The organism is Streptomyces sp. ISL-10 (assembly GCF_018614575.1).
Classification (GTDB): domain Bacteria; phylum Actinomycetota; class Actinomycetes; order Streptomycetales; family Streptomycetaceae; genus Streptomyces.
The window spans coordinates 517995-574231 of sequence record NZ_JAGGOJ010000003.1 but is presented as its reverse complement, the minus strand read 5'-3'; the positions used below and the strand labels follow the sequence as shown (position 1 = coordinate 574231).

At 72.1% G+C, this 56237-nt stretch carries 53 protein-coding genes and 1 pseudogene (2 of these 54 cut by a window edge); 17 read left to right on the top strand and 37 right to left on the bottom strand.

Features of this window, described 5'->3' with window-relative positions; translation table 11 throughout:
• Both J7E88_RS03410 and J7E88_RS03405 read left to right on the top strand, forming a co-directional pair.
• Positions 1 to 94 carry the end of a LysR family transcriptional regulator gene (locus tag J7E88_RS03410; RefSeq protein WP_215177009.1) on the top strand. The gene continues 779 nt to the left of window position 1, outside the view, so the window shows 94 of its 873 coding nt (coding positions 780–873); its start codon lies beyond the left edge, outside the window; its stop codon occupies positions 92 to 94.
• Positions 95 to 535: 441 nt separating this feature from the next.
• Complete coding sequence (locus J7E88_RS03405) at positions 536 to 2335, top strand: long-chain fatty acid--CoA ligase (RefSeq protein WP_215177007.1); 1800 nt, start codon at positions 536 to 538, stop codon at positions 2333 to 2335.
• A gap of 13 nt (positions 2336 to 2348) precedes the next feature.
• Here J7E88_RS03405 and pqqE read toward each other — a convergent pair whose 3' ends face one another.
• From pqqE to pqqA, 5 genes are read right to left on the bottom strand one after another with little or no spacing between them, the layout of a single operon-like run.
• A complete protein-coding gene (pqqE, locus tag J7E88_RS03400) occupies positions 2349 to 3443 on the bottom strand; it encodes a pyrroloquinoline quinone biosynthesis protein PqqE (protein WP_215177005.1) in 1095 nt (364 codons plus the stop codon).
• The gene (gene pqqD, locus J7E88_RS03395; protein WP_215177003.1) at positions 3440 to 3730 is read right to left on the bottom strand and encodes a pyrroloquinoline quinone biosynthesis peptide chaperone PqqD; all 291 of its coding nucleotides are present in this window, start codon (positions 3728 to 3730) and stop codon (positions 3440 to 3442) included. The genes pqqE and pqqD overlap by 4 nt, the downstream gene beginning before the upstream one ends.
• Complete coding sequence (gene pqqC / locus J7E88_RS03390) at positions 3727 to 4428, bottom strand: pyrroloquinoline-quinone synthase PqqC (protein ID WP_215177001.1); 702 nt, start codon at positions 4426 to 4428, stop codon at positions 3727 to 3729. The genes pqqD and pqqC overlap by 4 nt, the downstream gene beginning before the upstream one ends.
• On the bottom strand, positions 4425 to 5321 hold the full coding sequence (gene pqqB / locus J7E88_RS03385) for a pyrroloquinoline quinone biosynthesis protein PqqB (RefSeq protein ID WP_215176998.1): 897 nt from the start codon (positions 5319 to 5321) through the stop codon (positions 4425 to 4427). Before pqqB ends, pqqC begins: the two co-directional genes overlap by 4 nt.
• 11 nt (positions 5322 to 5332) lie before the next feature.
• Positions 5333 to 5434, bottom strand: a complete 102-nt coding sequence (gene pqqA, locus J7E88_RS37285) for a pyrroloquinoline quinone precursor peptide PqqA (protein WP_374196223.1) — start codon at positions 5432 to 5434, stop codon at positions 5333 to 5335.
• A gap of 346 nt (positions 5435 to 5780) precedes the next feature.
• Between pqqA and J7E88_RS03375 the strand changes: the two genes are divergently transcribed.
• Complete coding sequence (locus J7E88_RS03375) at positions 5781 to 6614, top strand: aldo/keto reductase (RefSeq protein ID WP_308307254.1); 834 nt, start codon at positions 5781 to 5783, stop codon at positions 6612 to 6614.
• An 84-nt stretch (positions 6615 to 6698) separates the two neighbouring features.
• On the opposite strand, the gene J7E88_RS35490 is transcribed toward J7E88_RS03375, so the two are convergent.
• Positions 6699 to 7046: a hypothetical protein gene (locus J7E88_RS35490; RefSeq protein ID WP_251022022.1), complete on the bottom strand. Its 348-nt coding sequence runs from the start codon at positions 7044 to 7046 to the stop codon at positions 6699 to 6701.
• Positions 7047 to 7066: 20 nt separating this feature from the next.
• Positions 7067 to 7369, bottom strand: coding sequence for a 4a-hydroxytetrahydrobiopterin dehydratase (locus J7E88_RS03365; RefSeq protein ID WP_215176997.1), 303 nt, complete (start codon positions 7367 to 7369; stop codon positions 7067 to 7069).
• Between the two features lie 113 nt (positions 7370 to 7482).
• Here J7E88_RS03365 and J7E88_RS03360 point away from each other — a divergent pair, with 113 nt between their 5' ends.
• Positions 7483 to 7989, top strand: a complete 507-nt coding sequence (locus tag J7E88_RS03360) for an FBP domain-containing protein (RefSeq protein WP_215176996.1) — start codon at positions 7483 to 7485, stop codon at positions 7987 to 7989.
• An 18-nt stretch (positions 7990 to 8007) separates the two neighbouring features.
• Here the strand turns inward: J7E88_RS03360 and J7E88_RS03355 are convergent, their stop codons facing one another.
• Complete coding sequence (locus J7E88_RS03355) at positions 8008 to 9549, bottom strand: ATP-dependent DNA ligase (RefSeq protein ID WP_215176995.1); 1542 nt, start codon at positions 9547 to 9549, stop codon at positions 8008 to 8010.
• A gap of 759 nt (positions 9550 to 10308) precedes the next feature.
• Here J7E88_RS03355 and J7E88_RS03350 point away from each other — a divergent pair.
• The 3 genes from J7E88_RS03350 (at position 10309) to J7E88_RS03340 (ending at position 13094) form a co-directional block, all read left to right on the top strand.
• A complete protein-coding gene (locus J7E88_RS03350) occupies positions 10309 to 11367 on the top strand; it encodes a phosphatidylinositol-specific phospholipase C domain-containing protein (RefSeq protein WP_215176993.1) in 1059 nt (352 codons plus the stop codon).
• A 463-nt stretch (positions 11368 to 11830) separates the two neighbouring features.
• Positions 11831 to 12250: an SsgA family sporulation/cell division regulator gene (locus J7E88_RS03345; protein WP_215176991.1), complete on the top strand. Its 420-nt coding sequence runs from the start codon at positions 11831 to 11833 to the stop codon at positions 12248 to 12250.
• A gap of 34 nt (positions 12251 to 12284) precedes the next feature.
• On the top strand, positions 12285 to 13094 hold the full coding sequence (locus J7E88_RS03340; RefSeq protein WP_215176987.1) for a helix-turn-helix domain-containing protein: 810 nt from the start codon (positions 12285 to 12287) through the stop codon (positions 13092 to 13094).
• Here J7E88_RS03340 and J7E88_RS03335 read toward each other — a convergent pair.
• The 3 genes from J7E88_RS03335 to J7E88_RS03325 form a co-directional block, all read right to left on the bottom strand.
• Positions 13084 to 13503, bottom strand: coding sequence for a hypothetical protein (locus J7E88_RS03335; RefSeq protein WP_215176985.1), 420 nt, complete (start codon positions 13501 to 13503; stop codon positions 13084 to 13086). The genes J7E88_RS03340 and J7E88_RS03335 overlap by 11 nt on opposite strands.
• A 131-nt stretch (positions 13504 to 13634) precedes the next feature.
• Positions 13635 to 14681: a zinc-dependent alcohol dehydrogenase family protein gene (locus tag J7E88_RS03330; protein WP_215176982.1), complete on the bottom strand. Its 1047-nt coding sequence runs from the start codon at positions 14679 to 14681 to the stop codon at positions 13635 to 13637.
• Between the two features lie 166 nt (positions 14682 to 14847).
• Positions 14848 to 17010, bottom strand: coding sequence for an alkaline phosphatase family protein (locus tag J7E88_RS03325; RefSeq protein ID WP_215176979.1), 2163 nt, complete (start codon positions 17008 to 17010; stop codon positions 14848 to 14850).
• A gap of 597 nt (positions 17011 to 17607) precedes the next feature.
• Between J7E88_RS03325 and J7E88_RS03320 the strand changes: the two genes are divergently transcribed.
• On the top strand, positions 17608 to 18390 hold the full coding sequence (locus J7E88_RS03320) for an MBL fold metallo-hydrolase (protein ID WP_215176976.1): 783 nt from the start codon (positions 17608 to 17610) through the stop codon (positions 18388 to 18390).
• A 17-nt stretch (positions 18391 to 18407) separates the two neighbouring features.
• On the top strand, positions 18408 to 19046 hold the full coding sequence (locus J7E88_RS03315; RefSeq protein WP_215176974.1) for a DedA family protein: 639 nt from the start codon (positions 18408 to 18410) through the stop codon (positions 19044 to 19046).
• Positions 19047 to 19263: 217 nt separating this feature from the next.
• Here the strand turns inward: J7E88_RS03315 and J7E88_RS03310 are convergent, their stop codons facing one another.
• Together J7E88_RS03310 and J7E88_RS03305 are read right to left on the bottom strand one after the other, a co-directional pair.
• Positions 19264 to 20322 (bottom strand): MBL fold metallo-hydrolase, encoded by a 1059-nt coding sequence (locus J7E88_RS03310; RefSeq protein WP_215176972.1) that lies wholly within the window; start codon positions 20320 to 20322, stop codon positions 19264 to 19266.
• A gap of 21 nt (positions 20323 to 20343) precedes the next feature.
• The gene (locus tag J7E88_RS03305; protein WP_215176969.1) at positions 20344 to 21561 is read right to left on the bottom strand and encodes an aminotransferase class I/II-fold pyridoxal phosphate-dependent enzyme; all 1218 of its coding nucleotides are present in this window, start codon (positions 21559 to 21561) and stop codon (positions 20344 to 20346) included.
• A gap of 292 nt (positions 21562 to 21853) precedes the next feature.
• Here J7E88_RS03305 and J7E88_RS03300 point away from each other — a divergent pair, with 292 nt between their 5' ends.
• A complete protein-coding gene (locus J7E88_RS03300) occupies positions 21854 to 23377 on the top strand; it encodes a bifunctional phosphatase PAP2/diacylglycerol kinase family protein (RefSeq protein ID WP_251022021.1) in 1524 nt (507 codons plus the stop codon).
• Positions 23378 to 23510: 133 nt separating this feature from the next.
• On the opposite strand, the gene J7E88_RS03295 is transcribed toward J7E88_RS03300, so the two are convergent.
• Positions 23511 to 23954, bottom strand: coding sequence for a protein phosphatase (locus J7E88_RS03295; RefSeq protein WP_215176966.1), 444 nt, complete (start codon positions 23952 to 23954; stop codon positions 23511 to 23513).
• A 255-nt stretch (positions 23955 to 24209) separates the two neighbouring features.
• Here J7E88_RS03295 and J7E88_RS03290 point away from each other — a divergent pair, with 255 nt between their 5' ends.
• From J7E88_RS03290 to J7E88_RS03280, 3 genes are all read left to right on the top strand, one after another.
• Positions 24210 to 25019 carry a methyltransferase domain-containing protein gene (locus tag J7E88_RS03290; protein ID WP_215176965.1) on the top strand — a complete coding sequence of 270 codons (810 nt, stop codon included), beginning with the start codon at positions 24210 to 24212 and terminating at the stop codon, positions 25017 to 25019.
• 58 nt (positions 25020 to 25077) lie between these two features.
• Positions 25078 to 25428, top strand: coding sequence for a VOC family protein (locus J7E88_RS03285; RefSeq protein ID WP_215176964.1), 351 nt, complete (start codon positions 25078 to 25080; stop codon positions 25426 to 25428).
• 191 nt (positions 25429 to 25619) lie between these two features.
• Positions 25620 to 26189 carry a DinB family protein gene (locus J7E88_RS03280; RefSeq protein ID WP_215176962.1) on the top strand — a complete coding sequence of 190 codons (570 nt, stop codon included), beginning with the start codon at positions 25620 to 25622 and terminating at the stop codon, positions 26187 to 26189.
• Positions 26190 to 26476: 287 nt separating this feature from the next.
• On the opposite strand, the gene J7E88_RS03275 is transcribed toward J7E88_RS03280, so the two are convergent.
• Positions 26477 to 27934: an MFS transporter gene (locus tag J7E88_RS03275; RefSeq protein WP_215176960.1), complete on the bottom strand. Its 1458-nt coding sequence runs from the start codon at positions 27932 to 27934 to the stop codon at positions 26477 to 26479.
• Between the two features lie 224 nt (positions 27935 to 28158).
• On the opposite strand from J7E88_RS03275, the gene J7E88_RS03270 reads away from it, so the two are divergent.
• Together J7E88_RS03270 and J7E88_RS03265 are read left to right on the top strand one after the other, a co-directional pair.
• Positions 28159 to 28902: a GntR family transcriptional regulator gene (locus J7E88_RS03270; protein WP_215176958.1), complete on the top strand. Its 744-nt coding sequence runs from the start codon at positions 28159 to 28161 to the stop codon at positions 28900 to 28902.
• 44 nt (positions 28903 to 28946) lie between these two features.
• Entirely contained in the window at positions 28947 to 30014 is a 1068-nt protein-coding gene (locus tag J7E88_RS03265) for an adenosine deaminase (protein ID WP_215176956.1), read from the top strand.
• On the opposite strand, the gene J7E88_RS03260 is transcribed toward J7E88_RS03265, so the two are convergent.
• From J7E88_RS03260 to J7E88_RS03160, 21 genes and pseudogenes are all read right to left on the bottom strand, one after another.
• Entirely contained in the window at positions 30004 to 30207 is a 204-nt protein-coding gene (locus tag J7E88_RS03260) for a DUF397 domain-containing protein (RefSeq protein ID WP_215176954.1), read from the bottom strand. The two genes, J7E88_RS03265 and J7E88_RS03260, sit on opposite strands and share 11 nt — an antisense overlap.
• Positions 30204 to 31040 (bottom strand): helix-turn-helix transcriptional regulator, encoded by an 837-nt coding sequence (locus J7E88_RS03255; RefSeq protein WP_215176952.1) that lies wholly within the window; start codon positions 31038 to 31040, stop codon positions 30204 to 30206. Before J7E88_RS03255 ends, J7E88_RS03260 begins: the two co-directional genes overlap by 4 nt.
• 175 nt (positions 31041 to 31215) lie before the next feature.
• The gene (locus tag J7E88_RS03250; protein ID WP_215176951.1) at positions 31216 to 31635 is read right to left on the bottom strand and encodes a hypothetical protein; all 420 of its coding nucleotides are present in this window, start codon (positions 31633 to 31635) and stop codon (positions 31216 to 31218) included.
• A 123-nt stretch (positions 31636 to 31758) separates the two neighbouring features.
• Positions 31759 to 32707 (bottom strand): annotated as a pseudogene (locus J7E88_RS03245) (CocE/NonD family hydrolase C-terminal non-catalytic domain-containing protein); the annotation flags it as partial.
• 81 nt (positions 32708 to 32788) lie between these two features.
• A complete protein-coding gene (locus J7E88_RS03240; RefSeq protein ID WP_215176950.1) occupies positions 32789 to 33724 on the bottom strand; it encodes an LD-carboxypeptidase in 936 nt (311 codons plus the stop codon).
• Positions 33721 to 35718, bottom strand: a complete 1998-nt coding sequence (locus J7E88_RS03235) for a prolyl oligopeptidase family serine peptidase (RefSeq protein WP_215176949.1) — start codon at positions 35716 to 35718, stop codon at positions 33721 to 33723. Before J7E88_RS03235 ends, J7E88_RS03240 begins: the two co-directional genes overlap by 4 nt.
• 10 nt (positions 35719 to 35728) lie before the next feature.
• Positions 35729 to 37066: a M20/M25/M40 family metallo-hydrolase gene (locus J7E88_RS03230; RefSeq protein WP_215176948.1), complete on the bottom strand. Its 1338-nt coding sequence runs from the start codon at positions 37064 to 37066 to the stop codon at positions 35729 to 35731.
• Positions 37059 to 37895, bottom strand: a complete 837-nt coding sequence (locus J7E88_RS03225; protein ID WP_215177449.1) for a M55 family metallopeptidase — start codon at positions 37893 to 37895, stop codon at positions 37059 to 37061. The genes J7E88_RS03230 and J7E88_RS03225 overlap by 8 nt, the downstream gene beginning before the upstream one ends.
• An 82-nt stretch (positions 37896 to 37977) precedes the next feature.
• Positions 37978 to 39204, bottom strand: a complete 1227-nt coding sequence (rocD, locus tag J7E88_RS03220) for an ornithine--oxo-acid transaminase (protein ID WP_215176947.1) — start codon at positions 39202 to 39204, stop codon at positions 37978 to 37980.
• Positions 39201 to 40031, bottom strand: a complete 831-nt coding sequence (gene ddaH, locus J7E88_RS03215) for a dimethylargininase (protein WP_215176946.1) — start codon at positions 40029 to 40031, stop codon at positions 39201 to 39203. Before ddaH ends, rocD begins: the two co-directional genes overlap by 4 nt.
• 138 nt (positions 40032 to 40169) lie before the next feature.
• The gene (locus J7E88_RS03210) at positions 40170 to 40679 is read right to left on the bottom strand and encodes an Lrp/AsnC family transcriptional regulator (protein WP_215176945.1); all 510 of its coding nucleotides are present in this window, start codon (positions 40677 to 40679) and stop codon (positions 40170 to 40172) included.
• A 39-nt stretch (positions 40680 to 40718) separates the two neighbouring features.
• Positions 40719 to 41492: a hypothetical protein gene (locus J7E88_RS03205; RefSeq protein WP_308307252.1), complete on the bottom strand. Its 774-nt coding sequence runs from the start codon at positions 41490 to 41492 to the stop codon at positions 40719 to 40721.
• A complete protein-coding gene (locus J7E88_RS03200; protein WP_215176943.1) occupies positions 41476 to 43071 on the bottom strand; it encodes a VWA domain-containing protein in 1596 nt (531 codons plus the stop codon). The genes J7E88_RS03205 and J7E88_RS03200 overlap by 17 nt, the downstream gene beginning before the upstream one ends.
• Positions 43071 to 44315 carry a hypothetical protein gene (locus tag J7E88_RS03195; RefSeq protein ID WP_308307251.1) on the bottom strand — a complete coding sequence of 415 codons (1245 nt, stop codon included), beginning with the start codon at positions 44313 to 44315 and terminating at the stop codon, positions 43071 to 43073. Before J7E88_RS03195 ends, J7E88_RS03200 begins: the two co-directional genes overlap by 1 nt.
• Before the next feature lie 488 nt (positions 44316 to 44803).
• Entirely contained in the window at positions 44804 to 45025 is a 222-nt protein-coding gene (locus J7E88_RS03190) for a hypothetical protein (RefSeq protein WP_215176942.1), read from the bottom strand.
• Positions 45026 to 45179: 154 nt separating this feature from the next.
• Positions 45180 to 46154, bottom strand: coding sequence for a GNAT family N-acetyltransferase (locus J7E88_RS03185; protein WP_215176941.1), 975 nt, complete (start codon positions 46152 to 46154; stop codon positions 45180 to 45182).
• 303 nt (positions 46155 to 46457) lie between these two features.
• A complete protein-coding gene (locus J7E88_RS03180; protein WP_374196215.1) occupies positions 46458 to 46775 on the bottom strand; it encodes a hypothetical protein in 318 nt (105 codons plus the stop codon).
• Entirely contained in the window at positions 46721 to 47197 is a 477-nt protein-coding gene (locus J7E88_RS03175; protein WP_215176940.1) for a winged helix-turn-helix domain-containing protein, read from the bottom strand. Before J7E88_RS03175 ends, J7E88_RS03180 begins: the two co-directional genes overlap by 55 nt.
• A 157-nt stretch (positions 47198 to 47354) precedes the next feature.
• Positions 47355 to 49745 (bottom strand): SpoIIE family protein phosphatase, encoded by a 2391-nt coding sequence (locus tag J7E88_RS03170; RefSeq protein WP_215176939.1) that lies wholly within the window; start codon positions 49743 to 49745, stop codon positions 47355 to 47357.
• A gap of 167 nt (positions 49746 to 49912) precedes the next feature.
• Positions 49913 to 52309, bottom strand: coding sequence for an MFS transporter (locus tag J7E88_RS03165; protein ID WP_215176938.1), 2397 nt, complete (start codon positions 52307 to 52309; stop codon positions 49913 to 49915).
• A gap of 213 nt (positions 52310 to 52522) precedes the next feature.
• A complete protein-coding gene (locus J7E88_RS03160; protein ID WP_215176937.1) occupies positions 52523 to 52966 on the bottom strand; it encodes an SRPBCC family protein in 444 nt (147 codons plus the stop codon).
• A 136-nt stretch (positions 52967 to 53102) separates the two neighbouring features.
• On the opposite strand from J7E88_RS03160, the gene J7E88_RS03155 reads away from it, so the two are divergent.
• Entirely contained in the window at positions 53103 to 54146 is a 1044-nt protein-coding gene (locus J7E88_RS03155; RefSeq protein WP_215176935.1) for an Rv2578c family radical SAM protein, read from the top strand.
• A gap of 115 nt (positions 54147 to 54261) precedes the next feature.
• Complete coding sequence (locus J7E88_RS03150; RefSeq protein WP_251022019.1) at positions 54262 to 54789, top strand: GNAT family N-acetyltransferase; 528 nt, start codon at positions 54262 to 54264, stop codon at positions 54787 to 54789.
• A 27-nt stretch (positions 54790 to 54816) separates the two neighbouring features.
• On the opposite strand, the gene J7E88_RS03145 is transcribed toward J7E88_RS03150, so the two are convergent.
• Positions 54817 to 56237: the 3' portion of a SulP family inorganic anion transporter gene (locus J7E88_RS03145; RefSeq protein ID WP_215176933.1), read on the bottom strand. 595 nt of this gene lie beyond the right edge of the window; only the last 1421 of its 2016 coding nucleotides appear in the window; its start codon lies beyond the right edge, outside the window — the gene reads right to left on this strand; the stop codon is at positions 54817 to 54819.

Genomic DNA, 56237 nt, shown 5'->3' with positions numbered 1-56237 from the left:
CCGCCGGCGGCCCGCGGCGCAGGAGGCGGCGTCGGCACTCGGCGACGCGCTGCTGGCGGCGGGCGACCGGCTGCACGGCCCGGCACCGAGGTGAGCCGGCGGGCACGGCCGGGCCGCGCGCCGGATCCCCAGGCGGGCACGGCCGGGCCGCGCACGGCCCTGTCGGCGGGCACGGCGGGGCACAAGGCCGGGCCGCGCACGGCCCTGTCGGCGGGCGCGGTCGGGGCCCACGCGCCGGGCCCGGCGTTCCCGAGACGTGCAGGCGCAGGTACGGACAAACGTCTCCGCCCGGTAGAGCGCCGGTGATCGCCACGTACAGATTCGGTGGAGATTCCGGCGGCTGTACTTACTCCGAGGTCAGAATTCACCTCGATCCACCGTTCCCCCCACTCGGCTGCCACCGCTGACCTGTGCCGTTGACCGCTCTGATCCGTTCGCGCGGCCCCTCCCGCCCGGCGTAACGGTGGGGTACGGTCACGGCGCTGTGCGGAGCGCCACAAGGAGCAGGCCATTGCGCGAGTTCACTGTCCCACCCATGGCCGCGGCGCCTCAGGTCGGCGGACTGGCGGACGCGGTCTTCGACCACGCCATCGACGATCCGGGCCGTGTCGCGCTCGCCCGCAAGGACGGACAGGACGACTGGCAGAACGTCACGTCGGCGCAGTTCCGCGACGAGGTGCTGGCGCTGGCCAAGGGACTGCTCGCGCACGGCGTCCGCTTCGGCGACCGGGTCGCGATCATGTGCCGCACCCGCTACGAGTGGACCCTGTTCGACTTCGCGCTGTGGACGGTCGGCGTGCAGTCCGTGCCCGTGTATCCCACGTCCTCCGCCGAGCAGGTCTACTGGATGCTGCACGACGCCGGGGTCTCGGCCTGCATGGTGGAGCACGGGGACCACGCGATGACCGTCGGCTCGGTCGTCGACCGGCTGCCGCAGTTGAAGCGGCTCTGGCAGCTGGACGCCGGCGCCGTGTCCGAGCTGTTCGAGGCGGGGGCCCACATCGACGACGAGGTGGTGCACCGCCACCGGCGGGCCGTCACCCCCGACTCGATCGCGACGATCATCTACACCTCGGGCACGACCGGCCGCCCCAAGGGCTGTGTGATCACACACTCCAATTTCATGTTCGAGGCCGACACCATGATCGGCCGCTGGGAGCCGGTGTTCCACTCCCGGCCGGGCGATGAGCCGGCGACGCTGCTGTTCCTGCCGCTGTCCCACGTCTTCGGCCGCATGGTCGAAGTCGCCGCGATTCGCGGCCGCGTCAAACTCGGTCATCAGCCGGTGCTCCAGGCGAGCGCCCTGCTGCCCGATCTGGCCACACTCCGGCCGACGTTCATCCTCGCCGTCCCCTACATCTTCGAGAAGGTCTTCAACGCGGCCCGCCGCAAGGCCGAGGGCGAGGGCCGCGCGGGGGCGTTCGACAAGGCCGTCGAGGTGGCCGTGAGGTACGCGGAGGCCCTGGAGCACCGGGCATTCGGTCTGGGGCCGGGGCCCTCGGCCGGCCTGCGCGTCCAGCACCAGCTGTTCGAGAAGCTGGTATACGCCAAGGTGCGCGGCGCGATGGGCGGCCGGGTGCGCCATGCCATGTCCGGCGGCTCGGGCATGGACCGCCGTCTCGGGCTGTTCTTCGCCGGTGCGGGCGTCACGATCTACGAGGGATACGGGCTGACCGAGTCGACGGCCGCGGCCACCGCCAACCCTCCCGAGCGCACCCGTTACGGCACGGTCGGCCAGCCGGTCCCCGGCACCTCCGTGCACATCGCGGAGGACGGCGAGGTCTGGCTGCACGGCGGTCACATCTTCTCCGGTTACCTGAACGACCCCGAGGCCACCGACGCCGTGCTCCAGGACGGGTGGCTGGCGACGGGAGATCTCGGCGCGCTCGACGAGGACGGCTATCTGACGATCACCGGGCGCAAGAAGGAGATCCTGGTGACGTCGAACGGCAAGAGCGTCTCGCCCGCCGCCCTGGAGGAACGGGTGCGCGCCCATCCGCTGGTGGCCCAGTGCATCGTCGTCGGAAACGACCGCCCGTACATCGCCGCCCTCGTCACCGTCGACCCGGAAGCCGTCGACCACTGGCTGACGATCCAGGGCAGGGCACCGCTGGCGCCGGCGGAACTGGTGCGCGACCCCGATCTGGAGATGGAGATCCGGCGCGCGGTCGTGGCCGCCAACACCCTGGTGTCGAAGGCGGAGTCGATCCGCACGTTCCGGATACTCGCCCATCCCTTCAGCGAGGAACACGGTCTGCTGACCCCGTCGCTGAAACTGAAGCGGAAGGCGATCGAGAAGGCGTACGCGGTCGAGGTCGACGCCCTGTACCGGTGACGTCCGCTCCTGGTCAGTGTCGGGCGCGGGCGCGGTGGACGTACGAGGCCCGGACCGGCTCGCGCGGGCGGTCGACCAGGTCGCGGACGAGCGCGTGGTCCGGGGAGCGGGAGCACACCGGGTCCGTACGGGTGGCGTCCCCGGTGAGGGCGTACGCCTGGCAGCGGCAGCCGCCGAAGTCCCGGGTGCGCAGCTCGCAGCTGCGGCACGGCTCCCGCATCCAGGCGTGGCCGCGGTAGCGCCCGAACGCCGGCGACTCGTACCAGATCCACTCCAGGGAGTGCTCCCGCACGGAGGGCGGGTCGAGACCGGGCAGGGTGGCCGCGGCCGGGCACGGCAGGACCGTGCCGTCGGGAGCGACGGTGAGGGAGACGGCACCCCAACCGCCCATGCACGGCTTGGCGATCGAGTCGACATGGTCGGGTACGACCCAGACGAGCTCCATACGGCCGGCCAGGCGCTCGCGCCACCGCTCCACCCGCACGCGGGCGTCGGCGATCTGCTCCCGGCCCGGGAGGAGGGCCTCCCGGTTGCGCAACGCCCAGCCGTAGAACTGGGTGTTGGCGAGTTCGATGCGCTCGGCACCCCAGGCGAGGGCGAGTTCGACGAGATCGTCGAGGGCGTCCAGATTCGCCCGGTGCAGGACGACGTTGACGCCCAGCGGCAGCTCCGCCTCCCGTACGAGCCGGGCGGCGCGCTCCTTCGCGGTGAGCGCCCGGGCACCGGCGATGCGCGCGGCGGCGGCCGGATCCGTGTGCTGCACCGAGAGCTGGACGCTGCGCAGTCCGGCCCCGACCAGCGGGGCGAGCCGCTTGGCGTGCAGGCCGGAGCCGCTGGTGACGAGCTGGGTGTGGATGCCCGCGCCGTCCGCGGCGGCCACGATGACGTCCAGGTCGCGGCGCAACAGCGGCTCACCGCCTGACAGATGGGTCTGCACGACGCCGAGCCGGGCGGCCTGCCGGAAGACGCCGGCCCACTCGTCCGTTGTCAACTCGGCCGACCGGCGGACCAGCTCGACGGGGTTGGAGCAGTACACGCAGCGCAGCGGGCAGCCGTGCGTGAGTTCGGCGAGGAGCGCCCAGGGCGGCTCGCAGGACGGTCCGGTCATACGAGCCAGCCTTCCGCCCGGAGGCGTTCGAGAAAGGGGGGCACCTCTTCGGCGACGGGCGCGCCCGAGTGGCGGGCCGCGAGTTCGGCGACGACCGCGGCGACGTCGCGCGTGCCGTCGCAGAGACGCAGCGCCGGGCCGGCGGCGCCGTGCAGGACGACGACCCGTTCGGGGAGCACCAGCAGGTCGGTGTCGCGGACGGGGTCGTGGCGGAGCATCACCGACCGGGACAGCACCGGCCGCCAGGCGCGGTCGGGGTTCGTGCCCTCGGCGAGCGGGCCGTTCATGTCCGTGCTCCGGCGGTCTCGACGGCGTCGAGCAGGGACCAGAGCACATCGCACTTGAAGGTGAGCGCGGCGACCGCGCTGTCCTGCTCCTCGCGGGTGCGCGCCCAGGCCAGCACCAGGGCCAGGGCCTCTTCGCCGTCGCGGCTGCCCTGTCCGACGCGGCTGCGGAAGTAGGTCAGTCCTTCGGGTCCGATCCAGCCGTAGTGCCGTTCGAACGCCGCGATCCGGGTGCGCATGATGTCCGGTGCCGCGAGCTCGGTGAGGGAGGCGGCGACGGCTTCGAGCGGCGGGCGCAGACGGCAGAAGTTGACGTAGCCGTCGACCGCGAGCCGGACCCCGGGCAGGACGTCCGCGCCCGACAGCAGGTGTGCGCGCGGGATCCCGGCGGCCTCGCCGAGGCGCAGCCAGCGTTCGATGCCGCCTTCGCCGTCCTTCTCTCCGTCGTGGTCGCTGATCCTGCGGAGCCAGCTCCGCCGCAGTGCCGGATCGTCGAACTTGGCCAGGATCAGGGCGTCCTTGACGGGGATGTGACGCTGGTAGTGGAAGCGGTTGACGATCCAGCGGCGCAGCTCCTCCCGGCCGAGGCGACCTTCGTGCATCCGTACGTTGAACGGGTGCCGGTCGTGGTAGCGCTCGGCGGGCACGGCGCGCAGCCGCTGCGTGAACGCGGCGGGGCCCCATGGTGCGGTGCTGCTCACAGCTCGATCACCATCCCGTCGGCGGCAACCTCGAGGCCCGAACCGGCCAGCTGTGCGTGCTGTTGCGCGTCCGGGTCTGTGAGGGGGTTGGTGTTGTTGAGGTGGGTGTAGAGGCAGCGGGCGCGCAGTGCCGCCAGCCGGCGTGCGGTGCCGTTCGGTCCGTCGATCGGCAGATGGCCCATGGATCTGGCCGTCCGGGCCGAGACACCGGCCCGCGCCGGTTCGTCGTCGTCCCAGAACGTGCCATCGACGATGACGACGTCGGCGTCCTCGGCGGCCTGCTCGAAGTCCTCATTCCAGTGGGCCAGCGCGGGCGCGTACAGCAGGGTGCGCCCCGTGGCCCGCTCGTGCAGACGCAGGGCGACGGCCCAGGTGGGTGCGTCGGGCCCGGTCCCGGCCGCATACCGCGGGCGCTTGGCCGCGACGGGCACGGCCGACACGTCGACGGTGGCTCCGGCGGCGAGCGGGACGGCGTCGGTGCCGAGTTCGCGCCAGGTGACACGGGTGTAGGGAGCGAGGGTCTCGCCGATGCGCAGGCGGCCGAGGAGCGCGCCGCGGACGGGCTCGGTGGCGAGGATTTCGAACCGGTCGGCCTCGCGGAGCCGGGCGAGGCCGAGGGTGTGGTCGAGTTCGGCGTCGGTGAGGACGACGCCGGCGACGGGCGAGTCTCGCGGGCCCGGACCGGGGTGCAAGTGGGAGCATCGCTCGATCTGTTCGCCGATGTCGGGGGTGGCGCCCACGAGGTACCAGCGGCGCTCGTCGGCGCGCACGGCGAGCGAGGCGTGCAGCCGGCGGCGGCGCGGGTGTGCGCGGGCCCCGGCGCAGCCGGGACACGCGCAGTTCCACTGGGGCAGTCCGCCGCCGGCCGCGGTGCCGAGCACCTGCAGCAGCATGGCGGCGCCCGCTAGCGGTCGGCGAGGGCGTAGGCGGTGACCTCCAGCGCGGTCTCGACGACCGTGAAGTCCGGCGACTGCCAGACGGCCGGCGGCGGCGCGGTTTCGGGCATGGCCATGTCGTGGGCGGACGGCGGGAGATGTTCCCGGGACGTGTGGGGTGTGCGGGGCATGACCGGAGGAGGGGCATGACCGTACCTGCCTTCCTGAGATGGGGGGTCAGGAGTGCCGTGCGACGCGCACGGGCGTGGGCGGCCCGTAGCCGGACGCCGTTCATGTCGATGTCCGGCGTTCAGGCATCTGCCACAGGGTGCCGCCTTGACGAGCCGCGGTCAATGGCGCCGACCGACTGCGCCTACGGCCGCGGGCGGGCAAGCCGGGTGCCGTGACGGGAATGCGTCCGCGGATGTGATCGTTGACCATGGGAGTACCAACCGACGACGTAAGGATCGACCGCTCGTGAGCAAGGTCCCCTCCATCACGCTCAACAACGGTGTCGCCATGCCGCAGCTCGGCTTCGGTGTCTGGCAGGTGCCCGACGACGAGGCGGCGCGGGCCGTCACCACGGCCCTGGAGGCCGGCTACCGCAGCATCGACACCGCCGCGGCCTACGAGAACGAGGCGGGCACGGGCAGGGCCGTCACCTCCTCCGGGATCGCCCGCGAGGAGCTGTTCGTCACCACCAAGCTGTGGAACAGCCGGCAGGGATACGACACGACGCTGCGCGCGTTCGACGCGTCCCTGGACAGGCTCGGCCTCGACTACGTCGACCTGTACCTGATCCACTGGCCGCTGCCCGCGAAGGACGCCTACGTGGACACCTACCGTGCCTTCGAGAAGATCTACGAGGAGGGTCGTGCCAAGGCCATCGGCGTCTCCAACTTCCTTCCCGAGCACCTGGAGCGGCTGATCGGCGAGACCTCGGTCGTCCCGGCCGTCAACCAGATCGAACTGCACCCGCAGCTGCAGCAGTCGGCCGCCCGCGAGACGCACGCCCGGCACGGCATCGCGACCGAGGCCTGGTCCCCGCTCGGGCAGGGCAGGGGCCTTCTGGAGGTGCCGACCGTCGTCGCGATCGCCCGGAAGCACGGCCGCACCCCCGCCCAGGTCGTGCTGCGCTGGCACCTCCAGCTCGGCAACGTCGTGATCCCCAAGTCCGTGACGCCGTCCCGGATCCAGGAGAACATCGACGTGTTCGACTTCGAGCTGGACGCCGACGACCTGGCCGCCTTCGCCGCACTCGACGAGGGCAGGCGGCTCGGCCCGGACCCGGCAGAGTTCAACCTCGCCTGACGCACGGGCGACGAGCAGACAGGACGGCGCAGCCGCGCGGACGCGGCTGCGTCGTCGTCGTGCCGGCCGCGCGGGGGGACGCGGTCACGCCCCGGACGTGACAGCGCCGGTGCGGTGCTCCTGCGGACCGATGCCGCGTGCGCTCAGCGCGAACGACCCGCTGTAGCCCACCTTCCGGGCGATCGCCGCCATGGTCCCGCCGCCGTCATACAAGCCGCCGCCACGGTCGCCCCGCCGCCACACAGCGGATCCGCCACCAGGGTCGCCCCGCCGCCACACAGCGGATCCGCCACCAGGGCCGCGCCGCCCGCCGGCAGGGTGGCGGGCGGTCGGCTGGAGGAGACCGCGGACGGCGGCAGCGGCGGCCTCGGCGCGCGCCACACCGCCGCGTGTGGCGTCGTGGACCGCTGTTTCAGGGTCGTGGTCGAGCACGCCCCGAGCATGCCGGGGCTTCAGTTCGCGCCGTGCCCCGGGGCGATCTCCTCGACGCGCTCGGCGAGGGCGAAGTCCCGTTCGGTGAGGGCGTTGACGTCGTGGGAGTGCACGGTCAGCGCGAGGGTGTTGTAGCCGAGGGCGAGGACGGAGTGGTGGTTCAGCTCCTCCTGGATCTGCGCGATGTGCACGACCATGGCGGTCGCGGCGAAGTGCGAGGCGAGGCGGTAGGAGCGGGCGATGCGCCCGTCGTCGAGCGACCAGCCGGGAAGTTCCCGCAGGCGGTCCTCGATCTCCTTCTGCGACAGTGGCTCGGTGGGCATGACCGTGATCCTTCCGGGAGGGGACGCAGGCACCGTGGAGACGGGGACACCATAGATCCGATGCCCGATAAATCGGATGCCTGCACCGGGACGCGCTGTGTACGTTCCACCGAGTGGAACCTTTGACCGACAAACAGATCCGCGCCTCCTTCGTCAACTGCACGAAGGGCGAGGCGTCGCGTATGCGCCTGCCCGCGGACTTCCATGAACTTCCCTGGGACGACCTGGACTTCCTCGGCTGGGTCGACCCGGGCGCGCCGCTGAAGGCACACCTGGTGCTGCCGCGCGAGGACCGGCCGGTCGGCATCACGCTGCGGATCCCCGCCACCGGCCGGACGAGCGCGCTGAAGTCGAGCATGTGCCAGGCGTGTCTCACCGGGCACGCATCCTCGGGGGTGACCCTGTTCGCCGCGCCGCTGGCCGGTGCCGTGGGCCGCGAGGGCAACACCGTGGGCACGTATCTCTGCGCGGACCTCGCCTGTTCGCTGTACGTGCGCGGCAAGAAGCAGCCGAAGCTGCGGCACGGGCGGTATGAGGAAAGCCTCACGCTCGATGAGCGGATCGCGCGCACGACGGCGAATCTGTCGGCGTTCGCGGACAAGGTGCTGGGCCTGCGCTGACACCCCGCCGCGCCGCGGTCACGGCCTGGCGGTGGCGAGGACCTGTTCGATCGTGTCGGCCTGCTCCGAAGGCTTGTCGGGCCGGTGGCGCAGCACACGCGCGAACCGCAGCGCGACCCCGGCCGGGTAGCGGGGGGAGCGCTGCAGCCCGTCGTAGGCCACCTCGACGACGAGTTCGGGACGGACGCGGACGGTGAACCCGTCGTCGTCTACGGCGAGTTCGCGCAGTCGCGCGGTCTGCCAGCGGAGCATCTCGTCAGTGAGGCCCTTGAAGGTCTTGCCGAGCATGACGAGGCCGCCGTCCGCGGCGCGGGCACCGAGGTGGAGATTGGACAGCAGCCCGGTGCGCCGCCCGTGTCCCCATTCGGCCGCCAGAACGACGAGGTCGAGCGTGTGCACCGGCTTGACCTTCAGCCAGGAGCGGCCGCGGCGACCCGCGACGTACGGCGCATCGAGTGCCTTGACGAGGACGCCCTCGTGGCCGATGCGCAGCGTCTCGGCGAAGAACGCCTCCGCTGCCGCGATCTGCTCCTCGGAGGCGGGGTCGTGGACGACATGGCGGCGGACCCGCATCGGCCCGGGCACGAGCCTGGACAGGTGTTCGTGGCGCTCGTGGCCGGGCAGGTCGAGGACGGGTTCGCCGTCGGCGGCGAGCACGTCGAAGTAGACGGGCGACAGCGGCAGGGCCGCGCGTGCCGCTTCGACGTCGAGGCGGGAGCCGACCCGCGAGGCAACGTCCTGGAACGGCAGGGGGCGGCCGTCCCGGCCGAGGGCGATGACCTCGCCGTCGAGGATGAACCGGTCCCCGGCCATCTCCCGGGCACTGTGCACCACTTCGGGCAGCCGGGCGGTGATGTCGTCGAGGGAGCGGGTGTAGACCCGGACGTCGTCCCCCGTGCGGTGCACCTGGACCCGGATGCCGTCGAGTTTCTCCTCGACGGCGCATCCGGTGCCGAGCGCCGCGACGGCCTCGGTCACGGACTTCGCGGTGTGGGCGAGCATCGGCTGCACCGGGCTGCCCACGCTCAGCCGGAAACGGGCGAGGGCCTCCGGGCCGTCGGCGAGCAGCGCGCGGGCGACCCGTGGCAGTGAGCCGTCGAGCATCACGGCCCGGCGCACGTCGGCGGCGGGGGCTCCGGCGGCCTTGGCGACCGCCTCAAGCGCCACGGCGTCGAGCGCTCCCTGTCGTACCTCTCCGGTGAGCAGCCGGATCAGGAAGTGCTGCTCCTCGGCGGTGGCGGCGGCCATGAGGGTGCGCACCCGTTCGCGACGCCCGGCCTGGGCGCCGGGCCCCGAGACCTCGGCGAGTCCGGTGAGGGCGGCGTCCGTCTCGGTGACGGTCAGACCGGGCTCGGCGGCCGGCGGTACGGGTTCCTTGAGCACGCTCCAGCCGATGCCGATGCGGCCCTGGGGAACGCGTCCGGCGAGGTACGAGATGACGAGCGCGACGTCCTCCGGGCGTGCCTCGGTGAAGAGCTCCCCGAGCGCGGCGATCTTCCGGGAGCGGGCGGACGTGGCGGCGACCTCTCGGGACACCTCGGCGAGTCGGGCGAGAAGCATGCGGCCATGGTGCCTCGCGGCCCGGCCCCCCGCACCCGTTCGCGCGTCCCAGGGCCCGGGGCCAGCCTGCCGGGTCCCGGGGTCCGCCTCCCGGGGCCGGGGCCAGCCTCCCGGGGCCCGGGGCGCCGGCACGCGCCGCACCCGTGGCCGCCCCTGGACCCGGTGCCTCGGCGGCGACGAGGCCGGAGCCCACGCCCCCCGTCGGGGCTCCACCCCGAACGCCGGGCCGCGAACCCCACGCCACGAACTCCCGCTACGGCCGGCGGACGTGGGTGGCGCCCCCAGCGGAGCTGAGGTTGGTCCGGGAGCCGGAGCCCCTCGTCGGGGCTCGGCCCCAAGCCCCGCGCCTCGAACTCCCCCTACGGCGGGCGGACGTGGGTGGAGGTCCCCAGCGGAGCTGAGGTTGGTCCGGGAGCCGGAGTCGCCCGTCGGGGCTCGGCCCCAAGCCCCGCGCCTCGAACTCCCCCTACGGCCGGCGGACGTGGGTGGAGGTCCTCCTTGAAGCCACGGGGCGCCCCCCCCAGCGGGGCTGAGGGTGCCCGGCGGGGCCGGATCATGCCGCACCTGGAGCGCCCGTCAGGTCGACTCGGCCGGAGGCGCTCGCAGCCCACGCGCCCGCCACGGCGAACGGGCCGGGGAACCCGGTGGGACACGTCCTCGCGGCGTGCCCCGCAACGGCCGGGTAGCGTCTCCCCACCGTTCGTCCAACTCCCCTAGTGTTCCGTCGACTTGACCACTCGACACAAGGACAGGGGCCCCATGGGGACGTTCCTGCGCACGGTCGCGACGACGTTCGTCGCGGCCGGCCTGCTCGCCGCCGCACTCGCTCCGGCCGAGGCGGCCGCACCGGTCGCGGACCCGGGGCAGCTGCCCTACTCCGCGACGACCTGGGTCGGCGTGCACAATGCCTACGAGCAGGCGAAGTACCCGTACTTCGCCGACGCGCTCGACTCCGGCGCCGGAATGCTGGAGATCGACGTCTGGACCAACGCCTTCGGCAGGTCCTGGCGGGTCTCGCACAGCAATCCGCTGGGGAACAACAACAACTGCGTGGGCGCCGCTAACGCCGGTGAGCTGCGCTCGAAGCCCAGGAACCGGGACCTCGGCGGCTGCCTGGCCGACATGCGGGCCTGGCACGACGCCCACCCCGGGCACCGTCCGGTGCTCGTGAAGATCGAGCTCAAGGACGGCTTCCGGAATATCAGTGGCCGTGGCCCCGACGAGCTGGACGCGCTGCTGACCGCGAAGCTCGGCGATGCGCTGTTCCGTCCGGCGGACCTGGCCGGCGGACAGCAGGACCTCGACGCGGCCGTGCGGGCGAACGGCTGGCCGGCCCGTTCGGAGATGGCCGGCCGGTTCGTCGTCGAGCTCATCCCGGGCACGGTCGAGGTGGGCAATCCCGCCGACACGCTCCTGACCGACCGCGAGTACGCCCAGCACCTGCGCGATCTGAAGGCCGCGGGGCGTCTCGGCGAGGCCGGTGCGTTCCCGGCGGTGCACAAGGCGGCCGCCGGCGACCCGCGCGGCCGGTACGCGGATGCCTCGATCCGGCCGTGGTTCGTCGTGTTCGACGGTGACGCGAGCGCGTACGCCGGTGGATCGATCGACACCTCCTGGTACGACCGCAACCGCTACCTCGTCGTCATGACCGCCGCGCACCAGGTCGCGCCCGCGATCGACGGCACGAACCCGACCGAGGCGCAGGCTCGGGACCGCATCGCCCTGCTGGCGGGGCGGCACGCGAGCGTGGTGTCCGCCGACTGGTATCCGCTGCCGTCGGTGCTGGCGACGGTGACACCCCGGGGAGCCGCCCAGTAGGGAAGAGCCTTACGGCGAGTAACAGGCATCACAGAAGATCGCTGCCGACGGCAGGAACACCGAACGGTGGTTTATCGTTCATCTATGCGCGGGGCGGGCGCGACAGCGCCCCGAAGCCCGCCCTCCTGACCGCCTCGGCCGGAAACCCCCGTCCGGCCGGGGCTCCCCTTCCTCTCCGCCCCGGGCCCTTTCGTGGCTCGGGGCGCTTTTTCGGCCACCGGGTCGCCGCCCGAAAGGCGGACGAACGGACCCGAAGCGCGGAATTCGCGGACCCCACCGGGCAGGCGTCCCTTTTATGCCGAAATGCAATGCCGCAAAGGTCTGGCCATCCGGCCTCCGGAGTTCGAAGGTGGGTGATGCAGGTCACACGCGCCACTGGTGTAGCTCGCGTACGGGCGAGCCCTGCCGTGACGCCGTCCCATGCAGAAGGAGCAGAACCGCGCAGCAGCAAGAGGAGCGAGCGATGTCACCCTCCATCGAGCAATCCGTCGTGGCCCGTCTCATCAGCGACGCGCCCCACTCCCTGGCCGTGCCGGTGATTCTGCGGTACCGCGACACCGACCCGCTCGCCGTCCGTCTGGTCTTCCCCCCGGAGGCCTGCCTCAACGACACGGGTGTCACCTGGACCTTCGCCCGCAGCCTGCTCGATGCCGGGCTGCGCGCCCCATCCGGTGACGGCGACGTCCACATCTGGCCCTGCGGACGCGTCCAGACCATGGTCGAGCTGCGCTCGCCGGAGGGCGTGGCGCTGCTCCAGTTCGACACCGCGACACTGCGCCGCTTCCTCGTCCACGCGTACGCGGCCGTACCCGCCGCCGCCGAGAGCGCCGCCATGGACATCGAGCGGGCGCTCGCCGCGCTGCTCGGGGAGGCGAGGGGCTGAAACGACCGCCGGGACACCGTAATACGGTCGGGGTATGACAACTGTCGTCCCCGGTACGGGTGCAGGGCCGCTGCTGCGGGGCTGGCGCGAGCAGCGCCGGATCAGCCAGCTGGAACTGGCCCTGCGTGCGGGGTCCTCGGCCCGCCACATCAGCTTCGTCGAGACGGGACGCGCGCGGCCCAGCGAGGAGATGATCCTCAGGCTCGCCGACCATCTCGACGTCCCCGTGCGTGAGCGCAACGCGCTGCTGCTCGCAGCCGGTTACGCCCCGCGGTACACGGAGACACCCGTCGACGACCCCTCCATGGGCGCGCTCCGCGAGGGCATCGAACGGCTGCTGCGGGGGTACGAGCCGTATCCGGCGCTCGTCGTCGACGGCTCGTACACCGTCGTGGCGGCGAACCGCGGCATCGCGATGCTGCTCGACGGCCTGCCGGAGCACCTGCTCTCGCCCCCGCTGAACAGCATGCGGATCACGCTGCACCCCGAAGGGCTCGCCCCGCGCATCCGCAATCTGCGCCGGTGGCGCGGTCATCTGCTGGCGCAGATGGAGCGCGACATGGCGCTCGCCCGCCGGCAGGCGGTGCGCGATCTGTACGACGAGGTCGCCGCCTACCCCCTGCCGGAGGCGGACGACGGCCCGGACGACCGGGAGGATCCGGAGCCCTGTCCGTATGTCGCGCTCCCGCTGCGGATCGAACACGAGGGGCGGGTGCTGTCGTTCATCTCCTCCATCTCGACGTTCAACACCCCGATGGACGTGACCGTCGCGGAGCTGGCCATCGAGACGTTCCTCCCGGCCGACCCGGCGACGGCCACGTACCTGCGGTCGCTCACGCCCTAGCCGTCGCCTTCAGCGCCGACCACTGCAGGGCGGCGAAGCCCGCCACGGTAACGGCCTGCAGGACGGTCCACACCGCGCCGGCCGGTGTGGGTTCCAGCCAGAGCGCGAGTGCAGCGAGGCTGAGCGGGGGCCAGACGATGTTGGCGGCGATGACGGCCTTGACCAGCGGCACGGGCGGGTGGGGCCGGGCGGCGAGCACACCGATGGCTCCGCCCAGCACGGCGAGGAAGACCCCCACGCCGAGCAGGAGCACGTCGTCGACCCCGAGGAAGCGGCCGGTCGGCCCGGACGCGGCGGCGTACGCGAGCCCGTTGGCCCCGGTGACGGCGGCGTCCAGGGCGAGGAAGCGGCGCAACATCGTCCGGGGCTCGGTGGTACGGGAGATGCCGGCGAGCAGGGCCTGGGACATGAGGGATCAGCCTCCATCGGGGTCGTACGGACGGGGCCCGGGGTCCGGACGGAGTGCGCCGCCCGGGCTCCGGTGGCCCCAGACTGCCGTGCGGTCCTGCGGGCGGTCGATTACCTCGCAGGTCATGCGCGTCAGGCCCCGGCGTGCGGGGTGATCACCGTGACGCCCGTGCCGGGCGCGGTGTCCAGTGCCATGAGCGCGTCGGGCACGGCGTCGAGGGTGATCTCCGCCGTCACGAGCAGTTCCGGGCGCAACGCACCGGAGGCGACCATCGCCATCATCGCCGGGTAGTCGTGGGCAGCCATGCCGTGGCTGCCGAGGATCTCCAGCTCCAGGGCGACAACGCGGTCCATGGGGACATGCGCTCCCGAGGGAAGCAGGCCGACCTGGACGTGGCGGCCCTGGCTGCGCAGGCTGCGGACGGAGTTCTCGCAGGTGACGGACGCGCCGAGTGCGTCGATCGAGAGATGGGCGCCGCCGCCCGTGGCCGCCTGGACGGCCACGGGGACGCCGCCGGCGGGCAGCGCGGAGGCGTCCATGCCCGCCTCGGCCCCGAGCCTGCGGGCCATCTCCAGCGCGCCCGGCGGCACATCGACGGCAAGGACGCGGGCCCCGCACGCGGCGGCGATCATCACCGCGGAGAGGCCGACGCCACCACAGCCGTGCACGGCCACCCACTCCCCCGGCCGCACCCGGCCCTGGCCGACGACCGCCCGGAACGCGGTCGCGAACCGGCAGCCGAGACTCGCGGCCGTGGCGTACGGCATGCCGTCGGGCAGAGCCACCAGGTTGGCGTCGGCGTGGTGCACGGGGACGTACTCGGCGAAGGAGCCCCAGTGGGTGAAGCCGGGCTGTTCCTGGTGTTCGCAGACCTGTTGGGCGCCCCGGGCGCAGGCGGCGCAGCGGCCGCACGCGCAGATGAACGGGACGGTGACCCGGTCGCCGGGCGACCAGCCCATTACATCGGGGCCTACGGCGGCGATCACTCCGGACAGTTCGTGGCCGGGGACGTGCGGCAGGGCGATGCCGGCGTCGTGGCCCATCCAGCCGTGCCAGTCGCTGCGGCACAGTCCGGTCGCCTCGACCCTGACGACGACGCCGTCACGCGCCGGGACGGGGTCGGGCACCTCCCGTATCCCGGGCCGCTTGCCGAACTCGTCGAACACCACCGCACGCATGTGTCACCGCTCTCCTCGACAGGCCACGCTGATCTTCCGGGCCGACGTCCAGGCGTACACCAGCACGCCCGCGAAGAGGAAGAGCACTCCCTGGTGGACGGCCGCGCAACCCGAACCCGCGGCGAGGCCGATGGCGCCGTACCGGGCGACGGAGGCCGGGAGCAGGTCACATGGTGTCGTCCGGCAGGGAACCCTCATCAACTGGAATCTCTTCTTCCGCTTGACGGTCCCGCCGGGAGAACTCCCGCACGTTCTCCCGCCGGGCGAAGGAGCTCGGCCCGATCGGGACCTGCGGCCCCTCGCACTCCCGCAGCCAGCGCCTGAGCACCCGGTGCACCTGCTCCGCCCCCACCAGTTCGCCCCCGGGCGGCACCGGCGGCGACAGCTCCAGCGGCGACAGCAGGAACGCCTCCGACTGCTCCCCGCCGAGCCCGCCGTGCGAACCGATCTGCTCCTCGAAGGCGTGCACCACGCCGGTCCTCGGGTCGTACATCGAGTTCACCATGATGTCCGCGACATGCGGAAACGCGTCGGTGCGCCGCACGGCGTCCACCGCGCCGGGGCCGAACGCGGCGAGCGGCCCGCCGTCGCCGTCCTTCAGATCGGCGAGCGGCACGGCGACGCCGCCCCGCGTGAGCACCACCGACCCCTGCTCCTCGCTGTGCACCAGCAGGAACCCGATGCCCGGATGGTTCGCGAGGGTCGACAGCAGCGCGGGATGGCGGCGTTCGATCTCCTCCCGGCCCACCCGGTGGGGCACGTCGGGGAACGAGATCAGGGCCAGATTGCCCGACGCCAGCACGATCGGGTCGGAGCCCGTCGCGGGCTGCTCCAGCTCTCCGTCCTCCTCGACGTCCCGGTGCAGTGCGGTGCGCAGCGCGTCACGGGCCGCGTCGCGGGCCTCCGCCCCGCTCTTGGAACGCTCGGCACGGCGCGGCACCGGCAGCCCGCAGCCGGCGCGCACCAGATCGCGCAGGGTCAGCCCGTACGCGTCCTCGAAGGTGCTCCCCGGACTCTGGCCGTGGTCGGACAGGAGCACGATCCGGTAGTCGCGGGGCGCGTGCTCGGCGACCTTGGCGATCAGCGCGAGCGAGCGGTCCAGCCGCTCCAGCACCGCCTGGGCGTCCATGCTGTGCGGTCCGGAGTGGTGGGCGACCTCGTCGTAGGCGACCAGATCGGCGTAGACGGCGGTCCGGCCGGCGAGCAGGTCCCCCATCACCGCGGCGACCACCACATCACGTTCGACGACGGTGGCGAACGCGCGGATGAACGGGTAGAGGCCGCCGCGGCCGACCCTCGGCTCGTCGCCTCGCAGGCGTGCACGCGTCGACTGGCCGATCTCGCGGGCGACCTCGGCGACGAACGACACGGCGGTGCGGACGGCGTTCGCCGGATCGGAGAAGTACGCGAAGTAGCCGGCCCGCGAGCGGTTGGCGCGCGCCCGGCGGGCCGCGACGGACAGGACCAGGGCGACCTGGTCGGCGCCCCCGGTGAACAGATTGCCGCGGCTCGCCCCGTCCACGGTCAGCAGCCCGCCGTCGGCCGTCCGCTCGACGGCGCGGCGCTGGAGCTCGGCCGCGCTCGCCGGGCGGTTGCTCACCACGATCCGGCGCCGGTCCTTCTCGTACCAACGGAAGGCGGGCACGTCGTGGTTGGAGCCGTGCAGGATGCCGAGCTGGCTGGCGCCGGTCTGGCTCGACCAGTCGGTCCGCCAGGGGGTGATCCGGTGCGTGTCGCCGAGCCAGCTGGCGACGGTGGGCATCACCCCGCTGTCGGCCGCCCGCCGCAGCACGTCGTGGCCGACACCGTCGAGCTGTACGAACACCGTGCCCGGTGAACCGGACCGCCCCGGGTCCTCGCCGCGGCGGCGGCTGCGGCGGTGGGCCAGGCGGGAGAGCCTGCGCCGGTAGGCGTCGTCGTCGCGGACGGCGAGCGCGGTGGACGTCGCGGACGCGACGGCGGACATCACGGCGGCCACCACGACGGCGGTCTCCGGTTTCGCGGTGCCGCGGCCGTCCGGGATCAGCCACAGGGCGATGAGCAGCAGCGAGCCGTTGAGGAAGAAGACGAGCAGGCCGAGCACGAGCGCGGGAACGAGCAGCAGGGCCCGTACGATCACGGGCCACACGAGCGCCCCGAGCAGACCGAAGGCGCCCGCGCCCCAGCCGGCGGTGATCGCCGTCCGGGTCACGCTGTCGCCGTCGGCGGACTGGAGCCGGAAGTCGGGCAGCAGCCCGGCGAGCGCCAGCATGGTCACGGCCGACACGCCCCAGACCACGACGACCCGGAAGACGGCCCTTCCGGCAGTGCGCCACCGCCCTTCGACCACGCGTGTCACCTCACCCCTCGAGCAGGCCTCCAGCGTGGCACAGCGCGGCGCCCCTGAGCGGGGGACGGCCGGAACCCGGCTGGCCTTGGGGCACGGCGCACGCGGTGTCGGGGGTCGCCGCGGATCACCACGACGGCTCACTCGGTGCCGAGGCCGCGACGGTCAACGGCCGGGCCAGGCCCGGTACCTGGGCCGCGGGGATCGCCCAGAGGGCCAACGGCCCCGACCAGACCGGCACCCGCATGGATGCGCACGGCTCGCGGCGGGACCCGGCTGATCGTCTGCCCCTGCGGCACAGCGCTCGCGGGGCCCCGGGCCATGGCGGATCGCCGCGAAGGTGCACTCGGTGCAGGGATCCGCCAGGGCCAGCGGCCTGGGCCGGCCCCTGCTTGGGGCACGCACGGCTCACGGCCGGGCCCGGCTGATCGTCTGCCCCTGCGGCACAGCGCACTCGGTACTGGCGCTGCTCCCCACGGACCACAAAGGCGCACTCGGTGCCAGGGGCCGCTGCGGCCAACGGCCCGGACCAAGGCCCGGTCCCGGCCGGGGACAACTACCCTCGTACGGTACGGGGGACCTGCTACGAGGAGGCGTCGCGTGCCGGTGGAGATCACCTGGTGGGGTCATGCCACCTGCACGATCGAGGACTCCGGGGTCCGGGTGCTGACCGACCCCCTACTCGTACGGCGGCTTGCCCATCTCCGCAGGCGCCGCGGCGCCCTGCCGCCGGTCGAGGCCACCGTCGCCGATGCCGTGCTCGTCTCCCACCTGCACTCCGACCACCTCCATCTGCCCTCGCTCGCACGGCTCGCGCCCGGCACCCTGCTGGTCGTGCCCTCCGGCGCGGCACGTTCGGTGCCGGGGCTGCGGCGGGTCGCCGCGGCGGCCGACCTGCGCGTCACCGAGGTCGCCCCGGGCGACGAGGTGCGCGTCGACGACCTTCGCGTACGGGCGGTCCCCGCGCGGCACGACGGGCGCAGGCTGCCCTGGGGGCCGCACCGCTCCCCCGCGCTCGGCTATGTCGTCAGCGGCGAGGCCGACACGTACTTCGCAGGCGACACCGGTCTGTTCGACTCCATGGCCGACGAGGTCGGTCCGGTCGATGTGGCGCTGCTTCCCGTCGGCGGCTGGGGCCCGTACCTGGGGCAGGGCCACCTTGACGCCGGTCGGGCGGCGGAGGCGCTCGCCTCCCTCTCGCCCCGCGCGGCCGTGCCCGTGCACTACGGCACGTACTGGCCGATCGGGATGGACGGCGTCCGGCCGCACGAGTTCTACGCACCGGGCGACGAGTTCGCCCGCAAGGCCGCACGGCTCGCGCCGAAGGTGAGCGTGCACCGGCTGGGTCACGGCGAGCGGATCAGGCCGGAGGCCGGGCGGTGACCCCGGACGTTCCGGCGATGGTGGCACAACTCACCGAGATGGCAAGGGGGTTGCCGCCGGAGTCGACACAGCAGGCGGTCGGCTATCCCTCTCTGTTCCTGCTGGTGGCACTCGGGGCGCTGGTGCCGGTGGTGCCGACCGGCGCGGTGGTCAGCTCCGCGGCGGTGGTGGCGGTCCATCAGACGGCTCCGTTCGCCCTGCTGTTCGTCTTCCTGATCGCGTCGCTGGCCGCGTTCGTCGGGGACGTGACCCTGTACTGGCTCGGCCGGCGCGGGGTCGGTTCACACAACGGTTCGCGCTGGCTGGCCGCGCTGCGGGGGCGGGCCGCGCCCGACCGGCTGGAGCAGGCGCAGGAGAAGCTCGCCGAACACGAAGTGACGGTGCTGGTGCTCTCGCGCCTGATGCCGGCCGGGCGGATCCCGGTCATGCTGGCCTGCCTGCTGGCCCGGATGGAGCTGGGCCGCTTCATGCGCGGGGACGCTCCGGCGTGCCTGGCGTGGGCGGCGACGTACGGGCTGATCGGCATTCTGGGCGGGTCGCTGTTCGCCCGGCCGTGGCAGGGCGTGGTCGCGGCGGTCGCGCTGACCGTGCTGGTCGGCGGGGCACCGGCGGTGTGGCGCAGGATGCGGCAGGCGGGCACCCGCCGGCAGGCATGAGCACCGGCCCGGGGGCGCGGAGAGTCGGCCGTACGGGCGCGGGCCGGCCGGCATGAGCACCAGCCCCGGGGCGCGGAGAATCGGCCGTACGGGCGCGGGCCGGCCGGCATGAGCACCAGCCCCGGGGCGCGGAGAATCGGCCGTACGGGCGCGGGCCGGCAGGCATGAGCACCGGCCGGCCGGCGCGTGCGCACTGGCCGCCCGTACGGCCGGGCGCTCAGGCCGTCAGCACCCGTGAGCCGCCCACGGGAAGGTCCCACAGTTCGTCGCGCGGCCGGCCCGTGCGGTGCCAGGCCGCCAGCAGTCGCTGGAGCGGTTCCAGCACGGGCTCAGCGGAGAGCACGAACGTCGCCCAGTGCATGGGCGCCATGTTCCGTGCGCCGAGGTCCTCGAAGGCGCGCACCGCCTCCTCCGGGTCGGTGTGCACATCGCTGAGCCACCAGCGCGGAGCGTACGCGCCGATGGGCAGCAGGGCCAGGTCGATACCGGGGTGACGGCGGCCGATCTCCTTGAACCAGTGCCCGTAGCCGGTGTCGCCCGCGAAGTACACCGACCGGTCCAGTGCGTCGGTGAGCACCCAGCCGCCCCACAGCGAGCGGCAGGTGTCGAGAAGGGTGCGCTTGGACCAGTGGTGGGCCGGTACGAACTCGAAGCGCACACCGCGCAGTTCGGCATCCTCCCACCAGTCGAGCTCGGTGACCCGCGTGAAGCGGCGGCGCCGGAACCAGCGGCCGAGCCCCGCGGGCACGAACAGCGGTGTGCGGCGGGGCAGCCGCCGCAGCGTGGGGGCGTCGAGGTGGTCGAAGTGGTTGTGGCTGATGACGACCGCGTCCACGGGCGGCAGATCCTCCCAGCGCACCCCCACCGGGGTGATGCGCGCCGGGGTGCCGAGGATGCGGCGGGACCAGACCGGGTCGGTGAGGACGGTGAGCCCGCCGATGCGCAGGACCCAGCTGGCGTGCCCGGCCCAGGTGACGGCGACGGTGGTGGTGTCCGCCTCGGGCAGCGTGCCGGGTTCGAAGGGAAGCAGCGGGATGTCGCGCAGCCCCGCTGGACCGGGACGTACGGCGCCCTCCGTGGCGAACCGGGCCAGGGCGCGGACGCCCGGGAGAGGGGCGGTGAGCCGGTCGGCGAAGGATCTCGGCCAGATGCGGATCTCGCCGAGGGGGCGGGTGGTGGCGGGCGGGGGCGCCGTAAGGCCCGGTCGCGTGCCCGCCGGATGGTGTGCGGGTCCGCTCTGTTCCGCCTGCTCCGTCAACTCTGACTGCTCTGTCATCCAGGGTCTCCCGTCAACGCGTCACCGCAGCTCGTCGAAGGCCGATCCGAGATTGCTCAATGCCCGCTCCACATGGGGCAGTTCCAGAGGGGTCCGGGAGGCCAGAGCGGCCAGCTGCTCGTCGGCGGTCGTGCCGAGCAGCGGCCCGGTGGACAGCCGCACCCGCAGCGCGCCCAGCTCGTCGCCGAAGCGGTGCCCGCCTGGGACGGACGTGCCGAGCCGGTCGCTCAGGTACTCCTCCAGTTCCATGGAGTCGCTGACACCCCGCTCGGCGAGACGGCCGCGCAACGGGCCGAGGTCCACGTAGAGATGGCGGCCCGCCTGCGGAGGGCGGGACAGGGCGCCGGCCGCGAGCACGGCGCGGTGCACGGCCGCGGCGACCTCTGAGTGCAGAGCGGCGGCACGCACCGTCCGCTCCGCCACCTCGGCCGGCTCGCCGAGAACGTGGGCCGCGGCGGCGGAGAGCGGAGCGGGGACGACGGCGCCGAGCGCGGTGAGGACGTCCAGGGTGCGGGCGCGCCGGGCGGCGCCGTCCGCCCCGACCGGGAACCGGGCGATCGCGACGGGCCAGGACTGGGGAGTGAGCGCGCCCGAGAGATCGCTGATCACGGTGACATCACCGGGGCACATCTCCGCCGGGCTCAGCAGCACGGTGTCGCGCGGCTGGTGGAGCGTGTCGCGCCAGGTCTCGTCGCTGATGATGTGCAACCCCTCGTCGACGGCGGCCTCGCAGGCCTCCCCCATGGTCTCCGGCGGGGCGACGGTGGCGGTGGGGTCGTCGGGGACGGACAGCAGCAGGATCCGGGGCCGGCCGCCCTCGCTGCGGACCCGCCGTACGGTCTCCAGCAGCGCGAACGGGTCCGGCACGCCGCCGCACTCGGCCGGGGTCGGCACGTGGTAGGCCGGACGGCCCAGCAGCCGCGCCTGCGGGGTCCACCAGGCGGGGCACGGGCGCGGCATGAGCACATCGCCGTCGTACGCGCCCAGCAGCGCGAAAAGCAGCGGCTGCGCTCCGGAGGCGGCGACGACCTCGGCGGGGCTGCTGGCGAGGCCACGCCGCTCCCAGTAACCGCAGGCGGCCTCCCGCAGCGCTGCGTCGCCGCCGGGCGGCTCGCTCCGGGCGACGACGGCGGCACCGGCGAGCACCGCGACGGGTCCGGGAAGCACCGGCAGCCCGGTCTCCGGCGCGTGCGGCCCGTACCGGACGGGGCCACGTCCCTCGGACGCCGTGCCGTGCATCCCGCCACCTGCCTCCACCGCTCGCGAGCGCTCCCGACGCCGGGTGCCTGCCCGGCGCCCGGCCCTTTAGACCCCTGGTCCTTTATACGAAGGATTGGCCGATACCGCCGCGTGAACCGTGGTGCCGTAGTCGGTCGGGCCCGACGGCCCGGGCCCCCCGGGGTGCCCACGAACGGCCCCGTCCCCCACTCGCGGCGTCCGCTCGCTGCGGCCACCGGATGCGGCCACCGGATGCGGCCACCGGATTCGGGTGGGCCCGCGTGGGGTCGCGCCGAGGGGGTATCCGCCCGACATGCCAGAACTCGACATGCCAGTGGTCGACGCACAGGGAAGCGCCCGCCTCCGCGGACGGATCGCCAACCTCCTGAGCACCTGGGACCGGCAGGTGCTGCGATCCGTCGCCGAACGCGAATGGCCGGGCGCGGAGCCGGTCCTGCCGCGGCTCAGCAGGAGCGCGGACCACGGGCTGCTCTGGTTCGGGGCGGCGGCCGGGATCGCCGTGCTCGGACGCGACGTACGCTCGCGCCGGGCGGCCGTGCGGGGTGTGGCCTCGCTCGCGGTCGCCTCGGCCCTGATCAACACCGTCGGCAAGCGTTCCGTCCGCAGGAGCCGGCCTCTGCTGGACGCGGTGCCGGTCATGCGGCAGCTGAAGCGGCGTCCTTTCACCACGTCCTTCCCCTCGGGTCATGCCGCGTCGGCCACGGCCTTCGCCACCGGCGTCGCGCTGGAGTCCAGGAGCTGGGGCGCAGCCCTCGCGCCGGTGGCCGCATCCGTCGCGTTCTCCCGTGTCTACACAGGAGTGCACTACCCGAGTGATGTGCTGGTGGGTGCGGCGCTCGGCGCCGGCGCGGCGTTCGCGGTGCGCGGCTTGGTGCCGACGCGGTCGCAGCTGCCCGCGCCGGGACGCCCGAAGGCGCATGCACCCGCGCTGCGGGGCGGTGAGGGCCTGGTGGTCGTCGTCAACCGCGAATCCGGGTCCGGGTCCGCGGACCACGCCCGTGAGGTGCGCACCGAGCTGCCGCTCGCGGAGGTCGTGGAATGCGCGCCCGAGGAACTGGCGGCACACCTCGCCAAGGCCGCGGGCAGGGCACGGGCGCTGGGCATCGTCGGCGGTGACGGCACGGTCGGCCAGGCGGCCGCCGTGGCCGCCACGCACGGCGTCCCGCTGGCGGTCTTCCCCGGCGGCACGTTCAACCACTTCGCCTACGACCTGGGCATCGAGTCCGTGCGCGACACGTGCCGGGCGGTGGAGGCCGGGGACGCCGTCGGCGTCGACCTGGGACGCTTCACCCCCGGGCCGGACGGCAGCGCGGCGCCGGGCTACTTCCTCAACACGTTCAGCCTGGGCGTATACCCGGAGCTGGTCCGCATCCGGGAGCGCTGGTCGCCCCGGATCGGCAGCTGGTCGGCAGGCGTACTGGCAGCTGCCCGCGTACTGCGCGGCGAGCATCCGCTGGAGGTCGAGGTGCAGGGGCGGCGCCGCCCGGTGTGGCTGCTGTTCGCGGGCAACGGCGTGTACAAGGGCGTCGGGCCCACACCCGGTCACCGCGAGAATCTGGCGGACGGTCTGCTCGACGTCCGTGTGGTGCACGGCGGACGCGCGCCGGGCTGGCGCCTCCTCGGCGCGGCACTGGCGGGCAGGCTCAAGCGCTCGCCCGTGCACGCGTCCCGGCAGCTCCGCCAGGTGCGCATCGGCGGCCTGGCACCGGGCACGCTGCTGGCATACGACGGCGAAGTGGCGGCGGCACCACGGGAGTTGGTGGTCGAGAAGCTGGTGGACGTCCTCACGGTCTACCGGCCGCAGGAGCTGCTGTAGGACCGTCGAAGGCCGGTCCGATGCCGCCTCGGGCGCGTAAATCGGTTCGACGTGCTGCCCGTGCGTCCAGCACCATGGCACAGCGCGCTTCGGCGGCCGGCCACGGGGGAGCTGGTCGCCGAGGCCCCCTTGCTCAGGCCCTCGCGGTGTCCGCGAAGCGCTCTGCGTAACGCCGCTGCCACGGTGTCTCCACGGCATGCCGGTCGTAGTGCGCCCGGACGAACGCCACCGCCTCACCGGCCGGTACGCCGTCGAGAACGGCCAGGCAGGCCAGGGCCGTTCCGGTCCGGCCCCGCCCGCCGCCGCACGCGATCTCGACCCGTTCGGCGGCGGCCCGTTCCCATGACTCGCGCAGGAGCTCGCACGCGAGCGCGCGGTCGGCGGGAAGGCGGAAGTCCGGCCAGCGCAGCCAGCGTGCCTCCCAGTCGGTGGACGGCGGCTGCCTGCCGAGCAGATACACGCCGAACTGCGGCAGCGGTCCGGCGGCGGGCGGCCGTCGCAGCCCCCGACCCCGGACGAGTCTCCCGGAGGGAAGCCGCAGCACACCGGGGGCGGTCGGAGTCCAGGTCTCAGTCATCAGCCGATTGTCGCGCGCCCGGGGTGAGTGCCGGGCGTTTTCCGGGTTGGCGGGGCAGCCCACCGCTCCCAGCGGGCTACCTGCCTTCAGGAGCCGGAAGGCCGACGGCAGGCACAACCACCGTGCGGGCCCACGCCGCTCCAGCAAGGTGTCCACTATTCAAGAATTCTATCTCACCATACAGACAGAGCGCGTACGGTGGCGGCACGCATCCCGGCGAAGGGGCTGTGCAGGCCCCAGCGAAGGAGACCCGCCATGTCGAAGGAGACCGCCGTCTACACCCACGGGCACCACGAGTCCGTCCTGCGCTCGCACTCCTGGCGGACCGCCGAGAACTCCGCGGCGTACCTGCTCGGCGAACTGCGGCCCGGGGCGAACGTGCTGGATGTCGGTTGCGGCCCCGGCACCATCAGCGCCGACTTCGCCGCGCTCGTCGCGCCCGGGCAGGTCACCGCGGTGGACGCCGCGCTGGACGTGCTGGCGCGGGCACGGGCGCATGCCGAGGGACGCGGGCTGGACAACGTCCGCTTCGCGGTCGCCGACGTCCACGCCCTGGACTTCCCCGACGACTCCTTCGACGTCGTGCACGCCCATCAGGTCCTGCAGCATGTGGGCGACCCGGTGACGGCCCTGCGCGAGATGCGCCGGGTGTGCCGTCCCGGCGGGGTCGTCGCGGCACGCGACAGCGACTACGGCGCGTTCACCTGGTACCCCGACCTGCCGGTGCTCTCCGAGTGGCAGGAGCTGTACCGGCGGGTGGCCCGTGCCAACGGCGGTGAGCCCGACGCGGGACGCAGGCTCGTGTCGTGGGCCCGCGCCGCCGGATTCACCGACATCACGGCGACCGCCGCCGCATGGTGCTTCGCGGCGCCCGAGGAGCGGGCGTGGTGGAGCGGGCTCTGGGCGGACCGCACGACCGCTTCGGTGTACGCGCGGATCGCGGTGGACGGCGGTCACGCGACCGCCGCGCAGCTCGCCGCGATCGCCGACGGCTGGCGTGCCTGGGGCGCGGACGAGGACGCCTGGTTCATGGTCCCGCACGGCGAGATCCTGTGCCGGGTGTGAGCCCTCGTCCCCCGCACGCCCCTGACAGGGCCCGCTCACGCCAACTACCCTCGCCGTCATGGAGATCCTCGGAACCACCCTCCGTATCTGCGTCGACGACCTGGAGACGTCGGCCGCCTTCTACGAACGGCTCACCGGCGCCCCGCCGCTGCGCTTCGAGCGCGGCGGCGTCTCGGTCGCGGCGGTCGGCTGCTTCCTGCTGATGAGCGGTCCGGAGTCGGAGCTCGAGGTCCTGCGCAAGGTGTCCGCCACGATCGCGGTGAAGGACGTGGACGAGGCGTACGAGACGCTCACCGCGGTCGGCGCCCGGGTCGTCGCCGGTCCGGTGCCGACCCCCGTGGGGCGCAATCTGATCGCCGTCCACCCGGATGGTTCGGTCTTCGAGTACGTGGACCGCAAAGCGGCCTGACGCACCGCAGGTTCGCGGGGGATCCTCGTCCTGGTCACCGTGGCCTAAGAGCGACGTCGTTCCCGCGGTGGACAAAGCCTTCGACTAGCCCCATCTTCCCAAGTCAGGAGCACTGTCTAGTCATTTGATCAGCATCCGGGACGGGCCCCGCACCGTGAAAAACCTGGCGGGCCCGGGCCCTTGGGGCGAAGATGCAACGCATGAGTGGTCAACCCGCACGATGGACCCAGGCAACCGTCTACCCCGACATGTGGGCCGACCCGGACAACGACCCCCGCAACAACGAGGGAGCCAGTCCGGAGGGCGAGCTTGCGACGCTGTTGGACTTCCTGACGGGCTACCGCATGACCCTGCGGATGAAGTGCGAGGGTCTGGATGCGGAGCAACTGGCCCGCCGTTCGGTTCCGCCGTCGACGATGTCGCTGCTCGGCCTGCTTCGGCACCTCGCCGAAGTGGAACGGGACTGGCGCAACTGGATCAGCGACGGTGATCCGCTGCCGAAGCTGTACGGCCGGCGTGACGCGGACTTCGAGGGAGCTGTCGCCGAGCAGGCCATGGTCGACGCCGCGTACTCCGATCTGGAGTGTGAGCAGACGGCGACCGACGCCGCGCTGGCCGAGCACCCGGATCTGAGCGAGCGTCTGGGGAAGGACGGCACCTCGGTTCGGGAGCTGATGGTGCACAGGATCGAGGAGTACGCCCGTCACTGCGGGCACGCCGACCTGTTGCGCGAGTGCATCGACGGAAGGGTGGGCCAGTGAGGCGTGTTCACGCGCGATGACCGCGGCCTCCTCGCCCCGGACGCACCGCCCGGCCGCCTCCAACCGCAGCCGCTCACGAAAGGGCCGCCGCTCCCGCGGTCGGCAGCCGCCCTGCGCACACCTCATGCGGACGGCATCCCGCAGGCACCACGAACCGTCAGCCCCTGACGACACCTCGCCTTCGACGTCAGTGACCGGGGCCTCGCGGGCACGCCCTCCGGCAGCGGGGACAGCGGGGCCGCAGGCATCAGCCCGTTGCCCCGCACGTCACCGTCACCAGCCGTCGATCAGTGGTGCGCGATCACCAGCGCCGGTTCCTCCTCGGCCGGGGCGTCCTCCGCCTCCGGCCGCTGGATCAGCAGCGACGTCACGACTCCGATGCCGAGCAGCGCGAGCGCCGCATACATGGCGTGCTGGTAGCCCGCCGCGGTCGGCCCGTTGGCGTCGCTGCCCGCCGTGATCATGGCGGAGGCGAGAGCGATGCCGAGCGAGGCCCCGATGCCGAAGCAGGCGCCGTTGAGTCCGGAGAGCGAGCCGGGCTTGTCCTTGGGGGCCGTGGTGACGGCGAGGCCGTTGAGGCCGGTCAGCATGAAGCCGCCGTACGTCACACCGAGCGCGGCGAGCGCGGCCACGAGGATCCACTGGTGGTGCAGGAAGAGCGTGGCGAAGACGAAGATCGCGAAGTTGGCGACGGCTCCGGTGACCACGATCCGGCGCCAGCCGACCTTCGGGCCCAGTCGGCCGGTGAGGGGCGCGGAGATCACCCCGATGAGCTGGATGGGGGTGAGGAAGAGGACGGCGGCGGCGACGGCGGACAGGCCGAGGCCGACCCGCGCGTCCTGCGAGAACAGCGGGATGGTGAGCGCGATCGCGCCGAACGCGCCGCCGAGGGTGCAGATCGTGGTGATCAGCAGCGGCCAGGCGCGGCGTGAGGCGAGCACCTCGATGTCGATGACCGGGTTGGCCGCGGACCTCTGCGAGACGACGAAGAGGACGAGGGCCAGCAGGCCGCCGAGCAGGAAGGCAAGCGTGAGCGGGGAGGTCCACCCCCATGCCGCGCCCTGGGCGAGGCCGACGAGCACACCGGTGAGGCCGACCGACAGAGCGGTGATACCGCGCGAGTCGAAGCGGGCGTCGGCCGTGGTGGGCGGCACGTCGGGGACGTACCGGCGGACGCCGATCAGGCCCGCGACGGCGATGAGCGTGGAGCAGACGAAGATGCCCCGGAAGCCGATGGTGTCGGCGATCTGACCGCCGGCAACGGCGTCGACGCCGGCGAGCCCGCCGTTGACGGCGGTGATGATGCCCGCGGCCTTGCCGAAGCCGGCCGGGCTGAGCAGCTGGTTCAGAGTGAGGAAGGCGAGGGTGAACATCGCGGCGGAGACGCCCTGGAGGATGCGGCCCGCGATGAAGATCTCGATGTTGGGTGCGAAGACGCACAGCAGGTTGCCCACGATGAGCACGAACGCACAGATGATCATCATGGGCTTGCGGCCGCGCTGATCGCTGAGGCGGGCCAGGGTGACCTGTCCGACGGCGGCCATCAGGAAGAACAGCGTCTGGGAGAGGCCCGCGGCAGCCGTGGTGGTGCCGAGGCGCTCGATCACATCGGGCAGGGCGGGGCTGAGCATGGTCGCGTTGATCTGGTAGCCGAGCACGGCCAGCACCATGGCCGCCAGCATCGGGCCACGGCCCGTGAGATCGGATGCGGACCCGGAACGCGTCCGGCCGAGCGTGGTGGACATGTCGGCCCCTTTGCCTTGGATGTCTTGCCTCGGATGTCATGCCTCGATGAGCGCACAGCGATCTTGTCAGACAAGCTGTGCCCCCACAGGGTGGAATCTACGTGCGTAGAACGTCAAGCCCCGGGTGATGCGACGCACACAAGCCGGACAGCGCAAGGCCGGGCCGCATTGCTCCGGCCACACCCGCTCGCATAACTTGCTGACAAGTGAGCCGAGGAGGGCCAGTGGCAGTCAGCGGGCAGCAGCGGAGACCGGTCGTGGTGCTCTACGAGCGGATCGCGGACGCCATCCATGACGGCACCTATCCGCCGGGGTCCACGCTCCCCTCCGAGCCCCGGCTCGCCGTCGAACTCGGCGTGAGCCGCCCGGCCCTGCGCGAGGCGCTGCTCCTCCTCCAGGAGGACGGCCTGCTCTCGGTGCGCCGCGGCGTGGGTCGCACGGTCAACGCCAGCCCGCCCAGGCGTGGTTACGAGCAGATCCAGCCGCTGGAGGAGCTGCTCGGCGCGGGCCGGGCGCTGCGGGTGCGGCCGCTGCTGCGCACGGTCGAGGAGCCCACCGACTTCACCACCCAGCATCTGCTCGCGCCCGCCGGGGCGGAGCTGCTGTTCTGGGAGTCCGTGCTCACCGGTGACGGTGCGGCGGCGCTCAGCCAGGAGTGGGCGGCCGCGGAGGAGACGCTTCGGCGGTACCACCCGGACTTCGCCGAAGCGCTGCGGTCGGCACCGCAGGCGGCCGGCTCCATGGTCGCGGTCCTGGCCGCCGCCTCACGGGGCACGGCCCTCACGGCGCACAGCCAGATCAGCGCGACCTTGCTCGGCCGGTGCCGCGGGGAGCAACTGGGGCGCCCCGCGGACACGCCCGCCGTGCTGGTCACGCAGGTGATCCGGGTGGACGGCACCCCGATCCTGGCGGCCAAGCACATGCTGCCCACGGGCGCCCCCGCCCTCCCGGTCCTCCAGTCGAACTGACACGCTCCCGGACTCCCAGGCAGGGTGCCGTACACTCCGGATGCATGCACTTGTCTGACATCCTGCGCGCTCCCAAGGTGGTCCTCCACGACCACCTCGACGGCGGTCTGCGCCCCGCCACGATCATCGAGCTGGCCCGTTCCCACGGCTACGAGGGCCTGCCCACCGAGGACCCGGAAGCCCTGGCCGTCTGGTTCCGGGACGCCGCGGACTCCGGGTCGCTGGAGCGCTACCTGGAGACGTTCGCCCACACCTGCGCGGTGATGCAGACCCGCGAGGCCCTGGAGCGCGTCGCGGCCGAGTGCGCGGAGGACCTGGCCGCCGACGGTGTCGTGTACGCCGAGGTGCGCTACGCGCCCGAGCAGCACCAGGAGCGGGGGCTCACGCTCGACGAGGTCGTGGACGCGGTGAACGCGGGCCTGCGCGAGGGCGAGCGCCGCACGGACGGGCGCATCACGGTGCGGGCGCTGCTCACCGGCATGCGGCACACCGACCGCTCGCTGGAGATAGCCGAGCTGACCGTCGCGCACCGCGAGCGCGGGGTCGCGGGCTTCGACATCGCGGGCGGCGAGATCGGCAATCCGCCGGCCCGCCACCTGCCCGCCTTCCAGCACCTCAGGCGCAACAACTGCCACTTCACGATCCATGCCGGTGAGGCCGTGGGCGCCGCGTCGATCCACGAGGCGGTGCAGGTCTGCGGCGCCGAGCGCATCGGCCACGGTGTGCGCATCACGGACGACATCACGGTCCGCGACGACGGCACGGCCACCCTGGGCCACCTCGCCTCGTACGTGCGCGACAACCGCATCGCACTGGAGGTCTGCCCGACCTCCAACCTCCAGACGGGCGCGGCCAAGTCGTACGACACGCACCCCATCGACCTGCTGCGCCGCCTGGGCTTCCGCGTCACCCTGAACACCGACAACCGCCTGGTGTCCGGGACGGACATGAGCCTGGAGTTCGTGCACATGGCGGAGGCGTTCGGCTACGGCCCCGAGGTCTTCGAGGAGTTCACCGTCGCCGCGGCCGAGGCGGCGTTCCTGCCGCTGCCGGAGCGGCAGCGGCTGATCGACGAGGTGATCCGCCCGGGCTACGCGGCGCTCAGCGCGTAGCCTCCGCCACGAAGGCCGCCCAACTCGCCCGGGACACACGAAGTCCCGGGCGGGTGGTGTTCTCGGAGTCCCTGACGTGGACGTCGCCGGCGGAGGCTGCGACCTCGACGCAGTCGCCGCCGCCGGACCCGCTGTAGCTGCTCTTGAACCAGTTCAGCCGGTCCGGGCCGTGTGCAGCCTGCTCGGTGCTCATGCCTCTCCTGCCAGACGTTCGATGCGACGCGCAGACTCCTCAGCGCTCAGGGCCTGCGAGCGCAGCTTGCCATACCGTAAGCCGCAAGCACTGACGTTTGCGGGATCGCTGACGACGACACCGGTCTCCTGGGACTCCACATACCCCACCTGCCGGTGCTCCAAGGTCTCCAGGACGACGAACGCGCCGTTCAGTCCCGGATGGAAGCCCCTGCCGGACGGCATGACCTGAACCTCCACGTTCCGTAACGCACGGACCTCCAGAAGACGTTCAAGCTGCCCGCGCATCACCTCCCGCCCGCCGATCGGATTGTGCAGTGCCGCCTCCTCGATCACGAACGACAGATCGACGAGCGGTGTCCGCGTCAGCAGCTTCTGCCGGTTCAGCCGCGCCTCCGTGTGCTGCTCGATGATCTCGTCCTCCAGCGGCGGACAGTGCCCGGCGAACAGCGCCCGCGCGTACTCCTCCGTCTGCAACAGGCCCGGCACGAGCAGCGGATCGTACGAGAACCTGCTCACCGCCTCCGTCTCGATCAGCGCGAAGTCCCAGAAGAACGAGGGGAGTTTCGCCCGGTCAACATCGTCCTGGAGGACCGCCAGCGCCCCGCCCGCGTCCAGGACGCGCTCCGCCGCGTCGGTGAACGCGGCCTTCGCGGGGCGGCGGCCCTGCTCGATCGATGCCGCCTGCTCGTACGAGTAGCCGACGGCGTCCGCGAGGGCTTGTTGTGTGAAGTGCGCCCGCTCCCGGAAGAGTTTGAGCAGCTTGCCGTAGCCGACCCAGATGACCGGCCGGTCGTCGTCCTTGTCCCGCTTCTTCGTGCGGCTGTTCGCCATGAGCCCACGCCCCCACATGCCAACCTGCCTGTGCCTGACACCGGTTGAACGGCCCTCGGCACTCCGTCGACACGGGCCACCACCCGTACAGGTCCGCGCCCGACCCGTACGACACCGCCGTGTACGCATGCCCGACTTGTTCACCAAAGCGGGCCGGGCCGAGCTGTGACGCCGGTCAGTCCGGGTACGTGGCTTCGACGCAGACGACAGGGCGGGCTTCGTCCACCGGGGCCGGGTAGGTTCCGGTGGGCGCGGGCACGGCCCCGGCCGTGACCTCGTTGTCCCGGGCGACTGTGCTGCCCGGCGCAGGGATCAGGTGAGATTCGCTGCCGCGGCCCGGCCTGCGCAGCCATGCCGAAGTGGCGCTGCCGCTCGGCGAGGGCGCAGCTTCTGGGCAGCCGGTCGCCCAACCGTCGGGGCAGCGTACGGGTTCCAACTCCGGCGAGCTGCAGTCGGCCGGTTCCCGCGAGGCGTACGGCGACGGGGGCGTGACGGGTGGTGCGCTCTGCTCGATGACCTCGGTGGTGGTGTAGCCGGAGAGGGCTGCGAAGAGCACGGAGGCGGCCACCAGGCCGTTCTTGCCGGGCCGGATCATCAGTCGGTTCCCCGCGCTGCGAACCGGCAGTCGTGACTCAGCACTGCCGTCCCCCTCGGTGTGATCGGAGCCCCGCCTCGGCCACCGTACAGGCCGGGGCGGGCACCGGCTTTGGGAGCCCCCTCAGGACAACGACCCCCGCACCACCGGCAGTTCCAGCGACCCCGTGTCCTCGGGGGCGCTCACGACCGTCACCGGCTTGACGCCCCGGTTGCCGAAGTACGCCCCGTCGCTCGCCGCGATCACGAACTCCAGCCGGTGGCCGGCCTCGTAGCGGTGCACGACTCCCGGCAGCTCCACGGTGAACGGCCTGGCCACGTCCGGCACCCGGACCGGCGCGACCAGGCGGTTCACCAAGGCCTTGCTGCCGTCCGGCGCGATGTCGTAGACCTTGGCGAACAGCACCAGAATGTCGGGCCGCGTCACCGGAGTGCTGGACGCGTTCCGTGCTCGGCGAGACGACCTTGAGCCGGGCGCGGGGTGCGCCGACGACGTCGACCGGTGCCTTACAGCGGTTCGCTGCGCCAGCCCAGGTAGGTGCCCTTGGTGTCGTACGGCTGCGTTGGCTACGCCGATGAGGCCGGCCAGGGACGACTCGGAGTGGCTGGTCGGGACCGACCAGTTGGTGTAGGGGCGGCTGCCCCGGCGACCGGCGCGGGTGTCGACGAGTTTGCCGTCGCCGGAGAGGTAGAGCTTCTGGGACAGCGACGGGACGGCTCGCGCCTCGCCGTAACCGCTCTGCCAGCCGCTGTAGTAGGCGAAGGCCGGGCCGGTGTCCGTGTGCGGGTCTGCGTGCAGGTACCGGTCGAACCAGGCGAGGATGCGCCGCCCCACGTAGCTGGTCTCCAGGTTGCCCTCCCCGAGGTTGAGCTCGCCGGACGCGGGGTTCGTCATGCCGCCGCTGTGGCCCCAGGACTGCCAGATCATCTTCGTCTCGGTCCCCTGGGCCAGGAGCGTCTCGTGGCTGGCCTGGGCCTCGTTGGCTGAACAAGTTGTCGGCCTGGCCCTGGACGAGGAGGGTGGGCGCCGTGACCCGGGACAGGTAGGAGACGGGTGACACGCTGCGGGCGAAGTCTCAGAGAAGCCAACACCCGGAACTGGCCGATGGAGCAGCGACGGACCTGAAGCGGAGGACAGGCGACCGGAACGGCCGTCAGAGCAGCGCCGGCACCTGAAGCGTCAGCGTCCGGGCATCCGCGTCCAGCACCGCCGGCACGCCGAGCGGCATCGTCAGCGCCGTCTCGCCGTGCCCGAACCCGAACTCCTCCACCACCGGTACGCCGAGGTCCCCCAGCCGGTCGAGCAGCACCGCCCGCACCCGCTCGTACGGTCCGCACTCCGCCCACGAACCCAGCACCACCCCGGCGACGCCCGCCAGCCACCCCGCACGCAGCAGTTGGGTGAGCATGCGGTCGATACGGTAGTCCTCCTCCCCCACGTCCTCCAGCAGCAGGAGCCCGCCGCGGGCGCTGCGCCGTGCGTGCGGGGTGCCGATGCCGGCCGCGAGGAGAGCGAGGCAGCCTCCGAAGACGACTCCGCTCGCCCGGCCCGGCACCATCGTGCGGGCCCGCGGCAGGCCCTCGATCGTCCGCACCGCCTCGGGCTCGAACAGGGTGGCCCGCAGCGAAGCCTGTGTGCGGGCGTCCTTGAGGAAGGTGGCCGCGCCCGCCATCGGCCCGTGCAGTGTCGCGAGGCCCATCCGTACGGCGAACGCCTCGTGAAGGGCGGTGACATCGCTGTAGCCGACGAAGACCTTGGGGCCCGCGGCCCGCATCGCCGCCCAGTCGACCAGGTCCACCATGCGCTGAACGCCGTAGCCGCCGCGGGCGCAGATCACGGCGGACACGGACGGATCGCACCACGCCTCGGTCAGGTCGCGGGCGCGTGCCTCGTCGGTGCCCGCGAGGTAGTCCAACCGGGGGTGCGTGTCGCGGACATGGGGCATCACCACGGGTTCCACGTCCCACCCGCGCAGGATGTCCAGGCCGGCGTCGAGCCGTTCGCCGGGTACGGGACCGCTGGGCGCGACGACGGCGACCCTGGCGCCCGGGGTGAGCCGGGCGGGCCGGCTGAGCGACGCGCTGGTCATTTCCTGAGCTCCAGCAGGGGGATGTCGGACCGGGTGATGCCGAAGGTCTGGGCGTACAGGGACAGTTCGGCCTCCAGCGCGCGGATCATCGTCTCCACCCTGCGGAAGCCGTGGCCCTCGCCCTCGAAGGCGATGTACGCGTGCGGGACGCCGCGCCCGGCCATCCGTGCGAGGAACCGTTCGCTCTGCGGCGGCGGGCAGATGACGTCGTCCAGGCCCTGGAGCAGCAGGAACGGCGCGGTGATGCCGTCCGCGCGGGTCAGCGGCGACCGCTCGCGGTAGCGGCCGGACACCTCGGACAGCGGGCCGACGAGCGATTCGAGGTAGCGGGACTCGAAGTCGTGCGTCTCGCCGTCTGCCCAGGACAGCAGATCGAGGACCGGGTAGATGATCGTGCCGCACGCGTACACGTCCGTGGTGGCGAGCGAGGCGGCCGCCGTCCAGCCGCCGGCGCTGCCGCCGCGGATCGCCAGGCGCCGCGGGTCGGCCGTACCCTCGTCGGCCAGCGCCTCGGCGACCGCGGCGCAGTCCTCGACGTCCACCACGCCCCACTGCTCGCGCAGGCGGTTGCGGTAGGCGCGGCCGTAGCCGGTGGAGCCGCCGTAGTTGACCTCGGCGACGCCGATGCCGCGCGAGGTGAAGTAGGCGATCTCCAGGTCCAGCACGAGCGGGGCGCGGCCGGTGGGTCCGCCGTGCGCCCAGATCACGTACGGCGGCAGCTCGTCGTCGGGTGCGATCCGGTCCGGGCTGTGCGGCGGATAGATGTGGGCGTGGATCTCCCGGCTATCGGGGCCGGTGAAGGTGCGGATCTGCGGCTCGGGGTAGTACGCGGGGTCCACCGGGTCGTCGTGGGCGCTGCCGATCACCCGGGTCCGGCCGGTGCGGGTGTCGAGCTCGACGATCTCGTACGCGCTGCGCGGGCTGGCGGCGACGCCGATCACCCGGTCGCCGCAGGCGGCGAGCGTGGGGATCCACTCGCTCCAGGGACCGGCGGCGTCGACGAGTTCGCCGGTCTCCGGATCCAGTATGCCCAGGGCGGTGGTGCCCCTGCCGTGGACGACGGCGACCAGTCCGCTCTCCAGCGGCTGGAACCACCGCGAGCCGGTCTTCCACAGCGGGCCGCCGAACTCCTCCTGCCGGCCCGGGCAGAGGGCGGTGGCGTGGCCGAAGGCGTTGCCTGCCGGGCGGATGCGGCGCAGCTCCCACCAGTTGCCGCGGTCGGAGACGAACAGCAGCGAGCCGTCCGGGGCCCAGTCGACCTGGCAGACCGACTCGTCCGCCTCGCCGACGACCGTGCGCACGCCCGCGAAGGGTCCGCCGTCGGTCACGTCCCCGAGCAGCACGACCGTGGCGTCCCACGGCATCTGCGGATGGTCCCAGGCGATCCAGGTGGCGTGCCGCCCGTCGGGCGACACCTTCGGGCCGGTGACGAAGCGGTGCCGGTCGTCGCTGAGTTCGCGGACGGCGCCGCGGTCCTCGGCGGCCGAACCGTCGAGGGGCACCGCGGCGATCACCCGGCGCACATCTGTGGGTGCCTCTCCGGTGAACTCCTCAAGCACGCACCAGACTTCGCCCTGCTCGACGCGCAGCAGGGGCTCGGCCCACCGCAGACCGCCGCCGACGGACGAGAAGGGCGTGAGCGGACGCGGCCGCGCGCCGGGAACGTCCGGCTCGTACGCGTACAGCCGCTGGTCCGGGAAGTGTACGAAGACGATCAGCGGGCCGCCTTCCGCCCTTCCGGCCCCGGCCCACGGCAGACCGCCGTACTCCATGACGCGGCTGCGCACGTTCCACGGCGGGGGCAGCACCGACTCCTCGCGGCCGTCGGGGCGCCGGCGCACCAGGGCACGCCGGCCGCCCTCCGCCGGGCGCGGCGCGGTCCACCACACCTCGTCGCCGACGATGCCGAGGTGGTCGGGCTGTCCGTCCCGCGAGGCGGCGAGGGCGGCGCCGATCGGTGAGGGCCAGGTTCCGTAGCGACCGGTGGGTACCATGCCACTCCCCTTACGCGCTTTGCAGGTAGTGGTCGAGCACGCGAACGCCGAAGTGGAGGGCCTCCACGGGGACGCGCTCGTCGACGCCGTGGAACATGGCCGCGTAGTCGAAGCCGGGTGGCAGTTTCAGCGGGGAGAAGCCGTAGCCGGTGATGCCGAGCCGGGAGAACTGCTTGGCGTCGGTGCCGCCCGGCATGCAGTACGGCACGGTACGGCCGTCGGGGTCGAACCGCTCGACGGCGGCGCGCAGTTTGGCGAAGGTCGGCGAGTCGACGGGTGCCTGGAGGGGCACTTCGCGGTGATGGAATTCCCACTCGACGTCGGGGCCGGTCAGCCGGTCCATGGTGGCGCGGAACTCGTCCTCGCAGCCGGGCAGCATCCGGCCGTCCACATACGCGGTGGCCTGGCCGGGAATCACGTTGATCTTGTAGCCGGCCGCCAGCATGGTCGGGTTGGCGCTGTTGCGCACGGTCGGCTCGACGAGCGCCGCGGCGGGCCCGAGCTTGGTCATGAGCGCGTCGGCGTCGAAGCCGGGCGCGTGCACATCGGTGTCGATGCCGTGCAGCGCGGCGAGTTCGGCGAGGGCCGCCCGTACGGTGGGGGTGAGCCGCACCGGCCACTCGTGCTCGCCGATCCGGGCGACGGCGGCGGCGAGCCGGGTCACCGCGTTGGTTCCGTTCACTTTGGAGCCGTGACCGGCCGTGCCGTGGGCGGTCAGCCGGAGCCATGCCGTGCCCCGTTCACCGGCCGCGATGGGGTAGAGCGTCATGCCGGGGCTCGCGTGGAAGGAGAACGCGCCGGATTCGCCGATGCCTTCCGTGCAGCCCTCGAAGAGGCCGGGGTGGGTGTCGGCGAGGTAGCCGGAGCCGTCGACCGCGCTGGCCTCCTCGTCGGCGGTGTAGGCGATGACGATGTCGCGGCGGGGCCTGATGCCGTGCCGTGCCCAGGCCCGTACGACGGCGAGGACCATCGCGTCCATGTTCTTCATGTCGACCGCGCCGCGGCCCCACACCACGTGGTCGCGCACCTCGCCGGAGAAGGGGTGGACGGTCCAGTCGGCGGGTTCGGCGGGGACGACGTCGAGGTGCCCGTGGACCAGGAGCGCGTCGGCGCCGGGGTCGGTTCCTTCGATGCGGGCCACGACATTGGTGCGGCCCGGTGTGCGCTCCAGCAGGGCCGGTTCGAGTCCGGCGGCGGCGAGCCGCTCGGCGACGTATTCGGCGGCGGGCCGCTCGCGGCAGTCGCCCGCGCCGCGGTTGGTGGTGTCGATGCGGATGAGTTCGGAGGTGAACGTCACTACTTCTTCGAGGGCCTGGGCATCCATGGGCGTCGTCGTCACGTCAGCCATACTGCTCCTCCAGGGCCGCTGAGACGATCGTCGTGACCGCCTTGAACGTCCGAATGCCTTCGTACATCGTCTCGCTGGTGTACGCGACGCGCCTCTCGCCGTGCGTCCTGCCGACGCCGGGCACGACGGTCGCGGCGGCGGCGAGGTGCTCGGCGTCGAATTCCAGCTCCACCGTGAATGGTCCACCGCGCACCGGATCGTGCCGCACGGCAAGCGCGGCGGCCTCCTTGGCGGCGGCCCGGATCTCGGACGCGGTCCGGGCCGGGGTGCGGCAGACGGCCGCGTAGCGCGAGACATGGTCCTTGACGGCGACCTTGAGTGCGCCGGGCGCGTAGGTGAGGGCGTCCTCGCAGGTGAGGTCGTCGCCGGTGACGAGGACGACGGGGACGCCGTACTCGGCCACGACATGGGCGTTGAGCAGTCCCTCGCTCGCGCGAACTCCGCCCAGCCACACGCCGGTGATGGAGTTGGCGAGGTAGGTGTGCGCGAGGACGCCCTCCGATCCGGCGCCGGTGTGGTAGCCGACGAAGGCGATGCCGTCGACGTCACCGTGCTGGACGCCCTCCACCATGGACAGCGACTTGTGGCGTCCGGTGAGCATCTGGGCGCGCTCGTCGAGTTGTTCGAGCAGCAGATTGCGCATGGACCAGTGCGCCTCGTTGATGAGCACCTCGTCGGCGCCGCCGTCGAGGAAGCCGAGGACGGCGGCGTTGACGTCGGAGGTGAACATCGAACGGCAGCGTTCCCACTGGGGGGTGCCGGGCAGCACGTCGGCCGGCCAGGTCACCCCCGTGGCGCCCTCCATGTCGGCGCTGATCAGGATCTTCACAGCCACTCTCCGTTCCACGGATGCACGGTGCCCAGGGCCGCGAGTTTAGACCGGAGAGTGGCTGTTCAGGGGATGCGTACCGCTATCCGCCGAGGACCTTTTCCAGGGAGGCGAGGCCGCCCTGGAGCTCCTCGGCGGTGATGGTGAGGGGCGGAGCGATCCGGATGGTGGAGCCGTGGGTGTCCTTGACCAGGATGCCCTCTGCCAGCAGCCGTTCGCTGATCTCCCGGCCCGTACCGACCGCCGGGTCGACGTCCACGCCCGCCCACAGGCCGCGGGCGCGGAAGCCGACGACACCCCGCCCGATCAGGGCGGCGAGGCCGTCGCGCAGGACGGTGCCGAGGTCCCGGGCCCTGCGCTGGTACTCGCCCGTCGCCAGGAGGCCGACGACGGCGGAACCGACGGCCGCGGACAGCGGGTTCCCGCCGAACGTCGATCCGTGTTCGCCGGGGCGCAGCACCGACAGGACGTCGCGCCGGGCGACGACCGCGGATACGGGGACGACGCCGCCGCCGAGCGCCTTGCCGAGCAGCAGCATGTCGGGCAGGACGGACTCGTGGTCGACGGCGAGGGTGGTGCCGGTGCGGCCGAGGCCGGACTGGATCTCGTCCGCGATGAACAGGCAGCCCGCGCGCCGGGTGAGGTCGCGTACGCCGGTCAGGTAGCCGTCGTCGGGGATGACGACGCCCGCCTCGCCCTGGATCGGCTCGATGAGCACGGCCGCTGTGGTGTCGTCGATCGCCGCTTCGAGCGCCGCGAGGTCGTTGTAGGGGACGACCCGGAAGCCGGGCGTGAACGGGCCGAAGCCGCCACGGGCGCTGTCGTCGGTGGAGAAGCTGACGATCGTGGTGGTGCGGCCGTGGAAGTTGCCGTCGGCGACGACGATCGTGGCCCGGTCCGGTGCCACGCCCTTGACCTCGTACGCCCACTTGCGGGCGACCTTGACCGCGCTCTCGACGGCCTCGGCGCCGGTGTTCATCGGCAGGACCATGTCGAGTCCGGTCAGGGCGGCGAGACCCTCCGCGAATCCGGCGAGCCGGTCATTGTGGAAGGCGCGCGAGGTGAGGGTGAGCTCGTCGAGCTGGCGGTGGGCCGCGGCGATGAGGTCCGGGTGGCGGTGGCCGAAGTTCAGGGCCGAGTAACCGGCCAGCATGTCGAGGTAGCGGCGTCCCTCGACGTCTTCCACCCAGACGCCCTCCGCGCGGGCGACGACGACGGGCAGCGGGTGGTAGTTGTGCGCGAGGGTGGCCTCCTCGGCGCGGATCAGCTCGGCGGAGGAGCGCTCGGTGCGCTCGGGCGTGAGGGTCATGCGCGGATCTCCTGGGTGCAGCACTTGATTCCGCCGCCGGACTTGTGGAACTCCGACAGGTCGACGGGGACGGGAACGTAGCCGTGGGCTTCGAGGCGGCCGATGAGTCCTTCGGCCTGCGGGGCGACGAGGACGTTGCGGCCGTCGGAGACGGAGTTGAGTCCGAAGGCCATGGCGTCCTCGCGGGTCGCGATCAGCGCATCGGGGAACATGCGGGCGAGCACTTCGCGGCTGCCCGGCGAGAACGCCTCCGGGTGGTAGGCGATGTGGGCCGGGCGGTCAGCGCCGCCGTCGTCGAGGACGAACAGCGCGGTGTCCAGGTGGTAGAAATACGGGTCGACCAGTTGGAGGCCGACGACCGGGACGCCGAAGAACTCCTGGACCTCGCGGTGCGCGGTCGGGGTGGTGCGAAAGCCGGTGCCGGCGAGGACGAAGCCGCCGGCGGGGACGAGGTCCCCCTCGCCCTCGCACACCGACTCGGGCCGGTACACCTCGAACCCGGCCCCTTTGAACCACGTCTCGTACGCCGCCTCCTCCGGGCGGCGCTGCGGTGCGTGGAACCGCGAGCCGAGGACCCGGCCGCCGAGGACGAGCGCGGAGTTCGCGGCGAACACCATGTCCACGAGGCCGGGCTCCGGCTGTACCTGTTCCACGGTGTGGCCGAGGTCGAGATAGGTGCTGACGAGGGTCTTCCACTGGGCGCGGGCGAGGTCGTGGTCGACCTCGCCGTCCTCGCGCATCCAGGGGTTGATGGCGTACTGCACGTCGTAGTACCGGGGTTCACAGACCAGGTAGCGCCTGGGCCGGGACACGCGTCTGGGTGGCACCGAGGGATTCCTCCCGCTTCGTCTCGATGTCCGATGACGTCTCAACGGTAGGAATCGGGACGGAGCGGCGACAAGAAACAACACGTGCGTGTACGCGCAGGAATGCTGCGCAAATCGGCGTCCCGGCGGCAGTTCGTTTCACGCGTCTGCGGAAGGGGGTTCCTCCATGGTCGCGGCACGGCCGGCACCGGCCTCCGGGCTGGTCGTGAGCAGGTGGGAGAGCACCATGTAGCTGATGGTCTTGCGGATGAACGGCTCGGCCCTGATGCGCTCCAGCACCTCCTCGAAGTGCTCCACGTCGGTGGCCCGCACGTGCAGGAGGGCGTCCGCGCCGCCGGTCACCGTCATCGCGGCCATGATTTCGGGGTGGTTGCGGACGACTTCGGCGAGACGGCGGGGCGGGGCGGCGCTGTCGCAGTACACCTCCACGTACGCCTCGGTGCGCCAGCCGAGCGCGGCGGGGCGCACGGTCGTGGTGAAGCCGGTGATGATGTCGGCCTCGCGCATACGGTCCACGCGCCGTTTCACCGCGGTCGCCGAAAGGCCGATCGCGGCGCCGATCTCCGTGAAACTCCTCCGGGCATTTGCGACGAGAGCGGCGACGATCTTGCGGTCCAGGTCGTCGAAAGGCGCGGATCTGTTGGTCATATCGGTGTTCCTCCGGACGGGCCCTGCTGCGCGCGGACCCTATCGGAAGATGGCCATGGCCTGCACTTCGAGCACCGAGTCGGCAGCGTTCCAGTCCTGCACCTTGCCCAGGCAGCGCGCCGAGAAGGTGCCTCGCGGGACCTCGTTGCGCAGCCCCTCGGTCGCGCAGGTGACCCGGACCCGGGGACCCGCCGAAGGGTTGTCGGGGTCGCCGTAGGGGGCGAGGAAGACGGTGGACTCGGGCGATTCGCCGATCTTGCGGAACCGGCCGCGGATGAGCACGAAGTCCTCGATGTCCCGCAGCCGCACCGTCTGCGCCGCGGACGCGGCGGACCGGGGATGGCCCGCCAGCGCTCGGGCGAGCGCCGCATTGCGACGTACCGTTCCGCCCACGAGGTCGACATGCACGATGACGTCCTTCTTTTCCAGGACGTCCATGACGACGCCGATCACCGAGATGGGTTCGGCGACCTCCAGGTACTTGCTGACGATCTCGCTGTTGTCCTTGCGCCCGCCGCCTGCGCTCAGCCCGAAGACCTTCGCCCGCACGCTGCCGTCCTTGCTGTCACTCGTGCGCTGCTCGACCTCCTTGCGCAGCGCCGCCGCGTAGCCGCGCATCTGGTAGTGGTCCATGACGGACCGGTCGTGCAGGTAGAAGCAGATGCTGTACGTCAGGTCCCGGCCGCCGCGTCTGCCGCGGACGAGCCGGTGGGCGGCGAGGAGGAGCAGCGCCACGGCGCCCGACGCCGTCAGCAGCCACAGCAGCATCCAGGGCCACCACACACCCCACCACGCCTCAGTGAACACACCCACGGATCTCCTTGAACGCGCTTTTGAGGGAACGGTCGGTGGCGTCGACCATGCGCCCGCCCGTCGTCCGTGCCCCTCGGTCCAGTTCCTCGTCGTCCGCCTCGCCGTAGCGGATGGTGTAGGTGCGCACCGCGCGGGTCTGCGCCGGCAGCCGCGCATGGCGGCGGACGAAGGCGTCGAGGCCGATGCCCGCGTTGTTCTCGCCGTCGGTCATCAGCACGATGGACACCTCGCGTCCGGGCCGCTCGCGCAGGGAGGCGGACACGCTCCGGTAGGCGGTTTCGAGGGAGGACCAGACGGCGGTGCTGTCGTCGAAGTCGTCCGACGCGACGAATCCGCGCAAGCGGTCCAGATCGGCCTGTCCTTGGTAGGTGACGCTGCGCTCGTCCAGTACGCGCCCGCCGAAGCGCATCACCGTGAGCGTTTCGCCGCGGTAGAACCGCAGGAACTTGCCCGAGTGCGAGTCGTCCGCGCCGGCGAGTCCGTCGAAGGTGGCCCGCAGCCGTTCGATGCGCTCACCGCGCATCGACGTGGAGAAGTCGAGCAGGAAGAGCACCTGCGCACTGCGGTCGCGCCGCGGGTCCCCGTAGCCGGCGAGGAGCCGGTCGACGACCTTCTGGTCGTCGGGGAAGTACAGCGCGTTGCCGACGTCTTCGCGCAGGGGCGCGATACGGGGCACCGCGGGGTCGATCGGGCGGCGCATGGTGCGTTCCATGATCCGCTTCTGGACGGACGGGCTGCGCAGCCACTCCACCAGCCGGTCGTACGCGGCGCGTCGGGCCGGGTCGAGGAGCAGCACGGGATAGTCGGACAGGACCATGCCGTCCTTGGGGTAGACGATCTCCAGCGGTTCACGGAGCCGGCCGCTGCTGTTGAGCGCGAGCAGTTCGGACTCGTACGTGATCAGGGCGTTCAGCTCGCCCTGGCGTGCCACGTAGCCGTCGGCGAGTGAGCCGGCGGCGTCGCCGGTGAGCGCGTGCCCGGCGAAGAAGCCGCGCAGCCGGTCGCAGGAGACGTCGGCGGGGCGCAGGGCGGTTCCGGTGCCGGCCGCGGCCGTCGCCACACCGACGAGGGCGGCGAGCCCGCTGTTGCTGCTGCGTGGGTCGGCCATCCCGAACCGCAAAGAGCCGTCGGCCGCCGAGTCGGCCGCGTCGGCCCAGGAGATCTGTCCGTCGGGCGTGTTCGTGCGCAGCCGGTCGGCCACCGCCCGCTTCATGCCGATGACGACGGGCGAGCGCATGGTGTTGGTCGCCAGCGGCTTCTCGCCGCCCGCGCCGTTCGCCTTGGACTTCAGCAGGTAGTAGCGGTCGGACGACAGCCAGGCCAGGTCGTGCCGGCGGGGGCCGGGGCCGGCGAGCTCGTTGCTCGCGTCCACCGTGCCTTTGAGGTCCATCTCCAGCGTGATGCCGGTCTCGCGGCGCAGTTCGTCCAGCAGCGGGGCCATGTCGGCGAGTTCCGTGCTGGCCAGTACCCGCAGGGTGAGGGGGTCGGGACGGTTCGGGGCGCAGGCCGTGGCCACGGCGAGCCACAGGCACGCCAGGCACAGGGCGACGAGCCGGGTCGCGCGGGGCGGCGCGCCCATCAGGGCTGCCCGGTCGCGACGTCGGCGGGCGGGCAGTCGCCGACGGCGGAGATCATGCGCTCCAGGTAGCGCAGTCTGGGCATCGCCGACCTGGTGTCGTCGCCGTCGATGGCGGGCACGGGGACCCGGCGGTCCCGGAGGAAGCCGGTGAGCTGATCGCTCGCGACCTGTCCGGCCTGGTCGAGGATGCGGAAGCCGAGCTCCATGGCGCGGCGCCGCAGCTCCGGGTCGTGGGTGATGAGTTCGCCGAGCCGGTCGCCGTCCTTGTTGAGGGCGATGAACTGGGGCTGGGTGACGAACTGTCCGGACGGGTAGAGCAGCACGCGCTGCGGGTCGAGCCGCTGGGACGTGGCCCGGTACTGGACCTGGTAGGCGAGGTACTGGTGCTCGTAGGCCACGACCAGCGGGGCGATGTTCTTGCCCTCCGGCGAGATGTAGGTGCGGAAGACGTCGGCGGCGGGCAGGCCCTGCTCCATGAGATGCCGGATGTCCCGGCCGCGTTCGTCGGCTTGCCGGTCGGTGTCGGGCACCTCGTCGCCGCCGCCGTGCCAGGTGAAGGCGACCAGCGCGAGGTAGGTCCCGGCGGAGTTGGCGCCGCAGACGTCGGGCGCCTGGGCGACGATCCGGTTGGCGTTGGTGATGCCGTGCCGCTGGACCCCTATGTCGTTCCAGCGGCGCCTGTCGTGGATGTGCTGCAAAAACTTCCGCATGTCCAGGACGTAGTAGTACGGCGGCTCGGCCCCGGCCCCCCGCTGCGCGGTCGCGATGCCCGCGTCGGCGAGCGTCTCGGCGTACTCACGGTAGGTGGCGAGCACGATGGGGCTGACGAACGGGCGGTGCACCTTGGCGTACTGGCCGGCCGCCGCGCGTTCAGCGGTGATCAGGTCACCGGCGGGCTGGCCCGAGGGGAAGACGAAGTCGTACGAGGAGATGTCGCGGACGGCGACCTCACGCGATCCCGAGCTGGTGATGTGCACCCGCAGGTGATGTTTCAACAGGATCCGCTGGACCTCCTCGTCCTCGAAGAAGTCCCGCTTGGAGGCCATCTTCCCCTCCAGCGTGACGACGCGCTCGAGCGGGAGCAGGATGTTGCCGGACACGGCCAGCGCCGTCGTGCCCGTCAGCACGGCGGCCAGCAGCGGCAGGAAGGTCAGCAGGAAGCTGCGCCGCGACCGGGCAGAGCGTGACTCGCGCCTGATCGCCAGCCGCGGTTCCTCGGCGGTCCGTCTCTCCCCGACGTCCACGGGCGCCTCCCCCTGGGGCCTGTCCGGCGGATCGGAGGGCGGATCGGCCCCCGTCCCCGAATATCGCGCGGGGCACAGTGTTCCATCCGCGGGTGACGCCCTGCGGAGGAGTTGACCAACACATGGTGAAAAGTTCAACTCGATGCAATAACAGGCGAGTTGGCCGGGCCACTCGGTTCCGGTCGTGGGTACACGGCCGTACGTCGCAGCCCCTGCGCGCCGGCCAGGCGGACCGTCGCCAGGATCTTGCGCACCGTCTCCTGAGGCACCTCGTCCGGAACGCCCTTCACGCCGGGGAAGGTCCAGGAGACGATGTCGCCGTCCGGACTCCTGAACGCGAACGCCGTCGCCTTGCCGTCGGTGTCGCACCTGCCGTCACGCTCGACTCCCTTCGCGCTCGCCTCGCCGGCTCCCGTGCGCGCGGGCGTGAGGAGTACGAGAGTAAGCGGGCTGAACGTTTCCGGAGGGAACCACCGGACTAAAGGTCTTCAGCGAGGGCTCAGGCTCCGTCGCGCTTGCGCGACAATTGCCTGCGCGTCGGCGCCGAACACGGCTGACTCCCGCAGCGTCTGCCAAACCCGTGTATAGGTGGCGATGATGTCGGTGTCGTCAAGCCAGAGCTCAGCGTGCCAGTCCTCGGTGATGGCGAAGCGGTCGTCGAAGATCCAGAACCCATCCTCGGCGCGCTCGGTGATCAGCTCGACGTCCACGAGCTGGTCGTCCTCGGGACACAGTCCGGACACATGCCATCCAGAGACGGCAGGAACCAACCACTACTGACCGGAACCATCTGAGCAGGTCAAAAGGCTTGTCCGAAAGGACGAGCAGGTGGCCGCCCCCTCGAAGCCGAGTATGGCGGTGGACTCAGCGCCAGTCGTCGATCACGTAGGCGTCTGGGTGACTGTAGCCAGGTTCGTTGGGCTTGTGCATGGTCACGCCTTGCAGCCAGGTACGGAAACCGCGGTCGACCATGCGCCGGTAGGCATCCTGGCGGGCCAGGTTCATTCCGGCGTCCAGTTGCCCCAGTCCCTTCTCGATGGCCAGCTGCTCGCACGCATTCAGCAGTCGTTCGAACCGGTCCTCGGCGTCCGGGCCAGGGCGTACGGCGCCGAATTTGACGAAGCACACGTCCTCACCGGCCTCCGACCCCGCTGCGCAGTGGCAGACGGCCAGACCGTCGAGGTCGGAGTCGGCGCCCTCGAGGAGGATGGTGTCACCGAGCCCCTGCGCCTGTGTGGCCATGATCTCGCGCTCCAAGCTCAGGCCCTCGTACACGGCCCCCGTCAGTGCGCGACTGAGGCTCAGTGCGTCGGGCCGCTCAGCGGCGGTCAGCTCGCCGTACAGCACTCGGCCGGGGACTGCGGCACTGACGGCGACCTGTTTCTTCATGATGGCTGTAAGGAATCGGGGCCAGAAACCGTACCGGCGGTAGAGCTCGAGGTGCTTGGGACTGTGCGAGAAGGTGAACAGGCCGAGGTGGCGGTTCTCCCAGGTGTCGAAGCAGGCCATGACCGGTTCCATGAGGCGCCTGCCGATGCCCTGGTCCCACAGATCCGGACGTACGGTCAGCGGGCCGAAGAACCCGACGCTGCCCCAGTTGGCGGCGAAGTTCGATCCGACGACCTCGCCCTCGACGGTCGCTGCGAAGGCCGCGTGTGGATCTGCCGCCCAGCGGGTGCGGACATAGTCGGCGGTCCCGAAGAACGTCTCCGGCTCAGGGGCCCCGAGGAAGGTCCCGAAGGCGACCCTGAAGATTTCGTCGGCCCGATCCAGGTCCGGCTCAACCAGCGGGCGGACCGTCACCGAGGCGGCGACACTCGTTCGCTTCGCTGCGGGCATGATCGCTCTCCTTTCCGCCCCCAGTTCCATCGCACCACGGACGTGCGCCGCGGGCGAAGCGACAGGTCCGGCGGTACCTCAAGGATCGAGCGGCCGCGTTCCCCGACGACCGGGCGGCCGTCTTCCTACCGATCGACGACCCGCTGGGCCCCGCTCCGCCGGGGGCCTCCGAGGAGCCGGAGGAGCGCCGCCTGTGCCCGCTCTACCACCTCCCCCCGCCATGGTTATCACCGCCGTCGACAATTTCGCCCAGCGAACTATTGGAGCCCGCCATGGCTAGTTGACCTTGAATGCGTGATGTCGTCATGGTGGCTGGCGTTCGGAGGCCGGTGCCGGTGAGGCAGCCGTCGAGGACGTCGTGGCGGTACTGGAGCTGGCGGAGGCCGCGTCGGACGCTTTTGCGCCCTCGGGCCGGGCGTCCGGGCAGGGCCGGTAGATCAGCCGCGAGGACTCGCCGGCCTTGTAGCAGGCCAGGGCGGCCACCGATAAGCGGCGGCGGGAGCGGCCCCGCACGCGGACCACAGGGGTGTGGCCGCGGCGGGACCATGTGCGGGTGGTCGGCGGCGTCATCGAGAATCCGGCTTCGTCCTCGAAGACGAGCCAGGCGTCGAGCGCCGCCACGGTCCTTCCACCTGCGGCCAGGTCTCCTTCATCCAGCCGGCCACCACGTTCTCGTCCCGCTCGACCGCCCGCCGGGCGGGGACCTGGCAGCTCCAGCCGTGCCGCTTGAGCAGGGCGGCCACCCCTTGCACGGTGTAGCTCCTGTGAAAGCGGCGCCCGATCAGCGTCTTGATCCGCGACAGGGTCCACGTCTGGTCCGGCCACCCATGTGCCACCGGCCCCTTGGCCGGCTCACGCTCCAGCACGGCGAACAGTTCGTCGCTGAGCAGGGGCAGCGATGCCGGGCCCTTCGAGGCCAGGGCTCTCGGCCCGTCCTGCGACCAAGCCTTGCGCCAACGCTGTACCGACCGGCCGCTGACCCGCAGGTCGTGAGCGATGACCGTGTTCTCGTCGCCCTGCCGGAACCGCTCGGCCGCCTCCAACCGCAACTGCTCTCGGAAAGCACGCCGTTCGTCGGTCAGCCCGCACCTTGCGCATACCTCATGCAGTCGGCATACCGCAGGGGTCACGAGACGTCAGCCCCTACGACACCACGCTTTGAAGGTCAGTAGTGCTGTCCTGGCCACCTGGCCGACAACCCTAGAGGCCCAGTTCGCACCAGACCGTCTTGCCCTGCGCCGTACGGCTCGAGCCCCACTCCCGCGCAAGGGCGCTGACGACGTGCAGGCCACGCCCCGCCTCGTCGTCCGGCCGCGCGCCGCACAACGTCGGCAGCGTGTGGTCCTCGTCGGCGACCTCGCACAGCAGCGTCCCTGCCCGTACGAGCCGCAGCTCGGCGCGCCGCCCTCCCGCGTGCCGGACGGTGTTGGCGACGAGCTCGCCGACGAGCTGTTCCACGGTGTCCGTGAGCTCGGCCAGTCCCCAGGCGGCGAGCCGGGCGCGTACGAGCCGGCGGGCGCGGGCGGCTTCGCGCGGGTCGGGCGACAGCTCCCAGGTGGCGACGGACTCGGGGGCGATGCCGTTCAGTCGGGCCATCAGCAAGGCCACGTCGTCCTTGCGGCCGCCGCGGCCGGCTTCCGAGAACGACGCCGCCAGGGCGCGGATGATCGTGTCGCAGGCGTCGTCCATGGACGCGGCCGGGTGCGCGGCGGACTCGCAGAGAGTGGCGAGGCCCACGCCGATGTCCTCACCGCGCACCTCCACCAGCCCGTCGGTGCACATCACCAGCCGGTCACCCGGCGACACGGGCACGCGGACGCTCTCGAACGGCACGCCGCCGACCCCTATCGGTGCGCCGGTGGGCAGGTCGAGGAGTTCACTGCGGCCGTCCTCGGCACGGACGATCACCGGCGGCAGATGGCCCGCGTTCGCGAGGTGCAGTTCGCCGCGGACGGGGTCGTACACGGCGTACAGGCAGGTGGCGAGGTAGTGCTCGCCCAGGCGCTGGGCGAGGTCGTCGAGGCCCCGCAGCAGTTGCTCGGGCGGCAGGTCGAGCGCGGCCATCGTCTGTACGGCGGTGCGCAGCTGGCCCATCATGGCGGCCGAGTTGAGGCCGTGGCCCATGACGTCGCCCACGACGAGCGCGGTGCGGGATCCCGGAAGTTTCACGCAGTCGAACCAGTCGCCGCCGACCCGGCCGAGCAGCGTGCCCGGCAGATAGCGGGTGGCCGTGTCGCAGCCCGCCATACGCGGGGTGACCTGCGGAAGCATGGAGTCCTGGAGGGTCTCGGCGACGTTCTCCTGGTAGGTGTACATCCGCGCGTTGTCGAGCACGAGACCTGCGCGGGCGGCCAGTTCGGCGCCGGTGACCCGGTCCATGTCGTGGAATTCCGGCCGCTCGGGGTGGCGCAGCAGGATCATGCAGCCGAGGACGACGTCGCGTGCCTTGAGCGGTGCGATCAGCATGGAGCGGCCGTTGATCAGCGGGCGCATGTCGCGCTTGTCGAACTGCTCCGCCATGGCGGTGCCCATCTCCTCGCTGATACGGGGAACGAGCACCGGCTCGCCCGTGATCATGCACTGGAAGAAGGGTGTGTGCGCGGGGAACGGCATGGATTCGCCGACCGGCACGACGTCGTCCCAGCGGCCCGGCTCGTCGACGTGCTCGAAGGCGACCCGGTGCCACATGGTCGTCTCGTCGGGCTCCCCGACCGAGAAGCCCTCGCCGGCGACGACCTCTTCCCGCAGATAGGTGCAGGCGACATCGCTGAACCGGGGTACGACGGCGGCGCTGACCTCCTGGATGGTGCGGGCGAGGTCGAGCGAGGAGCCGATGCGGCCGCTGACCTCGTTGAGGAACTCCAGGCGTTCGCGCACCGCCGCGTATTCGAGATCCCGCACCGGGTCGGCGGCGTCGACGGGATGTCCGGCCGCGACCTCCCCGGCAGCCCGGGAGCGGGTGGTGCGCCGGGCCCTGCGGGGCACGCCCCAGTCCGGGGTGACGGGCACCCGGTCGTGGTGGCTGAACTCCAGCACGGGATAGCCGAGGTCGAGGATCTGGGAGACGATCCGGGTCGACTCGCGCACGCTCATGCTGGGCAGGATCTCGGGCAGTCTCCGGGCGAGCTCGTCGGAGCCGGGGAAGTCGGTGTGGAGGGCGAAGCCAGGCGCGATCCGCTCGACGCTCTCGTCCTGCGCGTCGAACTGGCCGGCGTCGGCCGCCAGGACCACCAGTCGTTCCCTGCCGGGGCCGACCATGGGGTAGGCCCACCACAGCACGTCGACCCGGTCGCGGCCCGGGTCGGACAGCCGCGCGCGGCCCGCGGCCGGATAGTCGGTGAGGCCGCCGACGAGGGGCGCGCCGTATCCGTCGACGAAGTCGTCTGCCGCGTCGGTGGTGAGCGCACCGAAGACGGGCAGCAGTTCGACGGCGGGACGGCCGACCGCGGCCTCCCGCGCCGGGCCGAAGAGACGCCGGGCTCCGGTGGACCAGTGCGACACCAGGCCGTCGGCGTCCACGACGGCGACCGCAAGCGGAATCCGCCCGGCTGCGGCGTACTTCTGCGGTGCCGTTCGCACACCACTGTCCATGGGAGAGCGCTCCTTCCCGATCGGTGGCCTTGTCACCACGGTACGGGCCTGCCGGGACGGAGCGCCGGGCAACGGCCGAACCGGTGGGCTTCTCACCTGGATTGACGCCACGTCAAGCCCGCGACACCTGCCGGTCGCCGTGCGGGCGTGCCGCGGGCCGGGCGTGGTCAGTCGGCGTGGCCGAGCTGGAGGTCGCGTTCCGTGCGCCCTCCGCCCGCGACGTGGAGCACGGTGGCGACCGGCGGGTAACCGGCAGCGATCACCGTGTACTCGCCGGACGACAGGTCCACGAAACGGAATGTTCCGTCGGGACCGGTGGTGAGCGTGTCGACCACATTCCCGGCCGCGTCGAGCAGCGTGACACGGGCGTCGTCGACGGCGCGCCCGTCCCCGGCGCGTACGGTGCCGCGCAGCACGGCGCCGCCGGCCAGTTCGATGTCCTGACGGGTCTCGTGGGACGGCTGCACGCTCACGGGGTGCGCGGCCGGCCGGAAGGCCGGGGCGCTGGCGGCGAGGGTGTACTCCCCCGCGACCAGCTCCGAGATCACATAGCCGCCCTCCCGGCCGCTTCGGGTGGAGGCGACGACCTCGCCGCGGACATCGGTGAGGGTGACGGCCGCATCGCGCACCGGGGAGCCGTCCGCGGTGACGACGGTGCCCGCGAGCCTTCCCGCTCCGCCGAGCACGACGTCGAGTTCGACGGGTCGTTCGCCGACGGTGACCGTGACCGCCTGCGGCTGGTGTCCGCCGGCCGCCGCGATCATCACGTAGGAGCCGGAACCCGGCACGCTGAGCGCATAGCGGCCGTCCTCGCCGCTCGCACCGCGGCCGATCTGCCGTCCCTGGACGTCGATCAGGGTGAGCGCGGCACGCGGGACGGTGCTGCCGTCGTGGTGCTGCACGATGCCGCAGACGGGGAGGCCCGCGACGGGCACGGCCGCCGCCGGTGGGGCCGTCCCCACGGCGCTGCGGGCGTGCGGGACGGCGGTGGGGGCGTTGTGGGACACCAGCGGTTTCTCCTTGAGGAAGAAGGCGAGGACCAGGCCGAGGACGAGCACCGGCACGAGGTAGAGGAAGATCCGCGGCATCGCGTCCGCGTACGCCTGGATGTAGCTCTCCCGCAGGGCGGGCGGCATGGCGTGGACCAGCTGCGGGGTGATCGTCTCCGGGGCGGGCAGGCCCGCTCCGGACGGCAGGCGGTCGGCGAGCGCGTGGCTCAGCCGGTCGGCGAACAGAGTGCCGAAGACGGCGGCCCCGACGCTTCCGCCGATCTGCCGGAAGTAGTTGTTGGCGCTGGTGGCGGTGCCGAGGTCGGCGGGCGGCACGGCGTTCTGCACGGCGAGGATCAGTACGGGCATGACGAGTCCGATGCCGATGCCGAGGACGGCCTGCCAGATGCTGTACTCCAGGCGCGGGGTGTCGGTCTGGAGCCGGGAGAGCAGCCACATGCCCACGGCGGAGGCGGCACCGCCGACGACGGGGTAGATCCGGTAGCGGCCCGTACGGCTGATGAGCCGGCCGGAGATGATGGAGGCGGCGACGATGCCGCCCATCATCGGCAGCATCAGCAGGCCGGACTCGGTGGCGCTGGCCCCGTCGACCATCTGCAGGAACGTGGGCAGATAGCCCGCCGCGCCGAAGAGTGCGACACCGACGACGGCGCCGACGAGCGAGGTGACGACGAAGACGGGGTCGCGGAACAGCCGCAGGGGGACGAGCGGTTCGGGCGCGAAGTGCTCGACGACGAGGAAGAGGGCGGTGCTCGCGGCGGCCCCGGTGCCCAGGGCGAGGACTACGCGGGAGTCCCAGGCGTATTCGGTGCCGCCCCAACTGGTGAGCAGGACGAGGCAGGTGGAGGCCGCGGCGAGGAACAGCGCGCCGAGGACGTCGAGCCGGGCCCTGGTGGCGGGCCGGGGAAGTTTGAGCACGAGGGTGACCACGACCAGGGTGATCAGCCCGAACGGGACGTTGAAGTAGAAGCACCAGCGCCAGGACACGTGGTCGGTGAAGAAGCCGCCGAGCAGGGGCCCCGCGACGGAGGCGAGACCGAAGGCGGCGCCGATGAGCCCCATGAACCGCCCGCGTTCGCGCGGCGGGACGATGTCGGCGATGATCGCCTGCACGCCGATCATGAGGCCGCCGGCGCCGATGCCCTGAACGGCGCGGAAGGCGATGAGCTCATTCATGCTGCGTGACCAGCCCGCCAGTGCCGAGCCGATGACGAACACGACGATGGCGAACTGGAACACGCCTTTGCGGCCGAAGAGATCACCGAGTTTGCCGTAGATCGGCAGTCCGATCGTGGCGGTGAGCAGATACGCGGTGATCGCCCAGGGCATCCGGTCCAGGCCCTGGAGCTCCCCCACGATCTTCGGCAGCGCGGTGGCCACGATCATCTGCTCCAGCGCGGCGAGGAGCAGCGCGAGCATCAGGGACATGAAGACGAGCCGTACGCGGCGGGGGCTCAGCGGCGCCGCGGCGGCGGGGGCGGGAGGCGGCGGGTCCGCCGGACCGGCGGCGGCCGGTGCGGCCTGCTCGTCCTTCACCAGAGTGCTGCCGCCCACGTCCTGCTCCCCTCGTCACGCTGCGCGGCGTCATTCTTCGCATTGCGCATGAAGGAGGAGCAAGTCGGGCGCGGGACCGGCAGGACGTTCGAGACGACCCCAACAGGCCTCGCAGAGGGGGCACTTGGGGGCGCTCATCAGGGGCTTTCCCCCGGCGCGGCGCGCCGGGGGCGCACATCCGGGCCGCGGGGAAAACCACCCGATCCGGTGAGGCTACTTCTCGACGTGGGCGGCGAGCCGCTCCAGCACGCTGTCGTAGATCCGGCCGAGCCCCTTGGGCGCGAAGGTCTTCTCGAAGAAGCCGCCGATACCGCCGGCGCCGTTCCACACCGTGGTGACGACGGCCTTGGACCTGCCCTCACCCGCGGGGGTGACCCGCCAGGTGGTGACCATGGAGGAGTTGCGGTCCTTCTCGACGAGCTCGCCCTCGACAGGCTCGGTGACCTCCAGCAGGCAGTCCCGGACACGCTTACTGGTGGCCTGGAGCTTCCAGTGGACGAGGGTGCCCTCGCCGTCACCGCCCTCGCGCACCTCGTACTCGCTGAAGTGCTCGGGCAGGAGCTTCGCGCGGGTGCCTTCGTAGTCGGCCAGCGCGTCGAACACCGTCTCCGCGTCCGCCGAAATGATCCGTTCCGTGGTGGCCTCGACCTGCGCCATGTCCTGTTCCTCCAGCAGTCGCTCCATCGGGATGCGGCCAGCCAATCACCTCGGGCCCGCCGCCCCAAATCCCGCTTGAAGCGATCATGGGAACACGTGTTCTATTCTGTGGTCAGTGCTGAGCGAGGAGGCACCCATGCGCTGGGACAATCTGGCCGACGGCTCCGCCATCGGCGGGGAATCCGCCCTGTTCGGGGCATCGGCGGTGACCACCCGCACCTTCGACACCCCCGAGTTCCGGGGCATCACCTTCCACGAGGTCCGCGCCCGCTCGATCCTCAACCGGGTGCCGGGTGCGTCCCGGATGCCGTTCGAATGGACGGTGAACCCCTACCGGGGCTGCACGCACGCCTGTGTGTACTGCTTCGCCCGCAAGACCCACAGCTATCTCGACCTCGACACCGGGCTGGGCTTCGACTCCCAGATCGTGGTGAAGATCAATGCCCCGGAGCTGCTGCGCCGCCAGCTCGCCTCCCGGCAGTGGCAGGGCGCGCATGTCGCCATGGGCACGAATGTGGACTGCTACCAGCGGGCCGAGGGCCGCTACCGGCTGATGCCGGGCATCATCTCGGCGCTGCGGGACCACGCGAATCCCTTCTCCATCCTGACCAAGGGCACGCTGATCCTGCGCGACCTCGATCTACTGCGGCAGGCCGCCGAGGTCACCGAGGTCGGCATCTCCGTCTCCGTCGGCTTCACCGACCGCGAGCTGTGGCGCACCGTCGAGCCGGGCACGCCCTCCCCCGAGCGCCGGCTCGGCGTCGTACGCGCCCTGACCGACGCCGGGATCGGCTGCGGAGTGCTGATGGCGCCCGTCATCCCGTTCATCGGCGACCATCCGGACCAGCTGCGGGCGACGGTCCGCGCGATCGCGGAGTCAGGGGCGACCTCGGTGACGCCGCTCGTGCTGCATCTGCGGCCGGGCGCCCGCGAGTGGTACATGGCCTGGCTGCGGGAGCACCATCCGCACCTGGTCGCGCGCTACGAGCGGCTGTACGCCGAGGGCGCCTACGCCCCCAAGTGGTACCAGCGCCGTATCACCCGTCATGTGCACGAGCTGGCGACGGAGTTCGGGATCGGCCCTTCGGCCCGTCCCGGCGGTCACCGGCGCCCGCCGGTGCGGACGGAGCCGGAAGCCCTGCACGCCGGGGACGAACCGACCCAGCTGACACTGCTCTGACCCGCCGCCACCGGCGGGCGCCGGATTATGGGTGGCGCCGGTGAGGGACGGCGGGCAGTCTGCGGTGCACGACGGCGAGGGAGGGCGCGGACCGATGACGGTGAAGGTGCGGGACATGACCGTCGACGACTGCGAGGCGGTCGCCGCGGTCCGGGTGGGCGGGTGGCGCCACGCGTACGCCGGGCTGATGCCCCAGTCGTATCTGGACGCCATGAGTGTCGAGGAGGACGCGGTGCGGCGCCGCCGGTATCCGGCCGACGGCACCGAGGTCACCGAGGTCACCGATGTGGTCGCGGAGCGGGACGGGGACGTGATCGGCTGGGGCTGCTTCGGACCGTCGCGGGACGAGGACGCTCCGCTTGGGGCCTGCGAGCTCTACGCCCTCTACGTCCTGCCCGAACGGATGTCCTCCGGCGTCGGCCACGCACTGATGGCGGAGCTGACCGGGCGGGCACGCGCGAGCGGTTTCGTACGGATGCAGCTGTGGGTGCTCAAGGAGAACGCACGCGCCCGCCGCTTCTACGAGCGGGCCGGATTCGTGCCGGACGGCGCGGAGGAGCCGTTCGAGGTCGACGGGGTTGCCATCCCCGAAGTGCGCTACGCACGGCGGCTGTCGGCAGCCTCGGCGATTGGCGAGCCCTGAGTCTCCCCAGGAGGAGACCCCGCCGGTTCACCGGTGAAGGATGTCGTCCGGGCCGGGAGATTTTGCGGCGTGCCGACCGCTGCGGGCGGCGTTCGAGCGCCTCGGGTCGCGGCGGTGCTGGGACCACTGGGCCGTGCCGGTGTCGTGAAGGGGGGTCTCACTCACGTACGCCTCCTCCCACTCACCGACGTCGAACCGCTCTGTCGCGGCCGCTCCGTCGAACTCCCGGTCGGGCGCGAGCGGTTCGGAGTCGGGACGGGGTGGCGCGGCCACCCGGCCCGCGGCGGACCGGGCCGCGCGGCGGTACGGAAGGTCCGCCCGCTCCTCCCCCGCCGGCGCCGGTCCGGGCACGCCGTTTTCAGGCACCGGCACGGGCACGCCGTTACCAGGCACCGGCACCGGCACGCCGTTTCCGGGCACCGGCCCGCCGGGCTGCGCCGCGGGAGCGTCCTTCGAGCCGCTCGGGAGCAGCAGTTCCACCCGGACCGTTCCGCTCCTGCGCTGCTGGGTCACGAACTCGTCGATCTGGACGCGGCATGCGTGGTCGAGGTGGGTCATGGCCGTCAGGTCGAGCCGGATCCGGGGGCTGCCGGCCGCGGCGACGGCGTCGAGCGCGTCGAGCAGCTGAGGGAGCCTGATGAAGGTGGCGCTGCCGGTCATCGTGAGTTTCGCGGTGTCCCCGTCGCTGCTGTGCCGCACGGTGGTCCGGGACATGCGGAGCACGGCGAGGACGACACCCGCGGCCAGACCGATGAGGACGCCCTCCAGCAGGGCCGTACCGAAGATCGCGAGGGTGGTGACGACCATCACGACCGCCTCTCCCTTGTCCTGCTTCCACAACCGCGGGAACTGGTCCGGCGCGAGGAGCTTCCAGCCGCTGTGCACCAGCACCCCGGCAAGCACCGTGATGGGGATCAGCGCGAGGAGGCCGGGCAGCAGGATGGCGAAGCCCAGCAGCCACAGTCCGTGCAGGGTGCGGGAAAGCCGTGTCCTAGCTCCCGCCTGGACATTGGCCGAACTGCGGGCGACCACGGCCGTCATGGGCAGCGCGCCCAGGGTGCCGCACACCGTGTTGCCCACGCCCTGGGAGAGCAGTTCGGTGTTGTAGCGGGTGCGGGGACCGGAGTGCATACGGTCCACGGCGGCGGCGGTGAACAGACTCTCCGCCGAGGCGATCACCGTGAAGGTGAGCACGGTGGCCAGCACGGCCGGGTCCGCCAGCGACGCGAACTCCGTGGCTCCGGGGAGGTGAACGGAGGCGACCAGGTCGCCCACTCGGAGGGTGTTGATCCGCACCCCGGGAAGCGCGGCCACCGCCATGCCCACGGCGACCGCGACCAGCGGCGCCGGTATCCTGGCCACGGGACCGGGCGCCTTCTTCCAGACGAAGCACAGCGCCACGGTCGCGAGGCCGAGCGCCGTGGCGATCAGGGCGTCGGTGGAACTCA

What these genes read in the sequence shown, in the direction of transcription:
- J7E88_RS03300 (WP_251022021.1), top strand. Translation starts at nt 21,854, where the DNA reads ATGCCAGAACTCGACATGCCAGTGGTCGACGCACAGGGAAGCGCCCGC.
- J7E88_RS03285 (WP_215176964.1), top strand. Translation starts at nt 25,078, where the DNA reads ATGGAGATCCTCGGAACCACCCTCCGTATCTGCGTCGACGACCTGGAG.
- J7E88_RS03235 (WP_215176949.1), bottom strand. Translation starts at nt 35,718, where the DNA reads ATGGTACCCACCGGTCGCTACGGAACCTGGCCCTCACCGATCGGCGCC.
- J7E88_RS03290 (WP_215176965.1), top strand. Translation starts at nt 24,210, where the DNA reads ATGTCGAAGGAGACCGCCGTCTACACCCACGGGCACCACGAGTCCGTC.
- J7E88_RS03155 (WP_215176935.1), top strand. Translation starts at nt 53,103, where the DNA reads ATGCGCTGGGACAATCTGGCCGACGGCTCCGCCATCGGCGGGGAATCC.
- pqqD (WP_215177003.1), bottom strand. Translation starts at nt 3,730, where the DNA reads ATGAACGGCCCGCTCGCCGAGGGCACGAACCCCGACCGCGCCTGGCGG.
- J7E88_RS03345 (WP_215176991.1), top strand. Translation starts at nt 11,831, where the DNA reads ATGTCACCCTCCATCGAGCAATCCGTCGTGGCCCGTCTCATCAGCGAC.
- J7E88_RS03160 (WP_215176937.1), bottom strand. Translation starts at nt 52,966, where the DNA reads ATGGCGCAGGTCGAGGCCACCACGGAACGGATCATTTCGGCGGACGCG.
- J7E88_RS03330 (WP_215176982.1), bottom strand. Translation starts at nt 14,681, where the DNA reads ATGCGTGCGGTGGTGTTCGACGAGTTCGGCAAGCGGCCCGGGATACGG.
- pqqE (WP_215177005.1), bottom strand. Translation starts at nt 3,443, where the DNA reads ATGACCGGACCGTCCTGCGAGCCGCCCTGGGCGCTCCTCGCCGAACTC.
- pqqB (WP_215176998.1), bottom strand. Translation starts at nt 5,321, where the DNA reads ATGCTGCTGCAGGTGCTCGGCACCGCGGCCGGCGGCGGACTGCCCCAG.
- J7E88_RS03170 (WP_215176939.1), bottom strand. Translation starts at nt 49,745, where the DNA reads ATGGACAGTGGTGTGCGAACGGCACCGCAGAAGTACGCCGCAGCCGGG.
- J7E88_RS03150 (WP_251022019.1), top strand. Translation starts at nt 54,262, where the DNA reads ATGACCGTCGACGACTGCGAGGCGGTCGCCGCGGTCCGGGTGGGCGGG.
- J7E88_RS03250 (WP_215176951.1), bottom strand. Translation starts at nt 31,635, where the DNA reads ATGATCCGGCCCGGCAAGAACGGCCTGGTGGCCGCCTCCGTGCTCTTC.
- J7E88_RS03310 (WP_215176972.1), bottom strand. Translation starts at nt 20,322, where the DNA reads ATGACAGAGCAGTCAGAGTTGACGGAGCAGGCGGAACAGAGCGGACCC.
- J7E88_RS03230 (WP_215176948.1), bottom strand. Translation starts at nt 37,066, where the DNA reads ATGGCTGACGTGACGACGACGCCCATGGATGCCCAGGCCCTCGAAGAA.
- rocD (WP_215176947.1), bottom strand. Translation starts at nt 39,204, where the DNA reads ATGACCCTCACGCCCGAGCGCACCGAGCGCTCCTCCGCCGAGCTGATC.
- pqqA (WP_374196223.1), bottom strand. Translation starts at nt 5,434, where the DNA reads ATGCCCGAAACCGCGCCGCCGCCGGCCGTCTGGCAGTCGCCGGACTTC.
- J7E88_RS03335 (WP_215176985.1), bottom strand. Translation starts at nt 13,503, where the DNA reads ATGTCCCAGGCCCTGCTCGCCGGCATCTCCCGTACCACCGAGCCCCGG.
- J7E88_RS03240 (WP_215176950.1), bottom strand. Translation starts at nt 33,724, where the DNA reads ATGACCAGCGCGTCGCTCAGCCGGCCCGCCCGGCTCACCCCGGGCGCC.
- J7E88_RS03305 (WP_215176969.1), bottom strand. Translation starts at nt 21,561, where the DNA reads ATGCACGGCACGGCGTCCGAGGGACGTGGCCCCGTCCGGTACGGGCCG.
- J7E88_RS03350 (WP_215176993.1), top strand. Translation starts at nt 10,309, where the DNA reads ATGGGGACGTTCCTGCGCACGGTCGCGACGACGTTCGTCGCGGCCGGC.
- J7E88_RS03255 (WP_215176952.1), bottom strand. Translation starts at nt 31,040, where the DNA reads ATGGCGAACAGCCGCACGAAGAAGCGGGACAAGGACGACGACCGGCCG.
- J7E88_RS03365 (WP_215176997.1), bottom strand. Translation starts at nt 7,369, where the DNA reads ATGCCCACCGAGCCACTGTCGCAGAAGGAGATCGAGGACCGCCTGCGG.
- J7E88_RS03260 (WP_215176954.1), bottom strand. Translation starts at nt 30,207, where the DNA reads ATGAGCACCGAGCAGGCTGCACACGGCCCGGACCGGCTGAACTGGTTC.
- J7E88_RS03295 (WP_215176966.1), bottom strand. Translation starts at nt 23,954, where the DNA reads ATGACTGAGACCTGGACTCCGACCGCCCCCGGTGTGCTGCGGCTTCCC.
- J7E88_RS03210 (WP_215176945.1), bottom strand. Translation starts at nt 40,679, where the DNA reads ATGACCAACAGATCCGCGCCTTTCGACGACCTGGACCGCAAGATCGTC.
- J7E88_RS03185 (WP_215176941.1), bottom strand. Translation starts at nt 46,154, where the DNA reads ATGCCCGCAGCGAAGCGAACGAGTGTCGCCGCCTCGGTGACGGTCCGC.
- J7E88_RS03275 (WP_215176960.1), bottom strand. Translation starts at nt 27,934, where the DNA reads ATGTCCACCACGCTCGGCCGGACGCGTTCCGGGTCCGCATCCGATCTC.
- J7E88_RS03315 (WP_215176974.1), top strand. Translation starts at nt 18,408, where the DNA reads ATGGTGGCACAACTCACCGAGATGGCAAGGGGGTTGCCGCCGGAGTCG.
- J7E88_RS03340 (WP_215176987.1), top strand. Translation starts at nt 12,285, where the DNA reads ATGACAACTGTCGTCCCCGGTACGGGTGCAGGGCCGCTGCTGCGGGGC.
- J7E88_RS03405 (WP_215177007.1), top strand. Translation starts at nt 536, where the DNA reads ATGGCCGCGGCGCCTCAGGTCGGCGGACTGGCGGACGCGGTCTTCGAC.
- J7E88_RS03280 (WP_215176962.1), top strand. Translation starts at nt 25,620, where the DNA reads ATGCAACGCATGAGTGGTCAACCCGCACGATGGACCCAGGCAACCGTC.
- J7E88_RS03355 (WP_215176995.1), bottom strand. Translation starts at nt 9,549, where the DNA reads ATGCTTCTCGCCCGACTCGCCGAGGTGTCCCGAGAGGTCGCCGCCACG.
- J7E88_RS03200 (WP_215176943.1), bottom strand. Translation starts at nt 43,071, where the DNA reads ATGGGCGCGCCGCCCCGCGCGACCCGGCTCGTCGCCCTGTGCCTGGCG.
- J7E88_RS03265 (WP_215176956.1), top strand. Translation starts at nt 28,947, where the DNA reads ATGCACTTGTCTGACATCCTGCGCGCTCCCAAGGTGGTCCTCCACGAC.